Genomic DNA, 57,215 nt, shown 5'->3' with positions numbered 1-57,215 from the left:
AATCATTCTCGCCGCCGATCTCGTCGGGCATTCGGCACACAGGGTGGAATTTGTCCATCACCCGTGTGTGCGCCCCAGGGCTGCTCGGCGAGACGTCACTGACTTCAACATCTCGCGCTCGCAGCCCGAAGCGCGTAACCCAGGGAGAAAGGAGGAGGAGAAACATGCTGGCCCATATCCTCTTGCGGGTCGTGAACCCGCAGGGCGCACTTATACAAGCCGCGCAAGAGGGATTGCGATATCACCGACTGTACAGAACCGCCGCGTCCGCCAGGACGTGCAGGCTTTCCTGCTGTGTCTTTATCGCGTGCAGTTTGTCCTTGTCGTAAACGTTCTGCAATAGATCGATCACCTTGCTGTCGCCCGTTCCCATCAGTAGTTCGTGGAAACTGACGGTGTTCCACTTGTCGCGCAACTCGCCGCGCACACGGATCCGTTGCCGCTTGTCGAGTCGCACCGGACGGTCCGCAGACAACGGCTTGCCTTCCGGGAACAAGACATTCACATAATGCGCGATTCGCCGCTTCCGCCCCCACTTGCCGTCCTTCGCGGTCTGCAGGGTGAACTCGTCGTACACGGCTACGCGGGCAAACACATCAGTCATCTCGTCCCGGCGAAAGGCCCAGGTCTCGGTGATCACACCCTCCAGATCGACGGTGTTTACCAGCTCCCCGATCTCCGCCAGAATCTTGATGCCAGTGGCTTCGACCAGGGCGTTCCGCCGCTTGAAACGGATATTGCGCCAGGCGGGTATATCGTCGGGGGGAACGTTCCGGTCGAGAAAATCGATCCTTCCAGCATCATCGAGGAAATTACGGATCGACTCCGTGAAGTTCGTTTGACGGACATACCCGGCGACCTGCAGCAGGTCGCCCTTCTGCAAGGTCACCAGGTTGCCGTCGAGCATCCCATTCGAGATGCATACATTTACTAAACAGTCCGATGCTGGCAGCGGAAGCTGCGGTTTAATCTGCAAACGGACGAACACGTCGCCGTTCCGACCCCACAGGCCAATTGCCTTGCCCGTGATCGAGACGGCGTTCAAGTCAAACATTTCTCCGGGCGTCTTGGACCCCGAAGATCGTGAAGCAATGGCATTTTTTGCCATAATGAACCTCCATGGAATGGAACGAAAGCCTTTCGGTCTTTTCGTTCAAACATAGTTAATAAGGCCTGCGTGAATACGAACAGCAATCCTCCCCCGCTGTCAATTTTCAGGCAAACCATTCTGTTTCTCGGTTGTTAAGGTGCGATCGGTTGAATACAGGCAAACGAACGCCTGAACACCTTCGGTTTGGGAGACATCGTGTGTCTCCCAAAAAGTCAGGCAGAGCCTTTATGCCGGGACCACGTTACCGTTCGAGCGAACCTTGAGGAGCTGCTGTGCCGCGTTCTTCAAGGCGATCTGCCCGTTGCCAACGGCAGCCATGTTCGCGTAATATGAGATGACATCCAGCGGCTGATCGCCCAGCGTCTGCCCCTTGCGCTTGCCCACGCCGATGACAAAGGCTTCACTGGAAGCCTCATCGAGAGCAGCAGGGGTGGCAGGCTCATCGTCGATGATCTCGTCATCGATAACGGGCGCCTGCTTCTTTGGCGCAGGTTTGGACAGCTTCGCCGCAGGTTTGGCGGGAGCGGACGGTTTCTCTGGTTTCGGTCCGGAATTGCCAACGGTCTTGTGGGAACGAAGCCCCAGATAGACCGACTTTTGGAAGCCGATGTTCGACACCGCCTTGCCGATCGCGTTGGTGATCGCGCCGGACAGCGCGTACCCCGCGTTATCGTTCAGGCTGCCGCCCGACGACGGCACTTCCAGGCGGTGTTCCCCGCCGTCACCGTCCACAAGCTTGAAACAGACGACCAGCTTCTTGAGGATCGCGCTGTTCGTCGTTCCCTGCCCGCGCTTGACGATCTCGTATTCCACATCGGCGACATCGTAGTGGTAGCCCCACCCGATCCCGCAAATGCCGAACAACCGATTGAGTTCGTCGCGCATGTAGCCCGGGTCGATGTCGGTCAGGTTCGCACCGCCAGGCACCGCTGAATAGGCATCGGCGGGCAGTTCGCGGTCCAGTTCGACCTCGATCTGCTTCAGGCTGAAACCGGTCAACGATTTGAGACTGGCATAGTCCATTTGAAATACCTCCATTGAGATGAAATAGCGCATCCCGGCGGTGATCCACCAGGACGCTTTGAACGTCTTGGTGAACCGCACGGAAATGCGCCGGAGGTATTTCCCCGGCATATTCACTTGGTAAGGTTCTGCCACAGGCCAGGTAGCCTGGGGAGACCGGTCTGCCTGGCAGACAAGCCTCCACGGAACACCCGGCTAGAATTCGGATGACCAGAGCGGGCTTTTGCCCTCCTCCACGTTGGCGTAACTTTCCTTGATGGTGGTTTCCAGTTCCATCGCCACGCCATGCAACCCAGCCACAACGCAGTCAGCAGCAATTCGTTCGCGCACGTCCGTAGTGGTCGCGGCAATCGCGACAACGCCGTTATTCAACGCCGAGAGTTTCTTCCAACGCTCCATTGTTGCGCGATCGCTTCCGTCATCAAGAAGCGCATACAGGGATTTATCCCCCCGCCCGACCCAGACATCCGGCTGGATGTCCGCCTCTTTGACCGGCGGCGAGACAAGCACATACCACCCGCGCCTGCGGGACTGGAGGGCAAAACTGGAAATCAGCGCAATCCTGGCGGCATCGTCACCGGCAAGGTCGAGGATGCGGCTGACCTCTCCTCTGAGGATGGGATGATCGGGGAACAATTTTTGGCAAAGCTCCCTCCCCTTTTCGGTCAGGATCGCCGCGTGTTGGGTGGTCGCGGGCGTCAGGGAACAATACTCAAACACTTCGACCAGTCCCGCTTTCTTCATATCGTCAAGTGTCCGTCTGCCCGCACCAGATCCCAGCGACGATCCGAACGGGCTGGACGTCAACAAATTCAATTCCATGTGGGACGTAATCCCGCGCGCGCCGATCAGATAAAGGACCAGCCATATCCGCTTCAGATGCTTGCGGGCGTCGCCGCCCGCGCGGTTTCCAACATACAGAGTCAGCGCTTCCGGATCCACGCCGCCCCTTGGATAGACGGTTTCCAGCATGAGTTTTGCGTCCGCCAGCAGAACTGACATCGGCGCGATGGCTTCCGCCGGAACCGCGGCAGGCGCGATTGCGGGAAAAGCGGTGCCTGGCAATACCGCCTGCCGCACGCTGGTCTTTAATCTATTGATCTGTTCTTCCAGATCCGCGACCATCGCGCGTGACGATTGCAGTTCGGCAGTCAATGTTTGGACCTCCGCGATCAGATCGGAAATACGGTGATCCTCCTTCGCGGACAAATTGCCGGTCAGCACTGCATCCCAGGTGGATTGAACGGGAATCGAATTCACGAACGACCGCCATTCTGCGACAGTCCAATTGCCGGGAGCGGATGGATCGCGGTGACGGATATCCTCCATACGCTTGCCGTCCAGGCGGACTGCCATATCCAACAAGACCTGTCGAAGATCGCGCACCGCCTGATCGCTGACAGCCCTCATCCGCCGTTCCGCGTTCAATATATCGCCCAGGGAACGCTGTCCCTGCAGGGAAAGGTCCATCGCTACAGTCACTTCAAGGCTCCAATGGCAAGTTCTGTCATCAGGATCGCCTCATCGCGGTCGAGCTGCCCGGTTGCCCAGCGCAGCGCGCCATCGGCAGCCATCAGGGTCGCACCTCGAGCCTCCGCAGTCGAAACCAGCCCGTTTTGCACGTCGCCATAAACGCGCCCGTACAGCACCTGCGCGGCGATGGGGTCGGGAGGAAGTTCCAACAGCATCGAAATCTCATCGATGTGGCCGCCTAGGACGACAATCTCCTTGTTGTGGGCGCGTTTGAGCTGCAATACCTGCCAGTCGTCCCACGTCATGACGCGCGGAACGCCCACCGCGGTCACGGGAGTCGCCTGCTGACCCATTCCTGCCAATCCAAGCAGGACGATAAGGACGACCAGTACCCCGCCAACCGCCATCAACCAGGACCGTTCGAGGTCGAGATCAATTTCCATACCGAACCCTCATTTCCGAGGTAGTCTCCACCCGCACTGTCATGCCGGGTGTGAAGGGAATGATGTTGCGGACCTGCGCCACAGCTGCGCAGTGGGCAAAACGCGGGCCTGGGAAATCCACAGTAAGCGATTCCACATACCGCACGGTTTCGGCATCTGTCAGGGTCCTTTGGAACACATCGCGGGCCTGCGCCCTGCCGCGATTGAAATCGATCCGCGCCTGGCCTGTCGAAAAGAAGTGGGCATGATCGAGAGGATCCACTGCCGCCTGACAAGCCGCGTCGGTCGCGGTATGCAGATGTCCGCGAATGTACATCATGCGCACGATGTCGATGCTCAGGCTTGCAAGCGGAATGCCAACGAACACCATCAGGGCCGCAACCCAGGCGTATATATCGCCACGACGGTCAAACAGCATTACCAGCCCTCCTGGCGAAAGACGCTTGTAGCTGTACCGGTGAAGTCCATATCCAGCCCGCCGCCGAACAACCCGGCGATCCCGCTGAGGAAATTGGGGACCGCCCAGGTGACGACGACATTGATCTGCGCTCCCGGAAAACCGCCTCCTGAAACGCTCACGGAATAGTCGCCAATGTTCGCATGGCTGATGGATTGCGCGGCGGCGGAGTACGCCGCGTGACCGGGCAGGCTTTGGGTGACGCTGCCAACACGCGCTCCATAATTGGCGGCATTGTTGGCATTCACGGAGGCAAACCCCGCCATCGTCAGGTTGAGAAATGCCAGGGTGATAAAAACAACCACAGGCAGGGCGATGGCGCTTTGCGCAAACTCATCCGCGCGCCTGGAGAATGGAAGTTTGCGGAGTCGGGACATGGCGATACCTTCTAAATGGCTCCCGCAGCGTCGGAGATCAGCCCGGCCACAGAGCTGCCAAACGCCTGGAACGCGGCAATGCCAAGCAGCACGACAAACACGATCACCACGGCCTTTTCACCAAACTCATCGGCGCGGCGTTCGGCGATCAAGCCCGCAATGCGGCGGGCAATACGATGAACGGACGAAACAACGAACATGGAAACTCTCCTTTTGATCAGATGAAATTAAACAAAAAAGCAACCTCTTCCCGGAGAGTTGCGCCTTAAAAAAAAGGCGCAATTCTCCCAGGGAGAAATTGCACGATGAACATTATATAAAGTTGCAGAAAAAATGTCAAGATGACAGCCGCCGCCATAACCGACAATTTTGGAAAGTCCGCGCGCGGACCGTGTTTGACCCAAACCCCAAGCCCCCAGACCCCCTCGACGATCACAGACACGACGCCCATGACAGGCCACAATCCGAACAACCCGCATTGCATCTTCCAGTCCGCGCCGCCCATCCAGCCGAGCATGGCGCAAATGGTGATGATGATCTGCGCGGCAAACACGTACCACATCGAAGGGTCATCATGGAATCTGTAGATGCCCATTCCAACGCCGACAAAAAAGAACGGGACGGTCACGGCATTGGATGCCTCGCGGCGCAGGAAATCCTGCCAGCCGGTCAATGCCAGCGCCGCCATGACCGCCATCTGCCCGGCAAGTTCGCTATTCCACGACATGGAAATACAACCTCGTCGGGTTATCCCAGTTCACGCCAAACTTTTTGCCAACCGCGTCCGCTTCGAGGTCAAAGAATTCGTCCGCCTGCGACATGGACTTCTCGACCGTTTTCACACCCCACCCCCAGCGGCTTTTGGTCAACAAGGGACGGTTCGCAAAATTTGCAATACGATCCGCAGCGCTCTTCTTTTTGTATGACCTGGTTCGGCGGTCATACAACACAATGTCCGATTTCGGACGGATGCTGACCACCACGCGGCGATTGTCATTCGTGCGCAGATCGACCGCATCGATTTCAACAACGGATCGGATCACCTCCACGACCTGCACAGGCTTGGGCAGCCCCGCGGACAGTTGATCGGACACCCACTCCATGGGATCGAGAGCGTCAAGCGCGCCTGCATACCCGCGGCGGGCGCTGCGCATTTGCATGGCATAGTAGTCCTGCGCCACGCGCTCGATCCCGCGCATGGATTCCGCCTGGCGGTGGTTATACACCGTCAGGATCAGGGAAAAGACGATCAACATGGCAACGACCAGAATTTCAAGGGACATGGTTTACTCCTTGTGGGACATGATATTTTTTCGCAAGGCGCGGGCCAGGGACCTGGCGGCGGATGGTCTTGGATCCCCGAGCGACTGCGAGGCGAACACGAACAGGAAAATCCCCGCAATCGCCAGCACAACGGATGAACGCGCTGCACCGGAAGACGCCATGGCATCAAAATTTCGTTTGGGTTCCTCCGGAAGCGGGATTGCAATTGCGGCGGCAGGCGGCGCTTCCATGAGTGGGACAGGCGTTGGTTCCTTTGGTTCGGACTGCGCGTATTGGAAGAAGGGAATGGTGACGACGCCTTTGGCGTTCGAGCAAACCCCGTGAACATCGCATGCGAGGACGACCACCGGGTAGTCGCCGTGCGGCATCAATTCCCCGTTCACCTTCCCGTTCCAGGAAACGACCTGCAACGGCGCGCCTGTGTAACTCCAAAGTATGTTTCCCTGCCGGTCATGGATGGAGATGGAAACGGTTGACACCTGGTAATAATTCGGCTGGACATTCAATTGCCCCGCCTCCGTAAATTGCCAGGCATCGGTCAACTCGACCAGCGGTCCCTGGTTGTTTACCAGGAGTTTGACCGATAGCGGCGGCATGACATTCCCGGCTTTGTCCGTGGCGCGAACCCATACGTCGTATTCCCCGTTTGGAAGATCGGATGTTTCAAAATGGTATGCCCAGGTCGATGCGTAGGACATCGGGAATGTGGAAAGCGACGCGAGTTTTGACGCCAGCAAAACCTTCTGCCAGCTGCCGCCCCCATTCATGCTGATCTCCAAAACATCCACGCCTGATGTTTCATCGAAGGACGTGCCGTGTACCCATACAGTCTTATCGACCACGGCGCCGCTGGATGGAGATGTGATGTCGATCACGGGGCCTATTGTGTCTACACGCAATGAGGATGGAATTGTGAACTCATTCCCCGCAGCGTCCACAGCCCGAAATTCCAGGTTGTACACGCCGTCATCGAGCGCGGGAATGGACGAGCCCGAGATCCATCCCGACCCGCTCATTCGGTATTCCACGCGCTCCACCCCGGATCCCGAATCGGACGCCGAAAGGTCGATGGTCACGGGCGAGACGTACCAATTGCCCAAGCCTTTATCGCCATTCGTCGAGAACGACAGCGTGGGTTTGATCGTATCAACCGAGATCGCGCGCGATTGAATGGTCTGGTTTCCCGCTGCATCCCGGGCGCGAATCAGAAGGGAATGCTCGCCGTCCGTAAAAGTTTGAGGGAAGGATTGCCAGGTCACCCCGCTGTTTCGCGATATTTCGAGTGAAGCAAGCCCGGAAAGCGCGTCAACGGCAGACGCGTTCACCTCCACGTCAGACAGCCACCAGCCATTCTCTCCAGGCAGACCGGTGCTGGTCGTCGTAATTTCGGGACCGATGGAGTCCACCTTGAATGTCATCGCCGTGGAGCGAACGTTTCCCGCGCGGTCCGTCACGGTTGCCAGAATGTCGTGCGTGCCATCCATCAGGGCGAACGGCGGAGTGCGCACAAAGCCATTATCCGTTACAAGCATGGATTGAATTCCAGATCCATCGTCCGAAGCGGACACGCTGATCACGGCACTGCGATACCAGCCGCCCTGCTGGTCGCCGGACGCATTCAGGACCACGTCAGGCCTGGCATTGTCGAATTTGAACGCGATCGTTTGATTGGAACTGGACAACCCGGATGCGGATGAGGTTGCGCGATAGGTGACCGTCCCCTCCCCCACCAGCATGTTCACATCGCACGGATTCCCGCATGAGAAACTCGTCGAGCTCGAGCCAACCGTCCTCGTGCCGCTGATCGTCACCACCCCGCCCGCAGGGTCGGAAGCCGTAATGCGAATCTTTCCGTTGTCGATGCACCACCCGGACGCGCCCGAAATCCCGCACACCAACGATGCTGACGCGGTGGGCGGGCTTGGAGGCGGAGGCGGAGGCGGGTCGCCGCATTCATCCTCGTCCAGACATCGGTATTCGACGCAGTTCCTGGGCCAGGCATTCGGATCCCATACCGTACAACGAATGCACGCGAACGGACAGGCATCCGCGCTCGACCCGACCACGTAGCGCAGCGACGGGGATTCGGACAAGACATCGGCATCGATCCTCCCGAGCCACAAGCTTGACAGCGCGAGAAACGCGGTCACCAACAAAAGGGCGGCAAACGCCTTGAATGGATCGATCCATGATAAAAAATGCTTTATTAACTTTTGCATAAATGCCTCCTTTGCATCAGCCAGAAAATTTCGCCCACGATCAACAAGCCCTCCTCGACCGCCTTCGGGGCGGATAGCGAGCCGAGCCAGTCCGCGCACTCCTCCATGGAGTTGATGCGCATCCCGCTGTGAGCGAACAGCCAGTCGAACAAACGCCTGGATTCGTCCCGCGTCAACGACCGGTCGTGAAAGGACAGATGCCCCATGATCACGACCAGGACCTCCTTCGGGCACTTCTGCAGATAGGCCGGACAGACGTGCCGCACATCGGTCGTCCAGCAGCCGCAGGAGGGACACTGCCAGCCTGCGCTGGTGGTCAGGCCTGTGCGTTGAAACAAACTACCAAACATAAGGGATCAGCCTCCATTGCACATTTTTCTTGTAGGGTTCGTACCCGGAAAGAACAGCTTCCTCCGCATGGATTCGCGCAAGGATCATCGCGGCGATCAGCCCCGTGACCCACAGGTTTCGCGGGCTGGGCTCCGCCAGGCACAGCCCAAGGAAGGACAGCATCTCGCCCGCGTACATCGGGTGGCGCACATACCGGTACGGTCCTTTTTCCACCAGTCCGCGGTCGTCCGGGGAGATCGAGAACGACCTGCCCAGCACGACCAGCGACCAGACCGACAAGGCAAGTCCGGGAACGACCATCCACAGCGCAGACCGCACATCTCCAGCCTGCAATAGAAAGGGCATGAACGCACAGACCCAGGCCTGGAGGTGTTGATGCCAGGGACCCGTTTTTCCCGCCGGACGGTGAATAAGGAGCAGGCTGGCGGCCAGCCCCGCCTGCGTGGCAAGCAGGACGGAGACCATCCCTCCCCCATGGGCGGCATCCTGCAGCCTGAGAAGGTACAGGAACACGAAGGCGGCTGCGCCGAAAATATTCAGGATCTCCATCGTTAGAAACTTTGAAAGATCGCCGCGCCCAGGGGAATGAAGATCGCAAGCATGAATGGAATGAAGATATAGAGGGTCATCGGCAACAATAATTTATTGCCCAGCTTTTCCGACTCGCTCTTGATCTCGGAGCGGTACTCGCGGGCGAGTCCGCGCGCAACCTCGCCCATCTGTTTCGGTCCTTCAGCACCCTTCTCCGCCACCAGGTCGATCTGACGGGCGAACGCTTCGATGTGGGTTATGCGGTATTTGGAAAAATGTTCCACCAGCACGCCGTCGATCAGGTCACGGGAAAAGATCAAGCGTCCCGACTGTTGCGCGATCGATACCGTATCCTTGATCAGCCTTCCGAGCGGACCCGGCAGGTTCGCGGCACGGGTGATGGCCGTCTCCGCGCTGCTGCCCGCACTCATTTCCGCCGCAATCAGGGCGGCGGCTTCGGGAAGCCCGCGCTTCACCGACTTGCGGACATCGTCCGCCCTGCTCTTCAATTTCATGTAGGGAAAATAAGCGGCGATGGCGACCGCGAGAAAGAAGGTGAGGCTGTATGCGTTGAACATCAGGATGTAGGCCATGCCGCCCAACAAATACAGGATCGAGGATCCCAGCACGCTGCCGACGGTCTTGCCGTCGTAGTATCCACCGAGCTGCGCCCACATCAACTCATATTCCCAGCCTTCGATGGTCAGACCGAAGCGATCCATCACCGTATCACCAAGGCGGTCCGCGACACCGCGGCGATCGGCCGTCGCAAAACGGTTCATGCGGGACGACGCCCCGCCGCCGAACGAGAATTCGACGCGCCTGAAATATCCATACCCGATCAGCGAGATCAGGAACGCCGCGATCAATGCAATCATGGTTTCCATTCAAAAGCCTCCTACACCACGTTCTCGATCAGGTCGCTGACCTGCGAGTGACCGTACACGATCAAAAAGGATATGACCGCGTATGCGATCTGGATCAATGGCGAGGACGACGCCTGCGCCAGCGCGTCCGAATTCAGCATGAAGCCGATCATGCCGAAGGTCATGACAGTCAGGATGTTGACGGTTCCCTGGGCTCCCCCGCCCTTTGCGCGCGCTTCCACGCGGGCATTCAGCACGCTCTCCAGGTTTTCCGCCGCGGCTTCAAACGCCTTCATGTACCCCTCCCCGCCCGTCTGCCACACGCGCCCGATCAGTTCCGCCGCAATCGACAGCGAAATGGAAATTCCAGCCGCATCCGCGCGGATTTCCTCGATCACGCCATATCCCTCCTTGTGCATCCGCGCCGCCGTCTCCTGCGCCCAGACCCGAAGCGGTCCGTTCGACTTCAAGGTTTCCGATACCATCTCCAGGGCGGAAGGTACATTCGGGGTGGTCTGCAGGACCGAAGAGAGCCGCAGCAGCAGGGACGGCAGTTCGCCTTCGATTTCCGTGCGAACCCTGCTCCAGGAGCGGGATACCCAGCCGTTGACAAACACCCGCCCGGCGATCAGTCCGACCAGCGAGGTCACAAACGGAAGCCCGATGAGCATCAGGGCGACGCTCATTGCGATACCGACGCCGATCGACGCCATGAACAAATAGGATTGCTCGTTCCCAGCGGCGTCCATATTGACCGTGCCAAAGGCGATCCGGATCTTATGCTCCTGGCTGCCAACATTTATGGGCACCGCCTTGCTGGTTTGCGCCTTGCCCAAAAATCCGTCCAGGCGGGTCCTGGAGCGCAGGCTGAAATTTATCGAGATCCCCTGACCAAAAACATATCCCGCCCATGCGACCGCGCCCGCTCCAAGGAACGGGATCACCATGGCCATGCTGAAAGGTAAATCAAAAATGGTAAGACTGTTCATAACTTCTCCCTTACACGCGCCGTTCGATTCCAACCGGCTGAAGTACGTCGTCGCCCGCTTTGTACAATTGACGGAATTGCACATTCCCGCCCTTGAGCGATTTTTCAACCTCCCACACGCCGATCATGGCGCGTTTCCCGTTCTGCCAGCCGACCTGCACGATCATGTCCACCGCCTGGCAGAACATTTCCTTGGCGGCTTCCGCGCGGATACCGACATCCGCCGCCAGCAGCAGGTTCAGGCGCATGACCGCAGTCTCCGGCCCTTCGGCGTGAAACGTGGACAGTCCCGGATGATCGGACATCTGGGCGCGAAACAATGCCGCCACCGCGTCGCCTCTGCGCATCTCCCCCACGATCAACCACTTCGGGGACATGCGCATGGCGTCGTCCACCGCCGAGGCAAGGGAGTACGGCGCAATGCTCGATCCCACCTGCGCAGGACGCGCTTCGAGGGTGACAACATGCGGATGGTTCAGCCAGATCTCCTCGGGGTCTTCGATTTTCACAACACGCGCATCGCGCGGAATGCCGTAACACAAGGCTGAGAGCAGCGTCGTTTTACCGGACGCGGTCCCACCGATCACAAGCACGCGCAGCCCCCGCCCAACCGCCTTGACCAAACCATCGATCACAGGCGCAGGGGCAACCTTCCATTCGATCAGTTTTTCAGGCGGAACCGGTTTCGGCTCGAACAGACGGATATTGATCGACGGGAACCCCAAGCCCGGCGCTACAACGGGATGAATGATCTTCACGCGGGCGCCGCCTGCCAGCCCCTCCTGGCGGGGAATCTTCGCATCGACCGAGGGCGAGGCTTCGGAGACAGACCTTCCCAGCGGCGCAAGCAATGTTTCGACCGCCCGCCACACCTCGGTGTCCTTCGGTTTGATGGGATGTTTCTCGAAATGTGGGGCGCCTTTCTTCAAGAGCCATACTTCCCCATTAGGGGTAACGGTAATTTCCGACAGACCCGAGTCGGTCCGCAGGAGCGGCTCGAGAAACCCGAGACCGCCGATCCTCGCCACCACTTCGCGGGCAATACCTTCGATATCCATGGTCCGCAAGCCAATCCTGTTCAAGGTTGTTTGGACCAGCGGCATCACACGCGCAAGCAGTTTTTCGCGGTCGCCCCGCATCTCGCTGAGCGACATCGCGCCCAACTGCCCGGACACGTCATCCACAATCCGCTTGCGATCCGCTTCGGTAATCTCTTCCAGAGCGGTGCTCCAGCCAGCGCTCATGTTATTTTGTCCTTATCTTGATCGGTCCCAGGCGAAGCACCTGACCCGATTCGCGCTTTCCCTGGGATATGGCATTCTCCGCCGTTGCACCGCCAAAAAGCATGTCCGCCAGGCGGTGGATTGGACGCGCGAATTCATCGGATGCATCCAGCGCCGGGCGGCCATTGTCCTGCGCAAGCCCAACCTCGGGGGAATATGGGATTGTGGCCACCACCGGCGGAAACCCAACCGCCAATCCCATTTTTCGGCAGGCGGAGTCTGCAGCGCGATGCCATTCATCCGCAGTCATCATGCCGTTCGTACGCTGGTTCAACACAACGAATATATTGCCGGGGATGATCCTGTGCTGCCCCGCCGAGCGCTGGGTGACCATGCGGAAGGCCTCGACCGAAGCCCAGGCGTCTGCAATTGTTGGGCGCGCGACCATCAGCCAGGTGTTGGCGGCGGAAATGGCGCGAGGCGCAAGCCCGGCAGACGGGGTATCGAGAACGATCGAGGCATACCCGCTGTACGCGGCGGAGGTGACCAATTCGGACAGGGAACCTTTTTGTTCGGCAGGGCGATCCCCGTGAGACTCGGAGATAATGTCGGGAAAGCCAGCAATCACATGCAAGTCGCCAAGCGGTTGGAGGCTGGCACGCAAGCCGTCATCCGATGGATTCGCGATCCAGTTTGTGATGTTCGGTTCGGGCTGCAACCCCATCACGAGCGGCAATACATCCGGGCTTCCCAGTCCGATCAGCAGGGATTTCAATTGTTTCCTTGCCACTGCCTGCGCCAATGCGCCTGCAATGGTGGTCTTGCCCGTCCCGCCGGATCGACTCCAGACGGTAATGATACGCAGTCCGCCAATCGCGCTGCCGCCGCTGCGTCCGCCCGCCCACGCTGTAGGCGCGACGGATGGGGCGGATCGCCGAAGAGCGCTTGCCTCGGCGTATGCGCGATTTTGAAAATCTGCCAGGTTGACATCGCCAACGAATACGTGCTTCACCGAGGGGATGGATTTGAAATCCGTTATCGCCTCCTCTTTTACCGATGGAGGAACGATCAGGTACACCGACCCGGCGATGGAAGTCAATGCCTCCACCAGCGGCTGCGGTCCATCGAAGATGGTGGCGTCCAGCAGGATCACCTCCGGGGAGGATGCAAGCTTGACCCGAAAATCCTGCGGGTCGGTTGCCATGTTGGTGATGCGGAATCTCGCGTCCACCTGCAGCCCCTGATACCAGGTCATGCTGTGTCCCATATCGCGGTGCGCAAGCAGGACGCTGACAGGCGCATCCTGCCCAACGCTATTGCCTTGCTGTTGAATGCCCCAGCCAGTCATGGTTCAACCTCCTTCTCTGTTCCCTACGGGCTGGGGGTGGCGGTGATATAAATCACGCCGCCCGGCTGTGTGGGCGAATGGGTGGGAGTTGGTTGCGGCGTTTTGACCAGGTCGGGAAGCCAAAGCCCTGGACTGGTAAATTGGACGGCGTTCTCGCCCGGCATCAGATACAACGTCACGGTGGCGCCCGGCATGGTGTTCAGCGCGGAGAGCAGTTCCAGGGCATTCACGGATTGGGTCTCGGATATGCCGCCGTTTGTGGAGAAATCGTAAAACACGGTTTTCATATTGACGTCAACCGCCAGGACAACCGATCCCTCCCGCGCGCGGTCGTTCGTGTTTACCCCTGTCAGCAGATTGCCGCCCGCCTGGGGCGTCGCATTGGATGGCACAACGTTCGCCTCCATGCTTGCGGAAAAACGCGGATCAATATACAGAACGCGCAGCCCCTCGATGGTTGCCTTGGAATACATGCCCGTATTATTCGCGTCGTCCTGCGGGATCGATGCCACAACGCCAACGAGCTGTCCGGGCGATAATACGCCGCTTACTCCTGTGGCGTCCGTAATGTAGAGGGACACCCCGCGCTCATAGGGTTCGAGGTTCAGCAGGGTTCCCAACTGGGAGGCGCGGATCACGTCGCCCTGACCGCGATCGATGCGCAGCGGCTGCCCGATGACCAGATCGGCATTCGGAATGGCGTCCGGGGGCAGCATGTCCGCCGAAACTGCGCGTACTTCGACGTCCCCTTGGAGAATCGTGTGTCCCGCCTTCAGGTCGCGGGTCGCCACGGCCACCCGCCTCGACGGTTCGGGAAGCAGGATAATATAGGCGACAAAAAACAACAGCCCCGCCATGAGTAGTGGAAATAGTTTTTTCATGGTTGTTCCTTGATATTCATGATTTATTCCTGGGTTGGCGCATTGGCGATGGCCAGGGATTTGACCGTGTGCTCATCCGCCAGTTCGACGTTTAGGACCTCGTCCCTTTCGTTCACTTTCACGATCAGTCCGAGTACCGGCAGGTTAATGCTCTGCGTCATCCGCCGCAAAATCGTCGCTGCATCGGGAGAATCCGCGCTTGTGAAAAAGAAGGTGCTGTTACGCTTTTTTGGTTGTGTTTTCATAAGCTCCTCTATGGTTCCTGGTTAATACGCTGTGGGTCGGGCGCGACATGGATCGGCGTGGGCATGGACGACCACCACCCAGTACCGGACAATGGCGTTTCGGGCGTCGCTGTGGTAAAGGAAATGTTTTTCATGTCGTTTGTGTCTCTAACGACTGAGTTGAAAAAGGAAAACAAAACAAACACCATCAACAGGATGCCCGTAGTGAGGATCAAGATAGATTTATTCGGCCTCATATTCGAATGCCTCCAAGTTTTTTTTCGATTTCCGCATCCGCGGGCTCCGGCACGTCCAGCATCAACGGACGGAACAAAAACGGTCTCTGTTTTGTGCGATCCTGTGTATACGGGAAACGCCCGATGGTCATGCCGATCGGAATGTCATCGATGAAACGCCGCCATTCCTCGTCGCGGAAGCCTTTTTCCGAACGAGCCAGCGCGGAAAGCACGATGTCCTTGTCCTTCGAGTCCTTGATGAAGTTGATCATCACGTTGGAACAGGAGGAGATAATATCGTCCGCGATCAGGTGCGGCGCCTGGGTGATCACATGCAGGCGGGCTTTGTACTTGCGGGCGTCGCGGAACATATCCGCAAAACGCTGGGTCGCGGAGACGCCGCCCGACTCGTCGCCTGCCCCGCTGTCCTTTACGAATATCTTGTTGGCTTCCTCGTAAAAAATTTGAAGGATCGGCTCATCCAGGTTCACCTCATGCACGCGGCGGGCAACCATGTCCATGTACAGATGCCAGCCTGTCCAGCCAAGCAGGAAGGCCTTGCCGAAGTCGTCCAGGAACATGCCGCCCTCGATGATGGTGATCCCCCACGGTTTGGACAGGTCTTCCACCGGAATGACGTCCGGTCCGGGCGCAAATTGCCGCTTGGCAGATCCCTGAACAAGCGGATTCAAACGAAAAATGATGCCTTCCAGAACGCCCTGCAGGGTGGTGTCGCGCGGGTTGGCTTTTGCCAGCTTGTTGCCAACCTCGTCGTACAGGTGGCTCAATCCGATTTTCGAGGACCGAAATACGGCAAGTTCCTGCTTTTGACGCGCAGGCAGGTCGCGGACACTCAGACCGGGCTTTACGCCAATTACGCTGGCTTCGCTGCGATCCACCACCGGCTTCTTATTATCCGGATCATCCACCAATACGCCTTCCCGCAGGTACACCGTGCGAAGCGCTTCGAGCAATTCCTGTTTCTGCCGCTTTACGCCGAGCTTTGCAATCCCGCCAAATACATCCGCGAACGCGCGCCATTGGGTTTCAGGGGAAATGTTTCGCCCGATTTGAAGCGGATTCCAACGCATGGGGCGGGCCGCGTCCGGCCACAATTGCAGGATGTTCACATGCCCTTCCAAACCCGGCGCATTGAGCAGCTGCCTCCAGCCTGCGCCAAAGTCGAGCACCACCGACCGCAATTTCCAGCGGAGAGTGGTTTCATACGCCATGCGGATCATGGCAACGGATTTGCCAAAGCCGGTGTCGCCCGCCGCCATGGTGTGCATCAAACTCTCCGGGGAAAGCCGCACCTGCGCAGTCGTCAATTCGCCCGTCTCCGGGGAGTATTGATGCCCGATGACCACATCTCCGAGCATCGCAGGATCGAATCCCATGCCCTTTGGGATCTCCGCCATGACCGTGCTGGCAATGCCTTCCTCGAACAGTCCGGGCGCGGTGTAAGCAGCAAGCTGGCTTGCGGTGATCAGCGTGGCGTACTTGGTCCACATCAAACCGCCAAAGGGATCTTCCTCGTCGATGGTCGTCCAGGGAGTGAAGGAAAAAGCGTGCGTTCGAAGCAAACCTTCATCCGACTCCTCCGGACGGATCGTCATCACCGGGGTTGGCACGCTCGTGCCGTGAAACGCCTGCGGCACAAGTGCGTCCGCCGCCTGCGAACCGACATCGGAATCCGTGAAGATCCAGGCGTTGGTCATGTAGCCGCCTTCGAGGGACGCCTGGTTGACGACCGATTCAAGCCGCCGCAATACTTCGGTCAACCGTTCAGCCACATCGTCTTCCGTAATGTAGGAGCGGTTGATCGATACGCCGGGAAGCAGCCCGGTGGACAACGCCCCAATCACGCCTTCCGCGGAGGAACGTCCGAAGGCGTCCGACACCGATCTCCCTTCGGAAAAACTTTTTCCCCAGCTCTCACTCTCGCCCCAATTCTCGCTTGTACCGCGGCTTACCGAATGCGAGTTGGATTCGGACTGCGTAATCGTGTGGGATTTTCCTTCACTGGTTCCCTTCGAGTTGGTTTCGCTTTCCATGGTGCCCCTGCTGACCGCATGTCCGTGGGACTCACCGCTTGTCGAGGAGGACATTGTCGTTGTGCCGTTTGAACTGAAACCCGACACGCCGTTCGCCTGACCCGCCCCGATCGAAACGCCCTGAACCAGGTTTCCAATCAATGGAATGTCTCCAATGATGGATTGCCCAAGATTTACGCTTCCGCTCACACTATCTGTTTGCGACCACCCGCCTCCCGCCATCTGAGTATTGCTTTTCCCTGATGTGCTGCTCGACATGGTGCTGTGCGATTCTGTCTCGGTGTGGGACGTGCCCTTCGAGTTCGCCACGCCTTGGTTCACGCCCTGGGTCTCGCCCCATGACTCCGACGAGCCCACCGTGTGGGTATTCGTCTCCGAAAATGATTCGCCTCGGTTGTGACTGTGCCCCCACCCATGCGACGCGCCCTCCGAGACGGATTGCGACTGTCCCTGTATGGCGCTGACCCCGGCGCTTTGAGACTGGCCCAAAGCCGCCATCAGCGGGATGCTGAGATTGAAGCCGAAACCGATCGTGCCTTTTCGCCGCGAGGCGACATTGGACGCGATTTCCGCAATCCTGACCAGCGCGCTCGACATGAGCGGGCGCTGGATGTGTTCGGCCAGGATTTGGTAGACGAAGTTCTGTGACAGCTTGGACAGGCCGCGAAAGAGAATCTCGTTCTGCTCGCTCGCCAGATCCGCATCACCATCGTCTGCCGAGGAGCCGTCCGCTCCCGAACCTTTATGTCCCTGGCGCGGGTCGGGATGACCGAGGATCGCCGCAATATATCTGCTTTTCAAGGTGACAAACTCCAAATACCAGCGCAGCCAGTCCGAATTGGGCAGCGCAAGTTTCGATTGGGGGAAGTTGGCAAGTACCGCCGTAACGGTGGACGCGCCCACCAGAGCCTTATCCGCGGCTTCCGCTTCGTCGTTCCCTTCGCCCGCGGCGCCGTAATATTGCACGATTCCCACGTGTTCGGGTTTGTATATGCCCATCGCGGTGTACACAAAATTCACGCCAGCGTTATGCAGCCCGCGCAATGCGCCCCATTGTTTGCCCAGAAGGTCGTACTTCTCGCGGTCCGTCACAGGGATGACCGCCAGCTCGCGCAGGGCGACACAGCGAAAGAAGGTCCTTGCGCCTTTCTGGACTTTGAACCATGCGTATCGAAAATTTCCGCCCGCATCGAAGGAAAGGCCGTTGTCGAGGATCTGTATCATTTGACTATCCCTTGCCCCTTGCGCGAACCTGGGTGATCAGGTCTTCCGGACTGGACGGAGACGGCGGATGCGCCCAGATCGATTGGGCAACCCACCCCATAAACCCGATGGGATACACGTACAGGGCGATCCCTGCCAGCATATTCAGATAGCCCAATCCCTGCGCCAGGGCGGGATCGCCCGTCAGCGGAGTCGAGCCAAGTCCCATCGCCTTCCACGCGGCATATCCCAGGGAAAGCAGGGCGTATAACGCCTGCCCCCTCACCGCCGTCCACCTCTGGGAAATTCGATTGAATTTCTCGATGTACAAAGCCCCCCAGCCCATTGCGGACATCACCAATAGGAACAATGGAGCGGGCGCAGGGGAGGACAGGCTGGCGATCACGCACAGGACCGATGCGGCTATGGTCCAGGTACGCTGCTCACGCGGCGCGGTCGATACGAAGAAAAGCGACGAGACCGCCAGCAGGATCGCGTACAAGTTCCCCGCCGCGGAGAACACGATGACGAGGAAACCATTGATCACCCAGATCAGGCGTTCGGTCAGAATGTCCATGTCGCAAACAAGGAGGGTTCCAAAAGGATAAGCAGGCTCATAACCATGCACATCATCAGGATGAAGATGATCATCGTCGAAGCCCCGTTTATGAGGATTCGATAGATCATCTTATGATCGCGGTCTCTTTCAGCCATACGTCGAATGTGTCCACATTGCCGCTGAAACTGCGCGGGGCGGATACGGACGTGCCGGAAGTGTTTCCGCGGACCACCAAATTCCAAGTTCCAGGATCGGCAGTTTGCACGTTATTCTCGGACGCTCTCCAAACACAGGAGCTGGCCGAAGAGAAACCAATATCCGGATTTTTCAAATGGGCGCCGGGATAACGATTCGATAATTCATGCAGGATCCAGTTGCGGGACTCCTGGGACAGCGATGCCGCGCCTCGCGCGGACGCGATGCATTCGGGAAATTCCTGACGGACTTCGCGGCAAGTCCAATCTACATGTTCCAATCGGTAATTCGCTCCACACCCGTTTGCCGCTGGAGACCCTAAACTGTAAACACAGTCATTCACCTCTTCCAATTCGTAAGAGATGTACACGGTGGGAGCGACGGATGCCGAGAATTGCAGGTCGACGCCCCGCTGGGTTGGATCCTGTCCAACCACCAATGGATAGTTTGGAGCGGTCTTAGAGCCGTTGAATGTGATCGCGCCCGGAATGACACGGGGCTCAGGGCATTGGATGGGCGGCGAAGGCGTTGCTCCAGGCGGAGGCGCCGAGGCTACAGGAGGGGGCGTCAACAGCAAGGCAAGCTGCTCTGCCGTACAGCCTGCGGGAGAGAGGGCGCACGAGCCGGGCGTGTAAAGCAGCATGTAGGTATATAGATTGAGGTCGTTCAATGATGGGTCAGCTAAACTGGAAAGGAAGTTGAACAGCCCATCAGGATTCAAACTCCAAATACTCGTCTGCCCGCTCGCCAGGGCGGAGAAAAATGATTCAGGGCTTGTCGCGCCGCTGTTTCCCGCCGCCGAAATCATTTGCATCATCTCGGCGCTGCCCTGGTTGCCAAGGAGCGCTCCAAAAACGGAACCTATACCAGCAATACCGGTCGGGGCATCCGCGCCCGCATTGGGTCCGCCGGTCCCCAGGGTCGAGGCGGCGGAAAGAAATCCAGACTCGGAGGGGTTCGACGCCATGAAAAACAACGTGGTGGCGCTGGGCATCAACACCTGGTTGCCCGTCGGGGTCGTGTACACATGGTATGTCGCCGGGATCGGCTGTCCGAGCACGGTGGGCATCCAGGTTTGCACCTGGGTGACAGTGCCGTTATCGGTCAGGTTGGCGTAATTGATCGAGCCGTCGGAGTTTACGACCTCGCTCCAGGCTCCCGAAGGAGGCTGGCTGTCCTGCGCCCCCACCTGCTGACCAATACTGAGCAGCGCAAAAAGAGCGACAAGCGCGGATACTTGAATGATCCAAATTACAGTTTGAAGGATGCTACGGCGTCGGGTTTGCATATTTCTCCGTCTCCTGATCGAACAAAACGCGAATCAAAACCCAGTCTCCCGATTCGTTTTGGGAGACATGGGCGTAAACGGGCATGGGGTTTCCGTCAGGCGGAACCACCTTGATCAGCCATACCTTTGTCCCGTCATCGAGTTCGTCCGCAACCTTCACAAAAGTCACAGAAACCCCTCCGCGCGGCATGTCAAAAAGCGGCTTGGCATAAATCGTCTTGAAGATCTGGCAGCCATCTTTGGTCATGTTGGCGCAAACAGATTCCTCCCATGCGGACTGGTCCGCGCCCGGTGCGAAGATCGCTTTCACCGCGGACAGGGCGGGTTCATCCTCGAACTCACCCGCATGGACGGCGGGCTGGAAGAGCGAAAACAATCCATCCATCGCACCGCCCCAGTTCACACGAAACGCAATCGCAGCCAGTCCAATGACGACCAGCAGGATGATCGACGCCTTTTGTAATTTTTCCTTCGGAAGCACAAGTTCCATCGCTATTCTTCAATTCCAGCCACCAGGCGTCCATCCACCATGACCACGCGGTCAATCCGGTGGGAATTGGATTCGACGGTGGCATAGACTTCAAGCGATTCCAAGCGGTCTGGCATGAGCAAAACCAGTTCGAGCCGCCACAATTCGAGTCCGCCATTTAGAACAACAATCCGCTCGACAAAACTGACGTTCATGCCGAGCGTTCCCGCCTCTTTAAGGATCGTCCACGCGGCAGCTGCTTCGTGTTCCCGGAAGTACAGGCATCCCCCCTCTGTCATCGAAGCGCAAACAGCGTCAGCCCAACGGCCTTGATCCTCCTGGAAAGGGACAAGAATGTCCCCCGTCGCGGCGTAGGCGGACGGCGCCGCAATAAGTGCGGATACTGCAACAAGAAACGCAAATGCAATGTGTTGTATTTTTTTCATGATCTCCTCTCGTGAAATTTGGAAACAAAAAAGCCCCTTCGGGCTGAAGGGGCTTATGCCAACTGGGTTATTCGATTCTGGAAATTGATACAATGATCCCATTCAGGAACTTGCATCACGCGCTCAATTTTATCTGTATGTCTTATTCTGTCAAGGATTTTCGGTGGTGTTTGCAGAAATGTAAATAACCATCTTTTCGTCCAATTCCGCCACGCGCTCCTTCAACGCGGCAATGGTTTCGTCGAACTCCTCCGCCGATGGAATGTTGTTCCTTGACCAGCATTCACGGGATGGTGTTGTTCCGTAGCGATCCAAATTGTGCCAGATCAGGGTCTCATACGCCTCCCACATTTTGGCGGGAAAGTTCGAATATGTGACCTCGGTGGGAAACGAGTGCGTCGGGGACGGAGGGATGCCGTTCAATCCAGCCAGAGCATAGTGAAACGATTGGACGGGACCATAACCGAACTTGATCGTCGTCTCTAGCCAGAAACAGGTGGAGTAGCCGTAGTCTAGCGGGCGTTCCTTGCCCAGCCGCTTCACAGGCTTGTGCGGATTTTGCAGGCGGTATTCCCGCGCCAGGCGCTGATAGTCCCACCAGCGCCATTCCAGGAGCTGGTAATAGGTTAGTTCCTTGAATTCGGGCTTGTCGAACGGAAATGCGCCGCGCGCGGCAAAGCCGAGCCAGGGCGAAAGCAGTGTAACGATCACAAGGATCGTGAGTGATTTGATTAGTTTTTTCATGGTTTTTAGGATAAGACGAAGGAAAAGTTAAGTCAATACCCCTGATTCATGGAGCGCCCCTCTGTCAATAATCGTAGGACAATTGCCCTCAACAATTTATACATTTGAAGATATCAGTAATTGGCTAAAACATAGCTTTACCCTTCGCCCACCCTCTCTACCACCTTCTTGACCTTCTCCGCATAAATCCGAACAACTCACGATTCCCCTCCACAATGGACCGCTCGCGCTCCCCCTGCGGGGACTTCGCGATGCGGGCGACGATTTCACGCCTGACATCCAGCGGCGGTAAGGAAATTTCATAAGTGGCATCTCTGAATTGCATAATTACCCCCAAACATGAGCTGATGCAGCATCGTAGAATATTACGGCCAGTGGCTTCTTGGGAGGTCTACCTGCAGCAATTGTGTTAGTTTTATGAATCATTGCTGCATTTGTTGGCGAATTAGGGTCTCCGTACACGCTTACTGCTAATGCGCTGAATTTCCCTTTTTCGATCGCTTTTGCAATATGGTTATCACTTTCCGAGAAAGATAATCCATAAGTGAATAAAACTCCTGTAGTACTGACTAGGCTTCTGAAACCTTTGGAAAGATATGCACTGTGTTGAATCTTTGTGTATTTTTTATCGCTATCCCCTTCGCTCACAAACAAAGGAAAATAGTTTTGTTCAAGGGCTTCTCGGATTTGCTGAATCAATGGTTTTCCCACGTTGACCCACGTGTATTTTTGGATTTCTGTGCCCGCATCAAACAAATGTAATGCGCCATGTAAATAATGGACATTTTGGTCATAGCCTTTCTCGGGCTCCCAGGCGACATAATCTGTTGGACCGTCTTCAGGTGTTCTGAAGCCATCATCACATCTTATTTGTGGTTCTATCTCAGATTGCATTAGTGTCCAATAAAGTAACAAGTCGTAGTTCGTGGTGAATAGGTGATTGAAATGTGACATAAACCTTTTGCAGCTTGCATATGCGTCTGATGAAATACTGGAAGGAAGGTCAGGATGATTTTGAGCAATGGTTGTAACCAACACTTCTTTCAAACCATCAGCGTCTCGCCGAAGCCTATTAGCAAGCCTACGATTAGTGCGTGAGTACAATTCAATTAGTAGCGCTGCATTGCGTAGTGTTTGTACAACAAATTCAAAATCAGTGGTTCCTAGCACATCAAAAGCCCGTCTTGCATTTCTTGATAAGCGACTGAAATCAGCGCTATTCAAAATAGCATCGTAGGAAAAAATATCATTTCGCAGAGCCCTACTGAAACCATTTCCCATCACTAGATTGATTCTTGTTGGGTCGCCAGCTAGTTGAAGAGCATTTTCAAAAGTTAGTATTTCTGGCATTGGTTCCTCCACTATTGTATTTCTATTACCCTTCCCACACTCTCTCGATCACCTTCTTGACCTTCTCCTCATACAAACGGGTCAACTCCCGATTGCCGTGGACAATGGTGCGCTCGGTCTCGATGCTGGTGTGGATTTTTTTTACCACAAAACATTCCTGGCTTCTTCGAGATTCATTTTTCCTCTACTATGTGATTTACAAGCTCAGGAACTATCTCTGCAATATCTATTATCTGAACGGTAGTTTTTCGATACTCATAATACTCACGCACTATAGTAAACCGATTACTATATCGTTTTTGAAAATCAGACCACAGCTTGATATTGCGGCTCATTACACTTGTTAAAGCCCGTCCACTATTGAAAAATTTCATGGGGTATTTTGTATCGATAACATACAAGTATCTTTTCTTTGTAGTTTCGTGCTCAGCCATTTGGTAGAAATCTTTAAAAAGCGAATTCTGCCGTATAACTTCAGCGCCTCCCTGCCAATTAATAAACTTGTATTCAGCAATACGTTGATTGGTTTCCAGATCGAATTTCTTGCCAGTGTTGCCCGCGCCAAGCGATAAAGTTTCAATGACTTCCCCTTCTTGCAAGATATGGGGCAGTGAAAGCAAGATGCCTGTCGCGTGGATTAAAACGTTTATCTGCCCTGCAACCCGCTTCAAGGAAATAGCAGCGTCCAACAAGTTGGGGTTTAATTCAAGAGCAGCATAAGCAGAATTGAAAGATTCAAAACTAGAACCCACAAGTGTATGTTCTATTTCCGAGACATGCTTAGTAAGCGAATCCTTCTCGAATTCTTGTAAAATCTTTGCGGCATCCAGAATCGATTTCATTAATCCTCAATTCATCCAATAAATCCACCAGAACTTCTTGTTGCCATCTTTACCCTTCCCATACCCTCTCTATCACCTTCTTGACCTTCTCCACGTACAAGCGGATCAACTCCCGATTGCCGTGGACAATGGCGCGCTCGGACTCGATGCGGGCGACGATTTCGCGCTGGATTTCCAGCGGCGGCAGAGGAATATCGAATTGACGTAATTGGTCTAAATTCAAGTTCTTGAATACTGCTCCAACAGATTGGCTATTATTTGTATCCAATTGACTCATCAAATAATGATAAGCATATTCAGTCAGTATCTTTTCTTGATTCATATTTCTAAAGCCAGCAAAACCGTCATGGATACATGCGTCAATTGCCAAAATTGCACAAACCCCAGGCTGACCACTTACTGCCATAACCAAATCACCTTTTTTCATTGGGCGACTTTGCTTTGCACCTTCTTCAGTCAGGGTGTCAATTGATGGAGTTACATACATACCATCTCTTGTGACATCAGCAACCATAAGTCTTGGAATACCTCCACCATAAAACTTCGGATTGCTTCTTGGTCTTGGAGAACTACCGCGCACAATTTCACACAAGTTGTCGAGTTTTGCCACTTCCCAATTTTCATCAAATTCAAGTTCAATATCAGGCTTCCAGTTTTCAATGACCTGTCGTGCGCCACCTATGATGCGGTGATGGGCGGCGATTTCATCCACGAGTTGACGCTGGACTTCGAGAGGCGGCAGGGGGATTTGGATTTTATAAGCATCGTTACGATTCAAGCCAGGAACGCCTGCTTGTGTATTTACACTTTGCAAATCAAGGCTTTTCAAAACATGAAATAAATAATCTAGGATTACTTTGTCTTCATTTTCTAATTTGACATAAAAAGTTGTGTCAATCGGGAAACCATTCTTGTTTGAATAATGAACTTCGCCAGCAGAGCCTTTTCTGCCAACAACAAGAAATGGAGCTTCGATTAAGTATTCATTGTGATAACCAACAATTCCATTTGAACCAAAAACAGGATATTCGCCTTCAATACGGTTCTCTGCTTTTAGTGGTTTGCCATATTCAAATGTGCAAATATCACCAATTGCAACCATTGGATGAGTCTGCTTTCCAACACGAATCACTTCACGGTAACGGTCAGCGCTCAGGTTGTAGTCGTTCTCCTCCAGTTTGGAAATTGAAACCAGTAAAGCAGAACCAGTTTCGGGGGCGAAAGATGCGAGTTTTCCATCCAGTATCGAAGCCCTAAATGACTTCAAGACCTTTAGGGTCTGTGGCAAGTCATTCTTTTCAATCGGATTGCGTTGCGCACCTAAACTAAATCCGTCGTTTTCGACTTTGACAAACAGAACTCTGTCAGTCTTTTTGGCGAGCGACTTATCCAACAACAGAATGGAAGTCTTGACGCCTGAGTATGGATTGAACGCACCCGCAGGCAGAGAGACCACCGCCCACAGGAAATTATGCTCGATCAGATATTTGCGTAATTGCTTGTACGCCCCAGCCGATTGAAAGATAATGCCCTCGGGCACGATGATGGCGGCGCGTCCGTTTGGCGTGAGATGCTCCGCCATGTAATCCACGAACAACACTTCACTGCGGTTCGATTGCACCGAAAACTTTTTGTGCGGCATGATGCCGCCCTTTGGCGACATGAACGGCGGGTTGGCAAGGATCACATCGGCGGTATCGTTCCAGCGTTCTTCGCTGGCAAGCGTGTCGTATTCGTGGATCTGCGGTTTGACGAAGCCGTGCAAATACATGTTGACGAGCGAGAGCCGCACCATATCGGGCGAGATGTCGTAACCTGTGAAATTTTCGTACAGCCTTTGCTTGTCCTGCGCGCTGAGTCCCCCTCTCCCTTCCCTCACCCCCAACCCCTCTCCCTGAGGGAGAGGGGTTGGGGTGAGGGCTTGATTGACGATGTGCTTGTATGCCGAAATCAGAAAGCCAGCCGTGCCACAGGCGGGATCAAGAACCGTCTCGTTTTTTTTCGGATCGACCACCTGCACCATGAAATCGATGATATGACGCGGCGTGCGGAATTGTCCCGCGTCTCCCTGCGAGCCGAGAACTGACAGCAGATATTCGAAAGCATCTCCCAACTTTTCAGAGTGGTCATACGTGAAGTCGTTGATGGTCTTGAGAAATAATTTCAGCGTTTCGGGGTCACGGTAGGGCAGGTAGGCATTCTTGAAGATATTCCGAAAGAGTTCGGGCAGGTTCGCATTCTGGCTCATGCGCGTGATGGCTTCGCCGTACAGATTCAACATCTCCACGCCGCCCAAACGCGGGTCAAAGATATTGCCCCAGCCATACTTCTTGAACTCACCCTTGAAGAAACTCGCCTTCCCGCCCAACTCAACGGACTGCCTGTCCATATCGTCCATGAACTTGTAGACCAGCGCAATGGTGATCTGCTCCACCTGGCTTTTCGGATCAGGCACTTTGCCCACGAGAATGTCGCGGGCAGAGTCAATACGGCGTTTGGTTTCGGAATCTAACATTATTCTCCCATCAGTTCATAGTGGCTTTATTGGATTTGAGCTAAACCATAGCTTCCATTTATTCATTTCTTCTTGAGAAATTGCATTTCTAACTTTCTCAACATGCTTTTCCATAATATACCCAAAAATTGATCCCCATTCATATAAGATATCATCACCGGTGTCAGTTCCTAATCTCCTTGCTTCAATCTTAATGTTAGTACTTGTACCATGTTTGGGATCAGCGACTCCGAAATTTTCTTCGGTTATCTTATCATTGAGGTGGATAAGACTCTTTAGAGTTGAAAAAGGGTTAGTTTAAGGTGGAGTGATTTGTTAAGGTTGAGTCTACTGCAAGTGCATGGGGCTTGCAAGCCCCATGCACTTGCGCGGGCGTCAGGTAATCCAGCGCCTGGTGGGGACGTTGAAAATTGTAGAAACGGATGTAATTGGCGAGCTGTCGATGAGCCTCCTTTGGGCTGGCGTATTCATGCAGATAAACTTCTTCGTACTTGATGGTGCGCCACAATCTTTCAGTGAAAATGTTATCCACGGCGCGTCCGCGTCCATCCATGCTGATCTTGATTTCTTCACGCTGTAGGCGCTCCAAATATTTCGGGCTGGTGAAGTGGCTACCTTGATCGCTATTCCAGATTTCAGGCTTGGCTTGGAATAAAGCATTGTCCACGGCGGTTAGCACGAACTCCATCTCCAGGGTCTGACTGAGCGCCCAACTCAGAACATAGCGAGAATACCAGTCCAGCACTGCCGTGAGGTACAGCCAGCCATGCTGAAGTCGGATGTAGGTAATGTCGATGCCCCAGATGTGATTGGGACGCGCGGCGGTCACGTTTCGCAGCAGGTATGGATAAATCTGGTGCTGTGGGGCAGGTGTACTTGTGTGCGGACCTGGAACCAGGGCAAAAATGCCCATTTCGCGCATATAGGCTTGCACCGTTGGGCGCGAAACACCAAACTCAGGATGCAACTGAACGGCGATTTTGCGTGAGCCGTAGAATGGACAAGCTGTGTAGATTTCATCGATGCGCCGTTTGATTGCCAACTCTCGCGCGGAAGGCGGCACAGGCTCATAGAACAGACTTGAGTAACTGATCCCAAGTAGATCTGCCTGTGTTTTCAGCGGCATTTCTGGGTTGTCTTTTTCCAACATTTCCAGTCGCTCTGCTCTACTCAAATTTGAAGCCAGATTTTTTTTTCAGCCATGATAATTGAGCGCTCAATCGCCCAATCTCGGCATACAGTTCGTTGATCTGTTTTTCATGTTCGGCTTCACGAGCGCGTTCGCCTTTGCGATCATCCTCAAAGAGTTGGGCAAAGTCTTCCAGCGCTTGTCTTTTCCATTTGTGGATTTGGTTCGGATGAACGCTGTTTTCGGTCGCGATCTGTGCCACACTTTTGTCTTCTCGGATGACTTCCAAGACGATTTGTGCCTTTTGAAGAGCTGATAGGCGTTTTCTTTTGGGCATGGTTTTCTCCAGAAACTGCACCTTAATTATGCCCGTTTTTGTGTCTAAATTTCCTTATCCACTATACATCCTCAATGTATAGTATCGGTGGTTTTATTGAAATTGCATCTGTGATTTGAATCATTAACATACTTGGAATCACCCATGAAAATCCTGCGACTATATATTGATCTAAGCGAGCAGACAATTTATCATTTGTATTGGCAGTAATGTTAGCTTTAACAGAATAGGGTAATTTAGGACTGTGACTTGTTAATTCAACTTTGAAGCCATACAAACCGTCTTTTCTATGCCAATCAATGGCGTAATCGTTAAAATATTCTTTTATTTCTTCTCTTCCTTGAACACCCACGTCAGGAGAGTTGATAGCATGTATCAAATTCTTAAATCCAGAATCGTAGTTATCTCTGAAATCCGCGTATCTTTTGTCTCTTAAAAACAAGGGTATTTCACAGTTATCTAACAGTACTGGAAGTACGATAGTTCTCTTCTCTTGTAACTGCCTAGTTAGTGCCGCTCGAAGTTCTTCTTGTACCCACACTGAAGCAACGGAAGTAGAAGAAAGCACAACTATAAGATAGGATGTGGTTGTTATACCAGCTTCAATCTTCTGAAGTAAAGAATCACCAACTTTAATTTCCCATTCATCCCACCACACAAGAATTTGATTTCGGGCTAAATCATGTGCCAGCTTTTCTACAAAGCCTCTATCTGCATGAGAATAACTAATAAACACCTTTGGAGGTAATTTGAATAAGTTAATTGATTCCATTGGATTATGTTCCTTTGGTTATACAAACTGATTGAATGATACATAATCTTTTATATACTCGATGATCTTATTTCGTAATTCTATCGTCAAATTCCGTAAAGACTCACCGCCAGCATGGCTTCCCATGAGGTAGGCAAAATCTCCTTCATTTACTTTACTGCGAAAATCAGGCTCAAGGACATAGGTCTTGAAGAAATTCCTGGCTGGCGTAAATTGCTTTTCATCAGGCATAAAACGGCTATCGAATTTGTCAAATTCTTCATCAAGCATTTCATCCCTGGTCTTGAAATAAGGTTTCAGCCCGAAGATGACTTCCACGATCTCGCGCAGAGTAACACGGCGGTCAATATTCAAAGACCTGCGTAGTTTTTCAAGGTTGAAGAACTCCTCAGGCTTATCGAAGATATTTTCCTCGATGTGCTTGATGATGGCTTCCAAGTCGCCTGCTTCGGCTTTTTGTACAGCAAAGTCATCCTGCTTGATCTGCTCCTCGAACTTCTGGAAGTACATCCTGTCCACGCGCATGCCTTCAGGTCCAATGGCGGTTTCCCGCACGGACTTGATGGCATCGGGCAATGTGCTTTCAAAACCTTCCACGACATAGGAAACTCCGCCTGCGCCTGCCTCGCCGCCCGTTCCTCCAGTTCTGCCCAGGCGCGGCAACTTCAAGACTTCGTTGTAATTGAAGTCTTCCTCAAAGTATTCACAGTTGGCGAAAAAGTCGAATAATTTGAACTTATCTTTTTGTTGTGTGCCAATGTTTTTCTTCCATAACGGGTCGGTGATCTGCTCGGTGAATTCATGCTTGCGCGTGCCGCGTCCCTTGATCTGGATGAAGTCGGTTGGTGAGAACACGGGGCGCATGAAAGCCAGATTGAGAATATCGGGGCAGTCGTAACCCGTGGTCATCATGCCGACAGTCACACAGATGCGTGCCTTGCTGGTTTTATAGCTCTCGATAAAGTTTGCCGATCCGCGCAGGTTGTTGTTCGAGAAGTTGATGGCAAACTGCTGGGCGTCGGGTATCCATGAAGTGACCTGAACGGCAAAATCGGATTGGTATTTGCCGGGGAACATCCTGTCCGCGATCTCATTCAGCAATTGGGTGATTTTTGAAGCATGGGTCTGGCTGACACAAAAGACGATGCCTTTCCCGATCTCATCGCTGAGGGGGTCATGCAGGGCATGTTGAAGAAAAGTCTCGCAGAAGACGCGATTGGTGTCATCGGAGAAAAACCTTTTCTCAAAGTCACTTCGGATGAAAGTTTCTTCAACCTCCTCGTTGTTTTCCTCGTTTTCGCCCTCTTCTTCCCTGGGAACAAGTACGGCATACCCTTCATCGGAAAGCATTTTGGCAGTGACATCGGTGCGTGCATCCACCACGACAGGGTTAATGAGAAAGCCTTCTATGACGCCATCCAACAACGAATACCGATAGGTTGGTATGCCATTTTCACAACCGAAGGTTTTATAGGTATCCATCAAAACACGCCGCTCCCATTCGCGCGGGTCGTTTTGGTTTTCAGGATCGAAGTTCTTCAAGTAATCCTTGGGTGTGGCGGTGAGACCGAGTTTGTAGCCGATGAAATACTCGAACACAGCGCGGCTGTTCCCGCCGATACTGCGGTGCGCTTCATCAGATACTACGAGATCGAAATCATCTGGCGAGAAAATACGCTTGTACTTATTCTTGGACATGAAAGACTGAATGGTTGAAACAACGATTTCAGCCTTGCGCCAGTCATCGCGGTTCTCCTTGTAAACGGCAGTTTGATAATCTGTTTTCAAATAGTCGACAAAGGCTTTCTTGGCTTGGTTTTCCAGTTCGAGCCTGTCCACCAAAAACAAGACCCGCCGCGCGTTGCCTGTCCGCAGGAACAGCTTGATGACTGCCGCAGAGACAAGTGTTTTTCCTGTCCCTGTTGCCATTTCGAACAGAAAGCGGTCTTTACCTTGTTTAACGCTTTCTTGAATTGCCTTAATGGCCTTGAGTTGATATTCACGAAGGAAGCGAAGCTTGGGGTCTGATTTCCAAGAAGGATTGGCTTTGTAATTGTGATCTTGTGTGAGGACAATATAATCACTTTCGACAACTTCCCGAATTAGGCTTTGCGGGTTGGGCGTGAACTTGGAATAGCTCTCAAAAGAATCAGGGGAGGGGAATTTTGTAATTGGCTGTGGGTTGCCGCGCTGCGTATCCCAAAAGTAATGCGAATTACCGTTGGACAGAATAATAAAACGGCAGTGCTGTGCCTGGGCATACTTCCGTGCCTGTTCCTTCCCCGCCAGCGCATGTTTATCCTCTGATTTTGCCTCCAGAACGATCAGCGGGAAACTTTTCTTATCCAACAGCAGAAAATCAACAAATCCGTTCTTCGCCTTTTCGAAATTCTCCCCAAGCGCATCGACGTGGCTCTCTGTAATCTTGACGTTGTTCTCAAGGACAATATTCGCCCTGCCTTCAGGCGCGTCAAAAAATCTCCACCCCGCCTCTTTGAGCAGTTCATTGATTTTGATTCTTGCCTTGGCTTCTTTGTTTCCCATAACTCCTCATGGTGCACAGGACGATCAAGTCAATAAAACAAAAAAGCCTGCGCATCAATTTGCGCGGGCGGTGGGATTGTGCTATTATCACCCTGTCCGCTACGCGCCGCAATCGCGTAGTTCATTCGCCTCGCGGGATGCCAGTCTCGCGGGGTTTCTTACTTAAGTATAGGCGAAAGCGACCGATTTGTCGAATATGAGACATGGCAATTTTGATGTAATAAAAACGCCTCGAACTTTGTTTAGATCAGCACCTTTTGGTTTGCGTTTCCACCAAAGAAGGCGAGGTTGGCGACTCCGCAGAGTCAGAGAAGGTTGCTACCGCACGGATTGGCATTAGCGCGCGTCGGTACAGTTCCATTTGCTGATAAGGGCTCGGTAGGGGATGGTCATGGATACCTGCTGATCTCGATGTTTTGCGGGTTGTAGAGAACGCCAGGGTCGGGTTCGTTGTTGTTCCAGATGTTGCTGCCGAAGCCGCAATTGAATCCCTCGCCAGCCCCCGGTCCCGCCCAGACGCGGAGGGTTTCGCCGGGCTGGATGATGCCGCTGAGAGTACAGGATTGGCTTCCCTTTTCGGAGACGAGACGCCAGCCTGCGAGATTGATCGGTTCGCTGGATTGGTTTTGAATGTCGGCGTATTCCGCCACTTTATTGACAAAGGTAATCACAAGCGTTTCTTCGGGTGCGGTTGCTTCGAAAGTCGCCTGCGCCTGCCACATGCCCATGCCTGTGGCACGTGCTTCGTTGTCCGCCTGTTCGAACACGGCCGCGCAGGATGTATCGGGTGGATAGCGGAATGCGGTCGCGTATCCCTGCCTGATCATTTCATGGTTGATGAATGTGTCACCCACGAAGACGAAGCGCAAGATGCGGTCAAAGGCATCCCGTTCGGAGACGTCGCGGTAGAGGATCACGTCCTTTCCGGCGACCAGTTCGCTGTTCGTCTGTGAGGCTTCGCTGCCAAATGGCTCATTTTTTTCGGGAGTATCCATGCCGATGTAGCGAAGCGGGATCACTTCCCCATCGAGCAGGACTCTGATAGTGTCGCCGTCTGTGATGCTGACAACCATGGCGTATTGGGGCTCCTGGGCGCGGATACAGGCGTGCGCTGAGGTCGGGTTCGAAGGCAAGTTCTGGGTTGGGGTTGCAAGAACCAGGAGTGTTTCGGTGGGAGGCGGTGTGAGAGTCGGCACAAGAGTGTTGGAAGGTTGGGGCTGGTTTGCCCTGGCGGTTTGGGTGATCAATGCCCAGGCGGTCTGCATGGCGTCATCCTGTGAGAGCGCCGCATTAGGCGTGTTTTCTGGACGAGCAGCTGTATTATCAGATGGTGACAAGGAGGATACGGACCAGCAAAAACAGCAGGAAAGAATGATAAACACCACCGCAATGGGAGGCGCGTATTTTTTGTGGAGAGGCATGAGGAAGGCTGCGATGGGAATGGAGACAGCGTGAACCAACATGCGAAAAAGTGTGTTGGGAATATCGAAAATCAGGTAAACGCAACCTTTTTGCTGTCGCTTTGACAAATAATTCTCCCTGAATAATATACGCTTTTTTGATGGGCAAGTCTGATTGGTTTGGTCGATGGGGTTATGTTGATAAGTATACAGGAAAAATGGTCTAAAGCGGTGAATTTGTCGGATGGGGCTTGGTGGGTATTTTGAAAAAAAGACAACTTTGACCTGTGTTGACGAAAGACTATTTATTTTGCAAAGCTGTGTGGGTACAACCCAATTGTTATAGGATACAACCTTTCTGTTAAAGATACAACTTGATTGTTGTTATCCAGCTGGAGGAGCTGAAGTTGACAGGGAAACTCCCTGAGTGAGTGCCATTTGCAAAATCCCCCGTCTGGAAGCATAGTTTTGCCAAAACGGCAAAACTATGGGTTAAGTTACAACAAGACAAATCGCGCTTTAAAGCGCAATGCCCAGGGTGAGGGGGGCACCCTGAACATTGCAACGCAAATATTACCATAATATTTTTTGGATTGCCACTCCCGTCAAGACTGTTTAATCGTCTTGTTCTTCCGTCACGCTGCCTGGTAAAAGATCTTTTGTCAGTCCCAAGAAATCGGGATAAATGAATAAACTCGACAGCATCCACTCCAGGGCTGACAAGTGATCTGCGGTCAAACCATGCGCACCCATGAAACCATCATATTGGTCGAAATTAACCTGGACCTTGTACCCCCCCTTCTTGTCCTCAAAATTCGGGACGATAAACCAGACATTCAACTGGTTGTCCCTGCCGATATAGAAATGCGACAGAAACACATTCTGGATCGCGGCGCTCATTTGGATCTTTTGCAGGGTGACCCCTTTGTTTGCCGCCTGTTTGAAAGCCTCCTGCAGCGCCGCGTACATCTCAAGGTTAGGCTCGCGCGTCAGGTAATACCGCAGCAGAAGCAGGGAGCGGACCGGGTCTTTGAACTTTTCTTTCCATGTTTTGCTATCCCCGCTGGCGTCGTAGATATACTTTGCCGCCCTCATCAGCATCGCCACGTTCGCACCCGGTTCGCTCATGTCTTCCTTGCCCAGATAATCCTCGTCGCGCAACTCGCGCTTGATCGCCATTTGATCCGCTAGGATGTCCTCCATGCCTTCCAACAGCGGGGCGATGATCGGATGAGGCTGCCATGAGGTCGAATGGACATTCCCCTTTTTGATGGGAGCTCTCGGCGCAAGTGTCATGGTAGATGTCTCGAGATCCTCCTGCAAGCTCTCCGTGCCGCGCAGGTTCGACATCAGAAGGTACGAGATGGGAAATTGAATCTCTCCACCTTTGTTCACCTTCCACAACGCCTCCATCCACATCTCCATTGTTTTGTCCCGGCTTCGCAGGTCGAGATTGAAAAACAACATCAGATGCGGCAGTTCCCCTGTAGCAACAGAATATTCATGCCAGTGTTCCAGTTTTTTTTGCGCGCGGGGCAATGTTGTCCTATTCAGTTTTTGCTCTATCTCCACGTATAAGGGACCGTTCGTCGTTTGAAGAACCACATCGCAGCGCAGGCTTCGATCCGTACCCCTCGCATCCCGATACGGAAGCACCTTTTCGATTTCCGCATCCCAGCCCTGCTTGCGGGCAAGGACATACACCTCCAATTGACAGTAGCGATGGCGCAGCGCAATGTCGGTCGGTTCGTCCAGATAACGCATCGTCAATTCAGGCGAAATCTTATTGAGAATTTCCAGCCCAAACTTCGTCAGGCGATACACTTTCTTGGGTCCGCCTGGCTGACCCGCGATTGTTTCAGTCGATTTTACGAGCAGTGGAGGAAAGCCACCGCTCGAACCCGCCAGACGATTCAAGGTGTTGTACGCGGTTCTTTCTGACGATTCCAAGCCCTTCGTTGAAAAATCCAGCCAGGTCAATTCGACCGTAGTGGCCCCGCACGTGGCACAAGAAAGAAGCGCGGTTTCAATCTTTTTATCCTTTGAAACCGCGATTAATGCCTTCTCTGCATCGCTCATTTTTCCATACGTCATAATGCATCAACTCCAAACAAGTTTTTCAAACAGCTGGCGCTGATTTATTCCTACTTGTCCCCAGATTTTTACGGGGTTCTTTTCTGGGGGACATTGATCGAAATTGGTCGATAGGTTATTCGCTCGATCCTAACCAAATTGGAGGGTTTCCAAGTCCTTATAATCTTTGAATTCGCCCGACACCATGCTGTCGTGCAATTTTTCGGCAAGGACGCGAACATCCCGAAAGGGAGTTCCCCATGCAATCTCATTGACAAAAAGTAATGCCGCCTCCCCCCTGGCCAGGATCGAAGCGGACACCGATACCGTGATGCGTGGATTTTCCATATCCAAAAAGGCAATTGCTTTTTTCCAAGCATACACTTCCAATGCAATCCGCCTGTCTGCAACGTAGATCGTCAGGGGCTGGGATTGCGGACCGGTCTTCATCTTAAATTTTGAGGCTACAAAGTCGGGCATGTTTTCATTCCACCCAACCTCCATTGTGTCGTGCAGGATAGTCCCGTGGATTGAAGCCAGGCAGTATTTGGCGTACATGCTTTATATGCTCCATTCCCATGTGTGAATAAGATTTTGCGGTAATTTGCCGTCCAAGGCGTCCATTTGTTAAGTAATTCTCCTTTTTAGAATTTTGTGGATTGTCACTCTTTCCTATTCAAATTTGGTAAGTTGTTTCACGAAGCTTGCGTTTGCGTCTCCTTTCTTACCGTTGCGATGTTTTGCGACGATCAACGTCTCTACGCTGTCTTCCTCGAAGGGGAAGATGACCACATCGGCATCCGCTTCGATGCTTCCGCTTTCGCGCAGGTCGGACAGGCGTGGGCGGCGTTCCTCCTTCTCGGATTCGCGGTTGAGTTGCGCTCCCACCAATACGGGGACGTTGAGGCGGCGGCTGACAGTCTTCAACCCACGTGAGATCGCGCTGACCTCCTCTGTGCGATTGGCGCTCCTGCCATCCATGCCCATGATCTGGAGGTAATCCACCACCACCAAGTCGAGCGGTCCATGCTGCATGATCAGGCGGCGGCAGCGGGCTTCGATCTGGGCGGGCGTGATCGCGGGGGTATCGTCCATAAAGATCGGCAGTTTCTCGAAGGTTTCTGCGGCGGCATTGACCTTCTCCCACTCCTCCTGCGTCAATTGCCCGCTCTGGATCCTGTCGAGCGGGATGCCGGTTTCGTTGGCGGTGAGGCGCTGGGTGATCTGTTCGTTGGGCATCTCCAGCGAAAAGACCGCCACACGATAACCCTGCATGGCTGCGTTTTTGGCGACGCTGAGTTTGAATGCGGTCTTGCCCTGCCCCGGCCGCCCAGCCACAACATACACGCCCACTTTCAGGTTCTTGAGCAATACGTCAAGGTTGCCGATGCAGGTCGGGATGCCGGGAACGATTCCCTTTTCGGAGGCGTCCGCCATTTGGTCGTACATCGCCGAAAACGGCACGGTCATGTGACGCAGCCCCGTTCCCATCGCATCGGTGACCGCTTTTTCCAGTTCCATGACTGCGCTGGAGGTTACATCCGTGATGGGGTCGCTGCTATATGCCAGCGACGCGATCATGTTGGCGGCGAATATCAACTTGCGGCGGGTGGAATGTTCCTGCACGATTCGTCCATAGGCTTCCGCGTTGAGCGAGGTCGGGACCTGGTTGATCAACGAAGTCAGGTAGGCAGACCCACCCACTTCCGCAAGTTTGCCGTCACGCTCCAGTTCGTCCGCGACAGTGAGCAGGTCCACAGGCTTGCGGGAGGCGTGCAGGCGGGCAAAAACCTCCCAGATAAAGCGGTGGCGGTGGATGTAAAAATCCTCAGCCTTCAAAAATACCGCGAGTTCAAAATAGGCATCCGGGTTGATCAACACCGAGCCGATCGCGGCTTCTTCGGCTTCCACGCTGTGAGGCATGACAGGGCTCGCAGAAACTGCTGTCTTGGGTGTGAGTGTAGTAGTTCGTTGAGCCATGTTGATTCTCCTGCGCGTGATTTCTATGCGTCATTTACGCAGCGACCGCAGGGGCAAGGCTTGCTGGCATCCTTGCCACGACTGTCTCGAATTTTTTTAATGTCGCTTCCGTGCATCCGATACTTCCACTGCCCAATGTTGATGACATTAAATTCTCCCTTTGTTACATAATCGTGGAGTTGTCCTCGGGTAATTCTTGAGTAATGCGCCGCTTTATTGAGCGTGTGCCACTCGTTAACTCCGTACTCCTCGAACCATTTTTCATCATTTTCATATTCCCACCCGGCGATCCAAGCTTTATCTTGTCCCGATCCTTCAGGATACGGGCTGATGCAAATCATTCCAATGCGATCTCTACTACGGGCTTCGCGCCCTTGGATAAATTCAGGTATATGGGTTGTCATGGTGATCTCCTTGTGTGATTGTGTTATCGGTTGTTATTCCACGACCTTGATCTTGCGGCGCGGCACTTTGAACGGCACAGACTTAGGAGATTCGTTGGTATCAGCGTTCATAGTGTCGATGACCAGCCGGGGCGCAGGAGAAGATTCAGGCGCGTCCTCGGCGAATAGGCGGTAATACAAGTCCTGCTTGCGGTGCAGGGGCAGTTTTTTCAGGTTCGCGCGGTAGATCATTTCCTCGGCAGTCTTTTCGCCCAACGTGTGGGCAAGATCGCCGTCAAAAAGTGCGCGGAGTTTTTCGGGACCAAGCCGTGCCAGGCGCATGAAAGCATTGCCCGGTCGTGTCCCGATGCTTGAAATCGCCAGCCCAACGCCGGTCTCGTCCTTGAGGGTTTTGCCTTTGGGCGAATGGGCGTGTAATATCCAGCCCACGAAGCGGAGAGCGCGTTCCTGCTCGTCCGGGACAGTCGCGACCATGACGGACACCTTCGAGGGGTGGATGTCGCTGGTCTGGGCAAGTCGAGAAAAATCCCAAACCGACTGACCGACCGCTTTTTGGGAGTCCGTCTGTTCGGCATCCCTGCCCCCCTCCCCGTTGGTTCCGCTGGCGGGCGGCGCGTCTGGACGAGCTTCATTTGCGTCAACCGCAGGAGTTGGTCGGTTAGTGTTTAAGAGTTGGTTTAAGAGCTTAAGAGCTTTTAACTGTGCAACTTTTTTCAAAATAAGCGCAAAGTCCGCCATGGCGTGTGTGCAATATGCGCCATCGCTAAGCGCAAAGTCCGCCATGCCGAGTGTGCAATTTCCGGATTGGGAAAAGTCCGCCATGCCGTGTGTGCAAAAATCGGATTGGAAGATTCCTGCGTAAGGACCCCGCCCTGTTACGACAACTTCGAGCAGATCCCGCGGGATTTCGTCCGTCAGGACGCGGAAGGTGCGCGGCTGATGCTCGAAATCCAACTCAGGCTCATCCTTGATCACCTCCGCCATGTACATCCGCGCGATCGCATTGCGGTATTTCCCCGCCTCCTTGTGGGATGCCGGGTATTTGGCATTCAGCCATTCCCAGGCGGTCTTGGCGCGGCGGTCGCCAGCCAAACCAAGTTTTGCGGCAATCTCGTCCCACCCACCCTGGAAGGTAACGATTGTGCGCGAAATTTCCTGATTGACGAAACATCGGTCGCGCATCAAAACAAGCAGGTAACCTGCCGATGGACCGAGCGCGGGCAGGATATATTCCAGGAAGAACAGCGGGATCCTGATGATGTCCCTGGGTCGGATGATGTGTCGATGCAAGTTTGACGCCAGGACGGCAAGCAGTTTCGGTTCGACCTGACTTCGAAATAGCGAAGACACAAGCTCAAGGACGGTCATGGCATCCTCAGCGGGTCCATCGCCATTTCCGATCAGATCGTCCATCGGCGTATCTGCGGCGGCGCGAAGCACGCCTTCCGGTCCACCGTACGCTTCGGCGTTTTCCAGAAGCCACCGGCGCAAATGCGCGGCATCGCTCGGGGTCAACGGCATGGTGGTAAAGACGCTGAACCGCCGCGCTGCCTGCCGGGGTTTACCGCCATCGCTGACCCAGGTCTTGGGATCGTCATGTTTGACCGCCAGTCCCTTGAGTTTTTTCCAAAATCCGTCATCGGACAGACGGTTCCAGTAGGTGCGGATGGAAATGCCCGCGCGCACGGCGATCTGCTGTGCGGAGAAACGGGCTGTATACATGGCGCCCTCCCCGCGCGATCCCGCCTCGTATGAAATCTGCTTGAGGGACGCAGCCATGAAGAACCCGTCCACGCCGATCTGCTGTTCCACCCATCGTTGGATATAGCCCGGCAGCGACAGGGCTCGATCAGGGCGCACGATTTCTTCGTAGATATCCTTGATCGGATCGTGCGTTACGATCACGGTCTCCCTGGCTGACAGGAACTGAACAGAGGCATTTACAAATCCCATGCCGTTCAGGATCTTTACGATCTCGCCTCCTATGGGGCGAACGCCACCTTGTCCCGCCACGCGGATCGAGAAGATGTTATCCTCGAAGGACGCGAACTCGGGAGAGCAGGCGGCACGCCATGCTTCATAGGCATCGACGCCCAAGGCTTCGCGAAGTCGTTTTGATACGGTGTTCCAGAGGGTGTTTTCAGCCATAAAAAACCTTCTTGTGATAATTTTCTCAAGCGGCGACAGGCAGCCCTGTAAGGGGGGCTTTTTTTGTACCCATATCGCAGGTCAAAATCGAAAATTGAGACGCCTCAAAATCGTTTCTGTTGGGTGCGGTTGAACAACGGCAGAACAAAAAATGAACACATAGTTGAACATTGGATGATCAGCGCTTGAACAATTTTGTTCAACCACCATTTTGCGTCCTCAAAAAATGGTCTGATTTTCCGAGAAAATCGAAAACTCGATTTTTGGGAATCGCCCCTTCTCCCCTATTTGGGACGCACTTTCTGCTACATGTTTGGTGGAGCAAAATGAAACTCATGTTTACGCCCACGCGTCCCTCTCTCTCTCTTCGGTATATACAGTCTGCCGCACATCGAGAGAGCGGGTCTTGAGGTTGAATTCCTGCGCCTTATACTTCTCGATCGCATATTGAAGCAAAACAACCAGCACTTCGCCTGCGGGCAGATGATTGTTCTTCGAGATGGCGTCGATCTGGGAAATGACATCCTTTGTGAAGCGGTACCCGGCAAATATCTTTTTCCGCGCGACCTTCCTGGGTTTTTCTGGAATGTCACGTTCAGAGGTCCATACTTCATTATTGGCATCTTCGATATAGACTTCCATTTTCCTGCGTGACGGGTTTGGTTTCCCGCCCACCCGCAGTTCTCCATTGCGAACCTTGCGCAATGCCCACTCTGTCAATTTCTCCGTCACGCCGTTCTCGGTCGCATTGTGCTGGTGTGCCAAACCGCCAATTGCAGTTTTTACGTCAAAGAACGCTTCATGCATGTAGGCGGGAATGAAATAGGTTTCCACCGGGTTTTGCTTGTCATATGCCCGCCGTTTTTCCCTTTGCTCTTCCCTGCGCTTCTCCCTGACTGTATCCTTCTTTACCTGCCGTGCGGACGGAATCAGCGACAATGCGCCGCCACCAGGGGAGGGGACAGGGACGCTGTTGTCTGCCACGAAACGATCAAGGGGATTGGTTCGAGTCATAACCATTTACTCCATCGTTTCTACCGAAAAGCTAAGCGCGGCGGATTCGAGAGTGCCCCATACCACCTCGCCCGGCTTGCCGTAGAAGTTGTGTTCTTTCCCATACACTGTGCGGATGTGACGACATTTTTGTTCGAGCTGACCCGCAATTTTTCCGTGCCAAGACGCAGTTTCTGCGTAGCGCTGGCGGCCGGATCCAGATCGATCAGGTCGCTTTGCTTATCGTCGTTCAACAGGATGAAACTTGTCTTCATATCGCCTCCGTGAAAAAATCCAATTGCAGCGGTTCCAGGGCGGGGACTTCCCAACGCACTCCGCACAGATGATGCTGATGGGTGTACGCCTGCACCCAGTCTTCCGCCATCTGCCGCGTATTCTCCACAGCCTGCCTCAATCCCGCGCCATGATTGCACCCGCCGCAAACACAATCGCAATGCGGCTCGTGGGCGTTGTAACAGCATGCATCACAGCGCCCTTCGCAGCCATCGCTGCCGTACGCGGTTATCAGAGTGGTCATGCCGCGCCGCCCTGCAGCAGCCACTGGAAAAAACCGGGGATTTCATGCAAGGGCAGCGCCCCGTTGCGCACATCGCGCAATACTCGTTTCCATTCCGAGAAAGTCATTTCGCACCCTCCGCTATATTCTCTTGATGATGTCGGTCAGAGTGAACTCGTATTCCTGCGAAGCGCGGCTGGCGGGGGCAAACTCGAAGATTGTCTTTCCTTCCGCCGCGCATTCGCGCAGGACAGTCGCGCGGTGGATGGGAGAGAGCAGGTCATCGCCAAAGCCCTGTTTCAGGTTTTCCATCGACTGCCTGCTCTCACTGGTGTTGTCGTCGTAGAAGGTCGGTAGCACGCCGAGCAGCGATCCCTTCCAATGATGCTGGCTGCGGAGTTTGCCTAGCATGTCCATCATCTGCGCCACGCCATCAAGGGAGAGGTATTCGGTGGCGGACGGGATCAGGACATGATCGGCGGCATACATGACCCGTTCCTGAATGCCGCCAACCGAGGGCGCGGTGTCAAAGAAGATGAAGTCGTATTCCTTGCGCAGGGGGGAGAAGAACGCCCAGATGAATTCGATGGAGGCGTTCTTTGCGCCGAGAACGATCTGAGCCGAAGCGGTATCCTGGTTGCCGGGCAACAAATCAAGGTTCGCGCGCCTCGTCTCTCGAATCCATTGGTGCAGGTCCTCCTCCGGGCGGAGGAGCACATTAAACAGCCCAGGCTCCGGGCGCATCCCAAGCGCGGTCGCGCATTGTCCCTGTGGATCGCAGTCCACCATCAGGACGCGGTATCCGCGCAGGGCGGCAGCGTGCGCCAGCGAGAGCGTGGTCGTGGTCTTGCCTGTGCCACCTTTGTGGTTTCCTGTTGAGATCATTTTCATGTTTTCTGTTTCCTTTTTATATGGATGGCTTCAAGAGCATCTTCGACGGTGATCAGCGCGCGGGAGTTGATTCAGCGGGTAAGGCAGATCTTTATCCACAGGCGCGTTGTAGACAAAAAGCGTATCTACAATCAAAACCATCCAGACGCCGATATGGGAAAAAAGCGCAAGCCATCCGTTTATTTCTCCAGCGAACGCGGCTTTGAGGATCGGGATTGCAATCAGGAATCCGACAAATCGAAGCGCCTGGCGGGGAAGGGATTGCTTTGTCGTCATATTGGCTTTCCTTTTCTCCAGTTTCCCTCCTCGTACCAGGGCAAGGGAACTGCGTTATTCTTCCGGTCCATCCAGGACGGTGTTGCCGTCCGCATCCTCTTCAAACTGCGCATTCTCAATGAATGCCAGGGCGATCGGTTTGCCGTCAATCTCTGCGTTGAGGGTCTTTACTCTTCCGCCGGACGAGCGGTCCAGGGCATTCATCGCGCCAACGATCATGTCGCGGGACTCCGAGGGCAACGCCGCACGTGAACGCCCCTTCCGCTGGACCTGGATCGCAAAGGGGCGTTTGATTCCCTTCAACATATCCAGGTCCAGGGAGAACATTCGACTCGCCGCCCGGCTTACAAAGGGGACGCGCTGTTTCCTGGCTTGCCGCCATTACCCGAAAAGGGCGGGGTTGCTTCGACCATCCTGTCATGAACAGCGAGACATTGCGGGCAGGTCGCATCCGTAACGAATAAGGTTGTTTGGGAGGGGGATTGCTCTCCGCAAAGCGCAAGCGAGCCATCGCCGCCTTCCTGGATGAAGTGGGTTTTCGCACCCGTAGGATACGCCAGCGACGCTTGCGTGTTCGGTCTGTATTGCGGCTCATGCTTGGAAGACGAATTGTCGCCGCCCAACCTTGCGAGGGTATCTTTCAGCGATTGCAGTTTTTGGGCAAGCCCATCGTTTATGCCTTCCGCTTTGCCGTATGCAGTGGTTTTTGCTGCATTGTGAATACCCACCAGGTCGTGCAGTTTTACGCGGGTGGCCTGTTCCAGCGCCGCCTGCGTAACCCGGATTTCCGCCAAAATGGTGGCTTTTTCCAGGGTTTCCTGTTTCGCCATGAGTAGACCTTCGGCGTACGCCAGGTCCCGCTGCTCCTTTCCGATTTCTTCCATCTTGCGGCGGTATTCAGCCACGGCACGGCGGGCGTCGCGCCGGGCGCTGGTGCTGGGAGCGGTCATGTGGTAGATGAAGCCCGCGACGACATTGGCGACCACGATCAGGGGGATGGCAGGGGCGGCGATCCCTTGCAACATTTCGGTCATTGCGTTGTTCGGATTGCTGAATGACAGGGAGTCGGTCAGGGAGGTGAGGACCACCCCTGTCATGTCGATCAGGAAGAACGACATCGCAATCCAGTCCTGGTACTTTTCGGTGGAGCCGAAGATCCACACCAGCGACCAGATAATCATCCCAATGTCCAGCCCCCACAGCCCGACCAGCGCCATGACCTGCATGTCGTCAGGGACAGAGCCGGACAGGAAGTGGTACGAGCGCCAGGCGGTATAGATGAACAGGACCGCATCGAGCAGCAGCACCGCCAGGTCGGTAAAGGCGAATCCGCCATGATCGGTCTGGATGCTATTGCCGGTCAGTTCATCGGTGAGAGAGACTTGTTGAGCCATGTTGTTTTACCTCCGGGTTATTTGCATAGGTGGCTGGCGCTGACCCAGCCGATGATGGGTGATTGGATAAACGTCCAGCGCACGTCATCTATAAGTTTGGTGAGCGGCTCGCCACGCTCTCCCAACGGGACGGTAACCGTTTCGCCTTCTGCCAGGTAGCCGCGCACGTCGCCTTTCAAGCCTGCCTCAAAACGGACGTGCAGTTTTGCGGCGTCGAATCCGCCAGCGCATACAGTCATGGTGATGGTTGTCTGTTCCGTATTGGCTGCGGTTGCTTTGCTGGTAAGCGGTACGCTCATATTCGTTTCCAGCGAAGCGGGACTGGTTTCCTGCAGGGAAAAATTGGGCGCCAACGCCCAGGCTGCATACAACATGCCTGGCACAAAAAAGAACGCCAGCGCCAACCGCGCGATCGGGAGGCTGTGTCTGGGTTTGGCAGCAGCGGGGGATGGACGGCGTTCGCGCCATTTGCGTTGCTCTTCGAGTCTCGCCATCAATTCATCCTTGTTCACGCTGATACCTCCGCGGCACTGGGTTCGCGCATCCCATGGGCGGACAATCGTCGCGCGCGTGTACGAATACTCAGGGTGATCATCCCAACTGCAAGCAGGACAGGGGGGAGGACACGAAAAAAGAGATCGGCATGCTGCCAGTTGATCGAAAGCCAGGTCATGCCACTGGAAACTCCCCAAAGCGTGAGCGCGCCTGCCGCCAGGACGCCCCAGACATGTTTGCCCGCCAGCATGCCTGCCATTGCCCACAGCAGGGCAAGCATGATCACGAGAAACTCCAGCGCCAGCATGGGGACTGCATCCGTGAAGGGGGAGTAGATGCGGCGGAGGGTGGTAAGGCAGAGGAAGGCGGCTGCCAGCCAGCCGAGAACCGTCGCAGCGCGAAGAAACCAAGGGATGATGTACAGGATCGCGACGAGAATGCCGAGCGCAAGTTCCAGCAAAAAACGAAACATAAATGCCGCGGCTTGAAGGAAGTAGTTAAGCATTGTCATTGCAGACTCCATTTCTTTTGCAATGCAGAACAAAATGGGTTTCCTGTTCGATCACAAGGCTGGATGAATAATGTGCCTGCAAGCCGTGCAGCCCCAGGTAGGCAGGGAGTAGTTCCAAGGAAACCGTCACGAACTGACCGTTTGACGGGGGAGGGAGCAGGCGGGCTATTTGCTCGCGGGTTTGTTTTTCCTCAGTCATTTTTAACGACTTTTTTCACGATCTCAAACCTTACGCCTACGTCGTTCCGAACGACCCACCAGGTTCCATCCACAAGCACTTCCCGCCTTCTGATGTTCTTTATGCGGATTTGCTCCACGATGCCCGTTTGGACATTCCACCTGGATCCGGTCCATTTCGAGACTCTGACAGTGTCGCCAACTTGAATATTGATTTTCATTGCGACCTCGGTATGCCATTGAGCAGCAAGCGGATTCGCTTTGTGTGTTCATCAACCGGCTTGATGATCTGGCAGCATCCTGCTTCGATGTCGGATTTGATCCTGTCGAAAGCAACGGAGCAGTTACTGCAAACTTTTTGGGTTTTCCCGTACATCTCTCGATCATGGAGAAACCTGGCGGGAACGCCGCAGTTTTGACATTCATTCAAAGCACACCTCCTTGTTTTATAAAAAACCTCGCTGGCAGGTCATGTCTGCCACCCGCGCCCTGGCTTCGGTCAGGTCGTTGTTCTTGATGGCGGGAGTTTAGCATAACTACCAATCTTAAGTCAAGAACATTGGTAGTTATTAGGAGTATGCAAAAATAAAAAGGCGGCATTTCTGCCGCCTTGCTTCTTTTCGTATGTGTTATCCAGCGATTGTTTTTTGTATCTGGCTGTACGGTGTTCCATCTTCCTTGAATATCCGTTTGCCTTTCCCCCCTGCCAGCCTGTAAATATGTACGCAATAGGCAACATCCTGTTCGTCCAGTAAAACTTTGTTCTTTCTTCGCCCCACGCGCATAATGAAGCCGCGGTTCGCCCAGTTTTGTAAAGTGGAAAAAGCCATGTCGTATTTACGCGCGGCTTCTGCTATGCCTATGCCTGCCCCTTTGAGGTTAGAAAACTTCCTATATTCCGGCAGGTCTTCCTTCCGGGTAGGCAGTGTATTTGCGTCCACTAACAATTCTCCATTCATCGTTCCACCGCCGATTTTACCAGCGTGCAACATGGAGCGTAAGGCTTTTTCAGATAGATGTGTTTTTCGAACCGCCTCTGTTATTGGAATGAATTTTGGGAGGGTGGGAGCAACCATTCTGGTACAATCCTTCCGTCTGACCTCCGGCGAAGTCAGATAAGTCGGCCTGCACAAGGCATATAAACCTTGTGCAGGTTCTGTTGCCAATCGGACGATTTGGTTTCTGGACACTTTGACCCGGCATTTGATGCTAGGTCAAAATGCTAAAGATAAATACAGTGCGCTGGAGAGGACTTGAACCTCCACGCCTTGCGGCACATGGCCCTCAACCATGCCTGTCTGCCAATTCCAGCACCAGCGCATAAGCAGGGCGTATTATAATCGGCTTGCTTTTCTTGTCAAGCACACAAACCACAGGAGAAAATCTTATGGCTCGAATCGTTGTAGATGCGATGGGAAGCGATAATTTCCCGGCACCGGATGTGGAGGGCGCGGTACAGGCGGCGCGTGAGTATGGGGCGGAGATCATTCTGGTCGGTGATGAAGGTCTCATTAAACCGGTGCTTGATGCCCAAAATACAGAGGGATTAAAGATACGTGTACTCCATGCCCCCGAAATACTCAGCATGGAGGATAAGGGAGAAAACCTTGTGCTGAAAGCGCGCAGCAGGGAAGCCAGGAATTCAATGGCTGTCGGCATTGATCTTGTGAAAAACGGCGAAGCGGATGCCTTTGTCAGCGCGGGCAACACAGGCGCAGGCATGGTGACTGCCCTGTTCAGGTTGGGACGCATCCGCGGTGTGGACCGCCCCGCTCTCGCACCGATCTTCCCCACCGCAACCGGCACATGTGTAGTTCTGGATATCGGCGCAAACCCCGATTGCAAACCAGAGAATTTACTACAGTTCGGGATTTTGGGAAGCATTTATGCTGAGAAGGTTCGCGGGGTAAAAAGCCCTAAAGTGGGTTTGATCTCCAACGGCGAGGAGGAAGGCAAGGGCAATGAACTGGTTAAGGCAGCCACGCCGTTGTTCAAATCGGCAAATCTGAATTATATTGGAAATGTGGAAGGCAAGGAGGTCATTGGTGGCAAGGTGGACGTGGCTGTCACAGATGGGTTTACAGGCAATGTCATGTTGAAGACATCCGAAGCGGTCGCCAAATTGATCACCGACAAGATCCGCGAGATCATCAGGAACGGAAGCATCGTCACCAAGCTCGGAGGACTATTGGTAAAGCCCGCCTTGGGTGCGATCAAAAAACTGCTCGACCCCGGCGAACAGGGAGCCGCTCCCATGCTCGGAGTGAACGGACTGGTTTTCATCGGTCATGGCCGCTCGGACGCATTCGCCATCAAGAACGCGGTGCGCGTGGCCAAACATGCAGTGGATGTAAATGTACTTGATGCAATGAAATCTGCGATTGAAGAGAGTTTAAAGAATTAAAATGAAAATCATCAAAAACGAAAAACTGATCAAACGGAACGGTATCATCGGCCAGTGGACCAGTCTCGGCGCATTGATCGTGCTTGGCGCGGGCATGTACATTTCATTCACGAAGCCTGAGTGGTTTACATACTCCGTCATTTGCCTTGTGGTCGGCTTTATCATGACCCAGATCGGCATGTATATGGGCAGCCGTTGGGGACGTTCCCCCCGGCCGGACGAGAAATTTGACGCGGGTCTAAAAGGATTGCACAGTGAATTTTCGATCTACCACTATTCATCACCTGTGTCACACTTGATGGTCGGGCCGGCAGGTGTATGGGTGCTGCTTCCATATCACCAGCGCGGAAAGATTTTCTTCGAGAAAAACCGCTGGAAGATGCGCGGCGGCGGATTCATGCAGGGATATATGCGCATCTTCGGGCAGGAAGGCATTGGACGCCCGGATATCGATGCGGAAAATGAAGTGCGCGCATTGGGGAAATTCCTTTCCAAAAAACTGGACGAGACAAACATCCCTGAGATCAAACCGGTGCTTGTATTTACCAATGACGATGTCGAATTGGATGCGGGCGATTCGCCGATCCCTGCCATGAAACTAAAACAACTGAAGGAATTCATGAGGCAGGGTACGAAAAACCGCGCACTTTCAAGCACGCAGATCAACCAGATTGACAAATTATTTTCAGAAGAATAAACAAGTGTCAAGACGCGGTGCTCTGCATTAATCGAAGAAGCGCCGCGCCTTTCATGGTACACTTGTTCTAATATGACCATCATCGTTTCATTGGACATCGAAACCACCGGGTTGGACGAAAACCGTGAAGCCATTATTGAGATCGCCGCAGTCAAATTCAACGGGCGGCGCATCGAAGGTGAATTCAACACCCTCATCAACCCAGGCAAACACATCCCCGATTTCATTACTGGTTTAACAGGCATCGACGATGCCATGGTGCGCCAGGCTCCGCGCCTGCGCGATATCGTTCATGAACTGACCGCCTTCGTCGGCGACGCACCCATCCTCGGGCACAACGTCAAGTTCGACATCGGCTTCCTGCGCAAGGCGGGGTTATTTGAATATCAACAAACGCTTGATACGTACGAACTCGCCTCTGTATTAATGCCAACCGCCAGCCGCTATAACCTGGGTTCGCTTGGCCAGCAATTAAACATCCCCCTCCCCGCCACCCACCGCGCCCTTGATGACGCCCGCGTCACTCATGCATGTTACGTGCGCCTGCTCGACCTTGCCGGCGAACTTCCGCTTGAAACCCTGCAGGAGATCGTGGAACTCGGAAACTTCGTGGACTGGGACGCAGGCTGGGCATTCGAACAAGCCCTGCATGCCCGGGCGAAGGAAGGCACCAAACCAAAACATACAAAAAAAAGCGCATCTTCCCGAAAACCGGCACCTGGCTCACCAGCTTTAAAAGATGGCCCGCCGATTCAGCGGACTGAAGAGCCGCTTCCGCTCGACCCAGAAGAAACCGCCTCCATTTTGGAATACAGCGGACCCTTCTCCCAATACTTTGAATCTTATGAACACCGCACCGAGCAGGTGGAGATGCTCAAAGCGGTGGCTCATGCCCTTTCAAACGGCGGCCATTTAATGGTCGAGGCGGGAACCGGGGTGGGAAAATCCTTTGCCTATCTTGTGCCGGCCGCTTTGTTCGCACATCAGAACAACACGCGTGTGGTCATCTCCACCAATACCATCAACCTGCAAGACCAGCTGATCAAAAAAGACATACCAGACCTGCAAGCCGCGCTCAGCCTTGACGTTCGCGCCTCGGTCATGAAAGGGCGCGTTAATTATCTCTGCCCGCGCAAACTTGGGACCATGCGCACACATGGTCCCTCCAATGCCAATGAGATGCGTGTGCTGGCGAAGATCATCGTATGGGAACTGGAAAACATCAGCGGAGACCGCAACGAACTGAATCTCACGGGACCCATCGAACGCGAAGTATGGTCGAGACTCTCAGCGGAGGACGATTCCTGTACAACGGAAACATGCCTGGGGCGCATGGGAGGCGCATGTGCCTTTTATCGCGCAAAGCAGGCCGCGCAAAGCGCACACTTGCTCATCGTCAACCATGCCCTTCTACTTTCGGATGTTTCCACGGGAAGCAGGGTACTGCCGGAATATGATTACGTCATTGTGGATGAAGCACATCACATCGAGTCCGCCGTTACCAACGCACTGTCCTTTCGCATGACCCAGAACGATCTGGATCGCATGTTAAAGGAATTGGGCGGATCATCCGCCGGAGTGCTCGGCAGACTGTTGACAGAGACTCGCGACTCGCTTCGCCCCTCCGACTTTGGCCTGCTCCAGCAAAGATCAAAACGTGCCACCGACCAGGCCTTTCGCCTCGAACAACTATCGAAGGAGTTTTTCAGCGTGCTTGGCGGGTTCATCGCCGCACAACGCGAGGGACAGCAGCAAAATAATTACTCCTGGCAGATGCGGATCACGTCAGCGGCGCGCACACTGCAGGGCTGGGATGACCTGGAGGTGTTATGGGGGCAGGTCAGCGACACGATGAGCCACCTGCTGAAAACGTTGGACGAAATCTACAAGGCGCTTGCCGACCTGTACAGCGAAGGACATGACAACGTGGAGGATGTGATGGGAAGCCTGAGCACCCTGATGCGCCGCATGACCGAAGCCGAAGCCGCGGCTTCCGGGTTGATGCACAAGCCGTCCAGCGAGCTCATCTATTGGATCGAAGTCAATCCGCGCGGCGAGAGACTATCGCTCAATGCCGCCCCGCTGCGCGCAGGTCCGCTGGTTCAAAAGCATTTATGGCACGAAAAGGCATGTGTCGTCATGGCATCTGCCACACTGACCACACATGGAGATTTTCAATATGTCCGCAGCACGCTTTCCGCCGATGAAGTGGACACGCTTTCGCTCGGTTCGCCGTTTGACTATGAAGCCAGCACGTTGCTTTACGTTGCCAACGACATGCCGGAGCCAAACTCTTTCAATTACCAACAGGCGCTCGATCGCGCCATCCTTTCCACCGCCAAAGCCACCGGCGGACGAATGCTGGTCCTCTTTACCTCCTACGCCGCACTGAAGAAGACCGCCCAAGCCATCACCGGCCCGCTGGCGCGCGAGGATATTTTCGTCTACGAACAGGGTGAGGGCGCATCGCCAAATGCCCTGCTCGAATCCTTTAAATCCACGGACCGCGCTGTTCTGCTGGGCACGCGTTCGTTTTGGGAAGGGGTGGATGTGCCCGGCGATTCGCTTTCCGTCGTAGTCATCACCAAACTGCCCTTCGGCGTCCCTTCCGATCCGATCATTGCGGCCCGCTCGGAACTGTACGAGGATTCATTCAATGAGTATTATCTTCCCGAGTCCATCCTCAAATTCCGCCAGGGATTTGGTCGCCTGATCCGCACTGCATCGGACCGGGGAATAGTTGCCATACTGGATCGCCGCGTGCTGACCAAGCAATACGGGCGGATGTTCCTTGAGTCCCTGCCACCGTGTACGGCGCGTCAGGGAGCCGTGGCGGGGTTGGCAAAGATGGCGGGTGATTGGCTGGGGATGTGAGGCGTTAAAAATGCTAGACAAATGGAAAAGAGAGATTGCTAAAAAAGCAAAAGATAATTTTCATCTAGCAAAACAAGCCGTAGAAGAAGGTCAAGATCAAATTATAACTGAGACTGCAATGAAAATTATCAATTGGTTAGAAGAGTTATTCGAAGAAAAATCCAAAAATAGCGGTTTGAAATCTCGCCTAGAACATTTTGAGCAATATTTCCGGACACCTCAATTACTTTCAAATGCACATCCACCAATACCTTCAAAGGCTCAACTTTACCGAATCCCCAAACCCCAACTCTGCCACCCTGCGCGCCCTTCAACTCGCGCACATGCGGAGCATCCCCTTTGAAAATCTGGACATCGGGCTGGGACGCAAGATAAACCTCGACCTGCCCAGTCTGTGGCAGAAGATCATCGTGGATGGGCGCGGGGGATTTTGCTACGAGTTGAACGGTCTCTTTGCATGGCTGTTGCAGGAGATCGGCTTCGAAGTGACCTGCCTCAACGCGCGCGATTACCACGAAGAGGCCGACAGTTTCGGCATTGATTTCGACCACCTGACCCTGCTGGTCAAAGCGCCGCATGAGTCCACGCGCTGGCTGGCGGATGTTGGCTGGGGCGACACCTTCTTCCAGCCGCTGGATATCGACAGCCCGAACGAACAGGTGCAGGGATTGCGCGGCTATTGGGTCAAACCGTTCAAGCAGGGCTACATCATTTGGCAAAGGAACTACGATGGCTCGCAGGAACGTCATTATTTCTTCGACCTCATCCCTCACCGCTTCCCCGACGAGTATCTGGATACCTGCGAATACCACCAGACATCGCCAAAATCCCCTTTCACGAAGAACCGCATCATCTCGCGCGTCACGGAGAGTGGACGAATCACGCTTGACAGTGATGGGCTACTTGTTACCGAAAATGGAAAGCGAACGATCACCGAAGTTTCAAAAGAACAGTGGAACTCCCTGCTCCAAGAGCATTTCAATATCGTGCTTTAAATACTGCAGGGGCGGCCCGCCGATTAAAGTAAGGATGGAGTTTCAAATCCTGACGGGCCGCCCCTGCTTGATGATGGCTACAACTTCGGCAGGACAATGGACTGCTGTTTCTGATATTTTCCCTTCTTGTCCGCGTAGGAAACTTCACATTCCTCGTCCGCTTCAAAGAAAAGCACCTGTGCCAGACCTTCGTTTGCATAAATCCTCGCAGGCAGAGGTGTGGTATTTGATATTTCAAGCGTCACGAACCCCTCCCATTCCGGCTCGAACGGTGTCACGTTGACGATGATCCCGCAGCGCGCATATGTGGATTTGCCCAGGCAGACCGTCAAGACCTTGCGCGGAATGCGGAAGTATTCCACCGTGCGCGCCAGCGCAAACGAATTGGGCGGCACCACACACACATCACCGGCAAAGTCCACCATCGACTTTGTATCGAAATTCTTGGGGTCAACCACGGCAGAATAGACATTCGTAAAGATCTTAAACTCATTGGCGACACGCACGTCGTACCCGTATGAGGAAACGCCGTATGAGATCACCCCGTTTCGAACCTGGCTGTCTACAAACGGTTCGATCATTTTATTCTCCAGCGCCATTCTTCTAATCCAGTGATCCGGCTTCAATCCCATTTTATTCTCCTTGGTCCTTTTTTGTCTTTTGAAGCGCCATCATTTTATAACAAAAATGCAAATACGCAAATCGGATTTCCAGAATAGAATATGCTTATCTCTTCATCATGGGTATCGCAGTTTTTATAAAAGGAAGCGGTTTTTGAACTAGCCCGCTCCTTTTTGTTGGTATAATCCGCAATATGAGCTACGAAAAGACCATAACGGATTGGCGCAAGGAACGGGATAAAAACATCCGCCAGGAAAACGGCTGGCTTTCGCTGGCGGGTCTTTTCTGGTTGAAACCCGGAAAGAATCGGATCGGTTCCGACCCGTCATCAGAAATAATTCTTCCGGCGCGTTTTCCATCCAACATGGGCCACGTTGAATACAACGAGAAATCCGTTTCCCTGCATGTGGAGCCGAACGCAAAAGTAAAGGTCAACGATCAGGTCATCGAATCTGTCATCCTGCAACCCGATATTTCCGAAGCCCCAAGCTATATAAATCTACAGGATGTCCAGCTCGTCGTGATACAACGCGGCAACAGACTCGGCATGCGCATGTGGGACAACAAACGCGAGCAGCGGCGCTCCTTCCCCGCCCGCACCTGGTACGACATTGATAAAAATTTTCGCGTCCCTGCCACCTTTACCGCATACGAACGCCCGAAAATGGCCATCTTCGCAGACCTTGCCGGCGAAAAGGCGGAGTTTCCGGTCGAAGGCTATCTGTCCTTCGAATTTAATGGAAAACAATATAAACTTGATGTCAACAGGGAGGACGACAACAAGCTCTTCATCCGCTTTTGGGATCCCACCAGCGAAGACGAAACCTGTCCCAACGGACGCTATCTCGTTGCAGACAGCGATGCGGATGGCCGCATCTTCCTCGACTTCAATAAAGCCTATAACCCGCCCTGCGCCTTCACCGAGTACGCAACCTGCGTTTTTGCCCCCGAGCAGAACCACCTCGATTTCAGGGTAACGGCGGGTGAAACGTATAGAAGGCAAAAATAATAAATGGAAACCGCCGCGATGTGCGGCGGTTTCCATTTCGATAAACTATCCAACCAACAGGTTGGTGAAAAAGTCAGGCACGAAATAACCACCTATCCCAAAAACCCATTTTAAAACACAACAAGTGATGAAAATCGACACGCCGAGACCAAGGATAATATAATCCCAGCGGGCGTACGTCAAATTCTTCAGCCACGTCCGCCGGGCAGTGCCAAAGGCACGCAAATCCATCGCATCAATAACCTCCTCACCCGTTACAGTGGACTGCATCACGACCGGAATGATCAATGGTGCAAGTCGCTGAATTCGAGCCACTAATCCCCCTTTCAATTTGTCCATTTCATAGCCGCGGGCGCGCTGGGCATCCATGGTTATGATGAAGTCGCGCGCAAAGGTCGGCAGGAAGCGGAATGCCAAGTCCATCGTAAACGAAACCTTGTCCGAAGCGCCCATGCGCTTGAATGCCGTTCCATAAATATTCGGATCCACCGTATACGGGATGGGAATGGCAAGGATCGCCATGGTCAACATGCGCATCATTTGGTTGATGGCAAACCAGGCCTTGGAAACCGTGATCGGAACTTCCCAGCCAAATGAACTGAGAATTGGGACGTAGAACAAAACAGGGGAGGGAATGCTGGTCACCGAAGACGGACCGCCGCGACCCGAGAGCAAAGCGTTCAAGCCAATAATGAGGGTGAGGAATATGAAAATAAAGATCCAGACACGACGCACATCCTTCCACTCGATGCGGGCAAGCAGGTACAGGGTCAGCGAGACGAGGAACAGCGGAAGGATGATACGGAAATCCCAGATTTCAGGAATGGTCAGCCCAAAGATGATGCTGAACATAAAAATGAATCTGGTGCGAGGGTCCAGTCGTTGGATGAACGTATTGCGCGGACGGTACTTCCAGGTGACCAGCATACTGTCTAGCGGCCTCTGCGGGCTGCGACCGCGGCGAACGCGACCATCAGGATGGGCAGGAGGATCACAGTGACGACCGTGTTGCCAAGGAAGGCGGGCGTAAAGTATCCGAACAAAGCCGTATTGAGATCAATGCCGCCCACCCACATCTCGGTCAGCGATGCGAATAACATGCCCACCACAATGCCGGCAATACCCCAGCCGACCGCCTTCAGGATGTCGCTGCGGGCTTTGAAGTCGCTGATGCCAGCCATGGCCAGACCTGCAACAAGCCCGATCAAACCATTGCCCAGGCTCCAGTGCCAATAGAAGCCCCATCCGGTCAACCCGTCACCAAGTGTGTTACCGATGAAGCCAGCCAGCAAACCAACCCATGGACCATAGGCCACAGCAAAAAAGATCAGGACAGCGATCGCAGGGCGGAAGGTGACGTTGCCAGCCGCGGGCAGGGGGAAAATATTGGTCGCCCATGAAAAAACGCCGTACAGGGCAGCCCCGATTGCGCCGTATACAACTTGGCGGGTTCCAAATTCCCAGGTGCTTTTGTCGTTCATGACTTCTCTCCTTTTTAATAAGAATTGAATTGACACTGACCCTATATAGATAACCCTGTCAACGCACACGCGTTGCAGGGAAAATCACGAAGCGAAGCCCGCCAGTGATTCAGCCGGCAGGAATCCTCCCGTCTGCGGGAGCAATTCCAGGTTAAGGCGAAGAAGCGAAGTGGGCCGCACACGATATTTCAAAAGAACATCGATATCCTTCAGAACTTCTTCAGGTGCACCATCTGCAACAATATGTTTGTCACCAAAAAGCAAAACCCGGTTTGCATACGTGACCGCAAGGTCAAGGTCGTGCGTAATGAAGAGGGTCGAATCGAAATGCGCAGAGAGGATGGATTGCGCGCCGTTCGACGAACTGCACAATGCCTCCATGAAGCGTGTGTAGTTCGCAAAATCCTGCCCGGCGGTCGGCTCATCCATGATCAAGATCTTTGACCGCATGGCAAGGACTGCCGCAATGGTAGTACGTTTTTGCTGACCAAAAGACAATCCCAGAGGAGGATACTCTTCAAGTCCCTTCAGGTTTACGGTCGAAAGACTCTCATCTACAGATTTATCAATTTGTGAAAGTTCAAAGTTTAAATTTTTCGGGCCAAATTCAAGCTCTTCACGCACGGTCGGCGCATAAAGCATGTGTGTCGGGCTTTGGAAAACATAACCAAGCACGCGCGCAATCTGCGCAACGCTCATCTTACGGGTATCCTGCCCCTCGACAAGTACGCGACCACGCGTGGGCTTCAGCAAACCGATCGCATGTTTTACCAGTGTGGATTTTCCCGCACCGTTCGGACCCAGCAGGGCGATCAAATCACCACGATAAATCGTAAGATTCACATTTTGCAGGATCCAGGGATATTCCTCGCCGTAACGAAAATCCACATCTTCGAAAACGATCATTGACTCGTCTCTATCCGCTACCCGCTGCTTGGGAGCCGCCGAAGGAATCTCCATTGCTTTGACTCTCTGCACCACCCATGGGGCGGGCAACTTTACCTGCCGGTGGTCAATTGACCGAGGCAGATCGCGAATCGGACCGAGATACTTGATGCGCCCGTCTTCCATGTAAAGCAGGCGGTCTGGATTCGTTTCGAGCGCATCCTCCACGCGATGCTCCACCAAAATAACCGTCTTCCCCTCGTCCGCCAGACTTCGAAATACCTGCAGCGCCTCATGTGCCGAAGCGGGGTCTAGTGATGCAAGCGGCTCATCCAGCAGCAAAATGGATGGGTTCATGGTCAACACGCCCGCCAATGCCACCTTCTGTTTTTCGCCGCCCGATAAATTAAAAGTCTCCCGTTCGAGTAGATATTCGAGATTGAGGCGTTTCATCACCCTGTCCACGCGTTCAATGATCTCTTCACGCGGCATACCGAGATTTTCAGGACCGAATGCGATCTCATTGAAGACGTTGCTTGCCACAATCTGCCGTTCAGGATCCTGCAGGAGCGTCCCCACCATCTGCGCCATTTCTGCGATCTGCATTTCGGCAACATCCCTGCCATACAATAATGCTTTGCCCTTGCGCTCACCGCGATAACTTCGCGGGATCAACCCATTAATACAGCGCGCCAGTGTGGTCTTGCCACATCCGCTGGAACCGGCTATCAGCAACAACTCGCCCTGCTTGAGTTCGAAGGAAATGTCTTCGATTGCAAGTTCAGGGCGAGTGCGGTATTTGAAGGAAAGGTTTTCAATGACAAGGGGTAATGTTGACATTGCACCTATTTTACTCTGAAACCAGAACTTCCACCACGTCACCAATTTTGGCGTTCAGACGTTTCGCCGCACTGCCATTCACTTCCGCAAGTTCAATATAATCTTCACTATCCACCAAAGCGACAAGCTCGCCAACAGCGCGATGTCCATAGGATTCAACGATCCCGTGGATCACCACTCCTTGAAGGCGGAACAGGATATCCGTCCGCCCCTGAAACAGGTGGGCGGGCAGATCCGTGCTGAGGTTTCCAAAAATGTCCACCATCGTAACATGCGCCTTCCATCCAGTGGATGTCTTTTCAGGGTGCAGCATTTCAATACGGACGGGGTCGTCAATCGAAGAGCCGAGATCTTGCAATGGTGCACCATTTGCAAGATGTGCAGCAACGGGGGAAAAAATATCACGCCCATGAAACGTACGGCTGACTTTCGGCAGCCAGTATGTAGGCTTATCAAGATGTACGAACTCAACCGATCTCTTTGACTGCACGGCATCCTCCAACATAGGCGTGAGGAAACCGTTATCTGGACCAACAAAATAATATTCACCCAGACGTGCCGCAATGGCACGCCGCTTTGTCCCAACACCGGGATCCACCACATAAACATGTACCGTGTCTTTTGGGAAAAACGAATATGTACGCCAGAGCACCAATGCGCCCTCACGA

At 53.8% G+C, this 57,215-nt stretch carries 62 protein-coding genes and 1 tRNA gene (1 of these 63 only partly in view); 6 read left to right on the top strand and 57 right to left on the bottom strand.

The features are described from left to right. Nucleotides 1-241 precede the first annotated feature (241 nt). From QY332_10320 to QY332_10065, 52 genes are all read right to left on the bottom strand, one after another. Nucleotides 242-1,108 carry a hypothetical protein gene (locus tag QY332_10320; protein WKZ38324.1) on the bottom strand — a complete coding sequence of 289 codons (867 nt, stop codon included), beginning with the start codon at nt 1,106-1,108 and terminating at the stop codon, nt 242-244. A 228-nt stretch (nt 1,109-1,336) separates the two neighbouring features. Further along, nucleotides 1,337-2,167 carry a hypothetical protein gene (locus tag QY332_10315; protein ID WKZ38323.1) on the bottom strand — a complete coding sequence of 277 codons (831 nt, stop codon included), beginning with the start codon at nt 2,165-2,167 and terminating at the stop codon, nt 1,337-1,339. Between the two features lie 162 nt (nt 2,168-2,329). Next, nucleotides 2,330-3,616: a hypothetical protein gene (locus QY332_10310; protein WKZ38322.1), complete on the bottom strand. Its 1,287-nt coding sequence runs from the start codon at nt 3,614-3,616 to the stop codon at nt 2,330-2,332. Continuing rightward, nucleotides 3,613-4,050, bottom strand: coding sequence for a hypothetical protein (locus tag QY332_10305; protein ID WKZ38321.1), 438 nt, complete (start codon nt 4,048-4,050; stop codon nt 3,613-3,615). Before QY332_10305 ends, QY332_10310 begins: the two co-directional genes overlap by 4 nt. After that, entirely contained in the window at nt 4,040-4,468 is a 429-nt protein-coding gene (locus tag QY332_10300) for a hypothetical protein (GenBank protein ID WKZ38320.1), read from the bottom strand. The genes QY332_10305 and QY332_10300 overlap by 11 nt, the downstream gene beginning before the upstream one ends. Beyond that, the gene (locus QY332_10295; GenBank protein ID WKZ38319.1) at nt 4,468-4,884 is read right to left on the bottom strand and encodes a hypothetical protein; all 417 of its coding nucleotides are present in this window, start codon (nt 4,882-4,884) and stop codon (nt 4,468-4,470) included. The genes QY332_10300 and QY332_10295 overlap by 1 nt, the downstream gene beginning before the upstream one ends. Nucleotides 4,885-4,895: 11 nt before the next feature. Continuing rightward, nucleotides 4,896-5,084: a hypothetical protein gene (locus QY332_10290; protein ID WKZ38318.1), complete on the bottom strand. Its 189-nt coding sequence runs from the start codon at nt 5,082-5,084 to the stop codon at nt 4,896-4,898. Between the two features lie 65 nt (nt 5,085-5,149). Continuing rightward, nucleotides 5,150-5,611 (bottom strand): hypothetical protein, encoded by a 462-nt coding sequence (locus QY332_10285; protein ID WKZ38317.1) that lies wholly within the window; start codon nt 5,609-5,611, stop codon nt 5,150-5,152. Continuing rightward, nucleotides 5,598-6,167, bottom strand: a complete 570-nt coding sequence (locus tag QY332_10280; GenBank protein ID WKZ38316.1) for a hypothetical protein — start codon at nt 6,165-6,167, stop codon at nt 5,598-5,600. The genes QY332_10285 and QY332_10280 overlap by 14 nt, the downstream gene beginning before the upstream one ends. A gap of 3 nt (nt 6,168-6,170) precedes the next feature. Continuing rightward, nucleotides 6,171-8,387 (bottom strand): Ig-like domain-containing protein, encoded by a 2,217-nt coding sequence (locus QY332_10275; GenBank protein ID WKZ38315.1) that lies wholly within the window; start codon nt 8,385-8,387, stop codon nt 6,171-6,173. Beyond that, entirely contained in the window at nt 8,375-8,737 is a 363-nt protein-coding gene (locus QY332_10270) for a hypothetical protein (protein ID WKZ38314.1), read from the bottom strand. The genes QY332_10275 and QY332_10270 overlap by 13 nt, the downstream gene beginning before the upstream one ends. Next, on the bottom strand, nt 8,727-9,287 hold the full coding sequence (locus tag QY332_10265; protein ID WKZ38313.1) for a methyltransferase: 561 nt from the start codon (nt 9,285-9,287) through the stop codon (nt 8,727-8,729). Before QY332_10265 ends, QY332_10270 begins: the two co-directional genes overlap by 11 nt. Nucleotides 9,288-9,289: 2 nt before the next feature. Beyond that, nucleotides 9,290-10,156 (bottom strand): hypothetical protein, encoded by an 867-nt coding sequence (locus QY332_10260; GenBank protein WKZ38312.1) that lies wholly within the window; start codon nt 10,154-10,156, stop codon nt 9,290-9,292. Between the two features lie 11 nt (nt 10,157-10,167). Beyond that, nucleotides 10,168-11,124, bottom strand: coding sequence for a hypothetical protein (locus QY332_10255; GenBank protein WKZ38311.1), 957 nt, complete (start codon nt 11,122-11,124; stop codon nt 10,168-10,170). A gap of 10 nt (nt 11,125-11,134) precedes the next feature. After that, the gene (locus QY332_10250; GenBank protein WKZ38310.1) at nt 11,135-12,367 is read right to left on the bottom strand and encodes an ATPase, T2SS/T4P/T4SS family; all 1,233 of its coding nucleotides are present in this window, start codon (nt 12,365-12,367) and stop codon (nt 11,135-11,137) included. A 1-nt stretch (nt 12,368) separates the two neighbouring features. Beyond that, complete coding sequence (locus QY332_10245) at nt 12,369-13,694, bottom strand: ParA family protein (protein WKZ38309.1); 1,326 nt, start codon at nt 13,692-13,694, stop codon at nt 12,369-12,371. Between the two features lie 23 nt (nt 13,695-13,717). Further along, nucleotides 13,718-14,575, bottom strand: a complete 858-nt coding sequence (locus tag QY332_10240) for an RcpC/CpaB family pilus assembly protein (GenBank protein WKZ38308.1) — start codon at nt 14,573-14,575, stop codon at nt 13,718-13,720. Between the two features lie 23 nt (nt 14,576-14,598). Then, a complete protein-coding gene (locus tag QY332_10235) occupies nt 14,599-14,820 on the bottom strand; it encodes a hypothetical protein (protein ID WKZ38307.1) in 222 nt (73 codons plus the stop codon). Nucleotides 14,821-14,828: 8 nt separating this feature from the next. Further along, entirely contained in the window at nt 14,829-14,954 is a 126-nt protein-coding gene (locus QY332_10230) for a hypothetical protein (protein WKZ38306.1), read from the bottom strand. Between the two features lie 98 nt (nt 14,955-15,052). Next, complete coding sequence (locus tag QY332_10225; protein ID WKZ38305.1) at nt 15,053-18,313, bottom strand: serine-rich protein; 3,261 nt, start codon at nt 18,311-18,313, stop codon at nt 15,053-15,055. Between the two features lie 4 nt (nt 18,314-18,317). Further along, entirely contained in the window at nt 18,318-18,869 is a 552-nt protein-coding gene (locus QY332_10220) for a hypothetical protein (protein WKZ38304.1), read from the bottom strand. Nucleotides 18,870-18,975: 106 nt separating this feature from the next. After that, nucleotides 18,976-20,334: a hypothetical protein gene (locus tag QY332_10215; GenBank protein ID WKZ38303.1), complete on the bottom strand. Its 1,359-nt coding sequence runs from the start codon at nt 20,332-20,334 to the stop codon at nt 18,976-18,978. Beyond that, nucleotides 20,315-20,824: a hypothetical protein gene (locus QY332_10210; protein ID WKZ38302.1), complete on the bottom strand. Its 510-nt coding sequence runs from the start codon at nt 20,822-20,824 to the stop codon at nt 20,315-20,317. The genes QY332_10215 and QY332_10210 overlap by 20 nt, the downstream gene beginning before the upstream one ends. A gap of 2 nt (nt 20,825-20,826) precedes the next feature. Next, a complete protein-coding gene (locus tag QY332_10205) occupies nt 20,827-21,249 on the bottom strand; it encodes a hypothetical protein (protein WKZ38301.1) in 423 nt (140 codons plus the stop codon). A gap of 150 nt (nt 21,250-21,399) precedes the next feature. Continuing rightward, the gene (locus tag QY332_10200; GenBank protein ID WKZ38300.1) at nt 21,400-21,993 is read right to left on the bottom strand and encodes a hypothetical protein; all 594 of its coding nucleotides are present in this window, start codon (nt 21,991-21,993) and stop codon (nt 21,400-21,402) included. A gap of 157 nt (nt 21,994-22,150) precedes the next feature. Continuing rightward, nucleotides 22,151-22,318, bottom strand: coding sequence for a hypothetical protein (locus QY332_10195; protein ID WKZ38299.1), 168 nt, complete (start codon nt 22,316-22,318; stop codon nt 22,151-22,153). 2 nt (nt 22,319-22,320) lie between these two features. Beyond that, nucleotides 22,321-23,343, bottom strand: coding sequence for a DUF4917 family protein (locus QY332_10190; GenBank protein WKZ38298.1), 1,023 nt, complete (start codon nt 23,341-23,343; stop codon nt 22,321-22,323). Between the two features lie 25 nt (nt 23,344-23,368). Continuing rightward, on the bottom strand, nt 23,369-23,491 hold the full coding sequence (locus QY332_10185) for a hypothetical protein (protein WKZ38297.1): 123 nt from the start codon (nt 23,489-23,491) through the stop codon (nt 23,369-23,371). 25 nt (nt 23,492-23,516) lie between these two features. Next, entirely contained in the window at nt 23,517-24,185 is a 669-nt protein-coding gene (locus QY332_10180; GenBank protein ID WKZ38296.1) for a hypothetical protein, read from the bottom strand. Nucleotides 24,186-24,234: 49 nt separating this feature from the next. Continuing rightward, on the bottom strand, nt 24,235-26,700 hold the full coding sequence (locus QY332_10175) for an N-6 DNA methylase (GenBank protein ID WKZ38295.1): 2,466 nt from the start codon (nt 26,698-26,700) through the stop codon (nt 24,235-24,237). Between the two features lie 292 nt (nt 26,701-26,992). Beyond that, entirely contained in the window at nt 26,993-27,850 is an 858-nt protein-coding gene (locus QY332_10170; protein ID WKZ38294.1) for an IS3 family transposase, read from the bottom strand. A gap of 16 nt (nt 27,851-27,866) precedes the next feature. After that, entirely contained in the window at nt 27,867-28,166 is a 300-nt protein-coding gene (locus tag QY332_10165) for a transposase (protein WKZ38293.1), read from the bottom strand. A 61-nt stretch (nt 28,167-28,227) separates the two neighbouring features. Beyond that, the gene (locus QY332_10160) at nt 28,228-28,938 is read right to left on the bottom strand and encodes a toll/interleukin-1 receptor domain-containing protein (protein ID WKZ38292.1); all 711 of its coding nucleotides are present in this window, start codon (nt 28,936-28,938) and stop codon (nt 28,228-28,230) included. Nucleotides 28,939-28,956: 18 nt separating this feature from the next. Continuing rightward, nucleotides 28,957-31,482, bottom strand: a complete 2,526-nt coding sequence (locus QY332_10155) for a DEAD/DEAH box helicase family protein (protein ID WKZ38291.1) — start codon at nt 31,480-31,482, stop codon at nt 28,957-28,959. A 389-nt stretch (nt 31,483-31,871) separates the two neighbouring features. Then, nucleotides 31,872-32,747, bottom strand: a complete 876-nt coding sequence (locus tag QY332_10150) for a thermonuclease family protein (GenBank protein WKZ38290.1) — start codon at nt 32,745-32,747, stop codon at nt 31,872-31,874. A 750-nt stretch (nt 32,748-33,497) separates the two neighbouring features. Continuing rightward, nucleotides 33,498-34,976, bottom strand: coding sequence for a hypothetical protein (locus QY332_10145; protein WKZ38289.1), 1,479 nt, complete (start codon nt 34,974-34,976; stop codon nt 33,498-33,500). A gap of 129 nt (nt 34,977-35,105) precedes the next feature. Continuing rightward, complete coding sequence (locus QY332_10140) at nt 35,106-35,435, bottom strand: hypothetical protein (protein WKZ38288.1); 330 nt, start codon at nt 35,433-35,435, stop codon at nt 35,106-35,108. 192 nt (nt 35,436-35,627) lie between these two features. Further along, nucleotides 35,628-36,935, bottom strand: a complete 1,308-nt coding sequence (gene dnaB / locus QY332_10135) for a replicative DNA helicase (protein WKZ38287.1) — start codon at nt 36,933-36,935, stop codon at nt 35,628-35,630. A 23-nt stretch (nt 36,936-36,958) separates the two neighbouring features. Continuing rightward, on the bottom strand, nt 36,959-37,339 hold the full coding sequence (locus QY332_10130) for a hypothetical protein (protein WKZ38286.1): 381 nt from the start codon (nt 37,337-37,339) through the stop codon (nt 36,959-36,961). 33 nt (nt 37,340-37,372) lie between these two features. After that, entirely contained in the window at nt 37,373-39,487 is a 2,115-nt protein-coding gene (locus QY332_10125; GenBank protein WKZ38285.1) for a hypothetical protein, read from the bottom strand. Between the two features lie 339 nt (nt 39,488-39,826). Beyond that, nucleotides 39,827-40,501, bottom strand: a complete 675-nt coding sequence (locus QY332_10120; GenBank protein WKZ38284.1) for a hypothetical protein — start codon at nt 40,499-40,501, stop codon at nt 39,827-39,829. A 20-nt stretch (nt 40,502-40,521) separates the two neighbouring features. Then, entirely contained in the window at nt 40,522-40,755 is a 234-nt protein-coding gene (locus QY332_10115; protein ID WKZ38283.1) for a hypothetical protein, read from the bottom strand. Then, the gene (locus tag QY332_10110; GenBank protein WKZ38282.1) at nt 40,752-41,018 is read right to left on the bottom strand and encodes a hypothetical protein; all 267 of its coding nucleotides are present in this window, start codon (nt 41,016-41,018) and stop codon (nt 40,752-40,754) included. The genes QY332_10115 and QY332_10110 overlap by 4 nt, the downstream gene beginning before the upstream one ends. Before the next feature lie 120 nt (nt 41,019-41,138). Further along, nucleotides 41,139-41,888 (bottom strand): ParA family protein, encoded by a 750-nt coding sequence (locus QY332_10105; protein WKZ38281.1) that lies wholly within the window; start codon nt 41,886-41,888, stop codon nt 41,139-41,141. Nucleotides 41,889-41,918: 30 nt separating this feature from the next. Continuing rightward, the gene (locus QY332_10100) at nt 41,919-42,164 is read right to left on the bottom strand and encodes a hypothetical protein (GenBank protein WKZ38280.1); all 246 of its coding nucleotides are present in this window, start codon (nt 42,162-42,164) and stop codon (nt 41,919-41,921) included. Between the two features lie 54 nt (nt 42,165-42,218). Next, a complete protein-coding gene (locus QY332_10095; protein WKZ38279.1) occupies nt 42,219-42,491 on the bottom strand; it encodes a hypothetical protein in 273 nt (90 codons plus the stop codon). 17 nt (nt 42,492-42,508) lie between these two features. Continuing rightward, nucleotides 42,509-43,558 (bottom strand): hypothetical protein, encoded by a 1,050-nt coding sequence (locus QY332_10090; protein WKZ38278.1) that lies wholly within the window; start codon nt 43,556-43,558, stop codon nt 42,509-42,511. 17 nt (nt 43,559-43,575) lie between these two features. Beyond that, nucleotides 43,576-44,070 (bottom strand): SH3 domain-containing protein, encoded by a 495-nt coding sequence (locus QY332_10085; protein WKZ38277.1) that lies wholly within the window; start codon nt 44,068-44,070, stop codon nt 43,576-43,578. Next, nucleotides 44,067-44,564, bottom strand: a complete 498-nt coding sequence (locus tag QY332_10080; protein WKZ38276.1) for a hypothetical protein — start codon at nt 44,562-44,564, stop codon at nt 44,067-44,069. The genes QY332_10085 and QY332_10080 overlap by 4 nt, the downstream gene beginning before the upstream one ends. Further along, entirely contained in the window at nt 44,551-44,763 is a 213-nt protein-coding gene (locus QY332_10075; GenBank protein WKZ38275.1) for a hypothetical protein, read from the bottom strand. Before QY332_10075 ends, QY332_10080 begins: the two co-directional genes overlap by 14 nt. Nucleotides 44,764-45,370: 607 nt before the next feature. Then, nucleotides 45,371-45,817: a hypothetical protein gene (locus QY332_10070; GenBank protein WKZ38274.1), complete on the bottom strand. Its 447-nt coding sequence runs from the start codon at nt 45,815-45,817 to the stop codon at nt 45,371-45,373. Nucleotides 45,818-45,979: 162 nt separating this feature from the next. After that, nucleotides 45,980-46,061, bottom strand: a tRNA-Leu gene (locus QY332_10065). A 67-nt stretch (nt 46,062-46,128) separates the two neighbouring features. Between QY332_10065 and plsX the strand changes: the two genes are divergently transcribed. The 5 genes from plsX to QY332_10040 all read left to right on the top strand — a co-directional run bounded on the left by plsX (nt 46,129) and on the right by QY332_10040 (nt 51,711). After that, nucleotides 46,129-47,145: a phosphate acyltransferase PlsX gene (gene plsX / locus QY332_10060; GenBank protein ID WKZ38273.1), complete on the top strand. Its 1,017-nt coding sequence runs from the start codon at nt 46,129-46,131 to the stop codon at nt 47,143-47,145. Between the two features lies 1 nt (nt 47,146). Next, a complete protein-coding gene (locus QY332_10055; protein ID WKZ38272.1) occupies nt 47,147-47,842 on the top strand; it encodes a hypothetical protein in 696 nt (231 codons plus the stop codon). A gap of 72 nt (nt 47,843-47,914) precedes the next feature. Further along, nucleotides 47,915-50,716, top strand: a complete 2,802-nt coding sequence (locus QY332_10050) for a helicase C-terminal domain-containing protein (protein WKZ38271.1) — start codon at nt 47,915-47,917, stop codon at nt 50,714-50,716. Nucleotides 50,717-50,726: 10 nt separating this feature from the next. Next, a complete protein-coding gene (locus QY332_10045) occupies nt 50,727-51,059 on the top strand; it encodes a hypothetical protein (GenBank protein ID WKZ38270.1) in 333 nt (110 codons plus the stop codon). Continuing rightward, complete coding sequence (locus QY332_10040) at nt 51,040-51,711, top strand: arylamine N-acetyltransferase (GenBank protein ID WKZ38269.1); 672 nt, start codon at nt 51,040-51,042, stop codon at nt 51,709-51,711. The genes QY332_10045 and QY332_10040 overlap by 20 nt, the downstream gene beginning before the upstream one ends. A 77-nt stretch (nt 51,712-51,788) precedes the next feature. On the opposite strand, the gene dcd is transcribed toward QY332_10040, so the two are convergent. Further along, on the bottom strand, nt 51,789-52,343 hold the full coding sequence (dcd, locus tag QY332_10035) for a dCTP deaminase (GenBank protein ID WKZ38268.1): 555 nt from the start codon (nt 52,341-52,343) through the stop codon (nt 51,789-51,791). A gap of 182 nt (nt 52,344-52,525) precedes the next feature. Here dcd and QY332_10030 point away from each other — a divergent pair, with 182 nt between their 5' ends. Beyond that, nucleotides 52,526-53,341 (top strand): DUF1684 domain-containing protein, encoded by an 816-nt coding sequence (locus QY332_10030; GenBank protein WKZ38267.1) that lies wholly within the window; start codon nt 52,526-52,528, stop codon nt 53,339-53,341. A 45-nt stretch (nt 53,342-53,386) separates the two neighbouring features. Here QY332_10030 and QY332_10025 read toward each other — a convergent pair whose 3' ends face one another. The 4 genes from QY332_10025 to QY332_10010 form a co-directional block, all read right to left on the bottom strand. Next, nucleotides 53,387-54,268, bottom strand: a complete 882-nt coding sequence (locus QY332_10025) for an energy-coupling factor transporter transmembrane component T (GenBank protein WKZ38266.1) — start codon at nt 54,266-54,268, stop codon at nt 53,387-53,389. A gap of 5 nt (nt 54,269-54,273) precedes the next feature. Beyond that, nucleotides 54,274-54,822, bottom strand: coding sequence for an ECF transporter S component (locus QY332_10020; protein WKZ38265.1), 549 nt, complete (start codon nt 54,820-54,822; stop codon nt 54,274-54,276). An 84-nt stretch (nt 54,823-54,906) separates the two neighbouring features. Further along, nucleotides 54,907-56,547, bottom strand: a complete 1,641-nt coding sequence (locus tag QY332_10015) for an ABC transporter ATP-binding protein (GenBank protein WKZ38264.1) — start codon at nt 56,545-56,547, stop codon at nt 54,907-54,909. A gap of 10 nt (nt 56,548-56,557) precedes the next feature. After that, nucleotides 56,558-57,215 carry the 3' portion of an SAM-dependent chlorinase/fluorinase gene (locus tag QY332_10010; GenBank protein ID WKZ38263.1) on the bottom strand. 134 nt of this gene lie beyond the right edge of the window, so the window shows 658 of its 792 coding nt (coding positions 135-792); its start codon lies off the right edge, out of view; it ends in the stop codon at nt 56,558-56,560.

The sequence above is a fragment of the Anaerolineales bacterium genome, from assembly GCA_030583885.1.
Classification (GTDB): Bacteria; Chloroflexota; Anaerolineae; order Anaerolineales; family Villigracilaceae; genus Villigracilis.
This window is presented reverse-complemented; position numbering and strand designations above follow the sequence as displayed.

Excerpts from the sequence above, each read along its gene's own strand:
- QY332_10320 (WKZ38324.1), bottom strand. The coding sequence starts at position 1,108 with ATGGCAAAAAATGCCATTGCTTCACGATCTTCGGGGTCCAAGACGCCC.
- QY332_10315 (WKZ38323.1), bottom strand. The coding sequence starts at position 2,167 with ATGCGCTATTTCATCTCAATGGAGGTATTTCAAATGGACTATGCCAGT.
- QY332_10305 (WKZ38321.1), bottom strand. The coding sequence starts at position 4,050 with ATGGAAATTGATCTCGACCTCGAACGGTCCTGGTTGATGGCGGTTGGC.
- QY332_10300 (WKZ38320.1), bottom strand. The coding sequence starts at position 4,468 with ATGCTGTTTGACCGTCGTGGCGATATATACGCCTGGGTTGCGGCCCTG.
- QY332_10295 (WKZ38319.1), bottom strand. The coding sequence starts at position 4,884 with ATGTCCCGACTCCGCAAACTTCCATTCTCCAGGCGCGCGGATGAGTTT.
- QY332_10290 (WKZ38318.1), bottom strand. The coding sequence starts at position 5,084 with ATGTTCGTTGTTTCGTCCGTTCATCGTATTGCCCGCCGCATTGCGGGC.
- QY332_10285 (WKZ38317.1), bottom strand. The coding sequence starts at position 5,611 with ATGTCGTGGAATAGCGAACTTGCCGGGCAGATGGCGGTCATGGCGGCG.
- QY332_10280 (WKZ38316.1), bottom strand. The coding sequence starts at position 6,167 with ATGTCCCTTGAAATTCTGGTCGTTGCCATGTTGATCGTCTTTTCCCTG.
- QY332_10275 (WKZ38315.1), bottom strand. The coding sequence starts at position 8,387 with ATGCAAAAGTTAATAAAGCATTTTTTATCATGGATCGATCCATTCAAG.
- QY332_10270 (WKZ38314.1), bottom strand. The coding sequence starts at position 8,737 with ATGTTTGGTAGTTTGTTTCAACGCACAGGCCTGACCACCAGCGCAGGC.
- QY332_10265 (WKZ38313.1), bottom strand. The coding sequence starts at position 9,287 with ATGGAGATCCTGAATATTTTCGGCGCAGCCGCCTTCGTGTTCCTGTAC.
- QY332_10260 (WKZ38312.1), bottom strand. The coding sequence starts at position 10,156 with ATGGAAACCATGATTGCATTGATCGCGGCGTTCCTGATCTCGCTGATC.
- QY332_10255 (WKZ38311.1), bottom strand. The coding sequence starts at position 11,124 with ATGAACAGTCTTACCATTTTTGATTTACCTTTCAGCATGGCCATGGTG.
- QY332_10250 (WKZ38310.1), bottom strand. The coding sequence starts at position 12,367 with ATGAGCGCTGGCTGGAGCACCGCTCTGGAAGAGATTACCGAAGCGGAT.
- QY332_10245 (WKZ38309.1), bottom strand. The coding sequence starts at position 13,694 with ATGACTGGCTGGGGCATTCAACAGCAAGGCAATAGCGTTGGGCAGGAT.
- QY332_10240 (WKZ38308.1), bottom strand. The coding sequence starts at position 14,575 with ATGAAAAAACTATTTCCACTACTCATGGCGGGGCTGTTGTTTTTTGTC.
- QY332_10235 (WKZ38307.1), bottom strand. The coding sequence starts at position 14,820 with ATGAAAACACAACCAAAAAAGCGTAACAGCACCTTCTTTTTCACAAGC.
- QY332_10230 (WKZ38306.1), bottom strand. The coding sequence starts at position 14,954 with ATGAAAAACATTTCCTTTACCACAGCGACGCCCGAAACGCCATTGTCC.
- QY332_10225 (WKZ38305.1), bottom strand. The coding sequence starts at position 18,313 with ATGATACAGATCCTCGACAACGGCCTTTCCTTCGATGCGGGCGGAAAT.
- QY332_10220 (WKZ38304.1), bottom strand. The coding sequence starts at position 18,869 with ATGGACATTCTGACCGAACGCCTGATCTGGGTGATCAATGGTTTCCTC.
- QY332_10215 (WKZ38303.1), bottom strand. The coding sequence starts at position 20,334 with ATGCAAACCCGACGCCGTAGCATCCTTCAAACTGTAATTTGGATCATT.
- QY332_10210 (WKZ38302.1), bottom strand. The coding sequence starts at position 20,824 with ATGGAACTTGTGCTTCCGAAGGAAAAATTACAAAAGGCGTCGATCATC.
- QY332_10205 (WKZ38301.1), bottom strand. The coding sequence starts at position 21,249 with ATGAAAAAAATACAACACATTGCATTTGCGTTTCTTGTTGCAGTATCC.
- QY332_10200 (WKZ38300.1), bottom strand. The coding sequence starts at position 21,993 with ATGAAAAAACTAATCAAATCACTCACGATCCTTGTGATCGTTACACTG.
- QY332_10195 (WKZ38299.1), bottom strand. The coding sequence starts at position 22,318 with ATGCAATTCAGAGATGCCACTTATGAAATTTCCTTACCGCCGCTGGAT.
- QY332_10190 (WKZ38298.1), bottom strand. The coding sequence starts at position 23,343 with ATGCCAGAAATACTAACTTTTGAAAATGCTCTTCAACTAGCTGGCGAC.
- QY332_10180 (WKZ38296.1), bottom strand. The coding sequence starts at position 24,185 with ATGAAATCGATTCTGGATGCCGCAAAGATTTTACAAGAATTCGAGAAG.
- QY332_10175 (WKZ38295.1), bottom strand. The coding sequence starts at position 26,700 with ATGTTAGATTCCGAAACCAAACGCCGTATTGACTCTGCCCGCGACATT.
- QY332_10170 (WKZ38294.1), bottom strand. The coding sequence starts at position 27,850 with ATGTTGGAAAAAGACAACCCAGAAATGCCGCTGAAAACACAGGCAGAT.
- QY332_10165 (WKZ38293.1), bottom strand. The coding sequence starts at position 28,166 with ATGCCCAAAAGAAAACGCCTATCAGCTCTTCAAAAGGCACAAATCGTC.
- QY332_10160 (WKZ38292.1), bottom strand. The coding sequence starts at position 28,938 with ATGGAATCAATTAACTTATTCAAATTACCTCCAAAGGTGTTTATTAGT.
- QY332_10155 (WKZ38291.1), bottom strand. The coding sequence starts at position 31,482 with ATGGGAAACAAAGAAGCCAAGGCAAGAATCAAAATCAATGAACTGCTC.
- QY332_10150 (WKZ38290.1), bottom strand. The coding sequence starts at position 32,747 with ATGCAGACCGCCTGGGCATTGATCACCCAAACCGCCAGGGCAAACCAG.
- QY332_10145 (WKZ38289.1), bottom strand. The coding sequence starts at position 34,976 with ATGACGTATGGAAAAATGAGCGATGCAGAGAAGGCATTAATCGCGGTT.
- QY332_10140 (WKZ38288.1), bottom strand. The coding sequence starts at position 35,435 with ATGCCCGACTTTGTAGCCTCAAAATTTAAGATGAAGACCGGTCCGCAA.
- dnaB (WKZ38287.1), bottom strand. The coding sequence starts at position 36,935 with ATGGCTCAACGAACTACTACACTCACACCCAAGACAGCAGTTTCTGCG.
- QY332_10130 (WKZ38286.1), bottom strand. The coding sequence starts at position 37,339 with ATGACAACCCATATACCTGAATTTATCCAAGGGCGCGAAGCCCGTAGT.
- QY332_10125 (WKZ38285.1), bottom strand. The coding sequence starts at position 39,487 with ATGGCTGAAAACACCCTCTGGAACACCGTATCAAAACGACTTCGCGAA.
- QY332_10120 (WKZ38284.1), bottom strand. The coding sequence starts at position 40,501 with ATGACTCGAACCAATCCCCTTGATCGTTTCGTGGCAGACAACAGCGTC.
- QY332_10115 (WKZ38283.1), bottom strand. The coding sequence starts at position 40,755 with ATGAAGACAAGTTTCATCCTGTTGAACGACGATAAGCAAAGCGACCTG.
- QY332_10110 (WKZ38282.1), bottom strand. The coding sequence starts at position 41,018 with ATGACCACTCTGATAACCGCGTACGGCAGCGATGGCTGCGAAGGGCGC.
- QY332_10105 (WKZ38281.1), bottom strand. The coding sequence starts at position 41,888 with ATGAAAATGATCTCAACAGGAAACCACAAAGGTGGCACAGGCAAGACC.
- QY332_10100 (WKZ38280.1), bottom strand. The coding sequence starts at position 42,164 with ATGACGACAAAGCAATCCCTTCCCCGCCAGGCGCTTCGATTTGTCGGA.
- QY332_10095 (WKZ38279.1), bottom strand. The coding sequence starts at position 42,491 with ATGTTCTCCCTGGACCTGGATATGTTGAAGGGAATCAAACGCCCCTTT.
- QY332_10090 (WKZ38278.1), bottom strand. The coding sequence starts at position 43,558 with ATGGCTCAACAAGTCTCTCTCACCGATGAACTGACCGGCAATAGCATC.
- QY332_10080 (WKZ38276.1), bottom strand. The coding sequence starts at position 44,564 with ATGACAATGCTTAACTACTTCCTTCAAGCCGCGGCATTTATGTTTCGT.
- QY332_10075 (WKZ38275.1), bottom strand. The coding sequence starts at position 44,763 with ATGACTGAGGAAAAACAAACCCGCGAGCAAATAGCCCGCCTGCTCCCT.
- QY332_10070 (WKZ38274.1), bottom strand. The coding sequence starts at position 45,817 with ATGGTTGCTCCCACCCTCCCAAAATTCATTCCAATAACAGAGGCGGTT.
- plsX (WKZ38273.1), top strand. The coding sequence starts at position 46,129 with ATGGCTCGAATCGTTGTAGATGCGATGGGAAGCGATAATTTCCCGGCA.
- QY332_10055 (WKZ38272.1), top strand. The coding sequence starts at position 47,147 with ATGAAAATCATCAAAAACGAAAAACTGATCAAACGGAACGGTATCATC.
- QY332_10050 (WKZ38271.1), top strand. The coding sequence starts at position 47,915 with ATGACCATCATCGTTTCATTGGACATCGAAACCACCGGGTTGGACGAA.
- QY332_10045 (WKZ38270.1), top strand. The coding sequence starts at position 50,727 with ATGCTAGACAAATGGAAAAGAGAGATTGCTAAAAAAGCAAAAGATAAT.
- QY332_10040 (WKZ38269.1), top strand. The coding sequence starts at position 51,040 with ATGCGGAGCATCCCCTTTGAAAATCTGGACATCGGGCTGGGACGCAAG.
- dcd (WKZ38268.1), bottom strand. The coding sequence starts at position 52,343 with ATGGGATTGAAGCCGGATCACTGGATTAGAAGAATGGCGCTGGAGAAT.
- QY332_10030 (WKZ38267.1), top strand. The coding sequence starts at position 52,526 with ATGAGCTACGAAAAGACCATAACGGATTGGCGCAAGGAACGGGATAAA.
- QY332_10025 (WKZ38266.1), bottom strand. The coding sequence starts at position 54,268 with ATGCTGGTCACCTGGAAGTACCGTCCGCGCAATACGTTCATCCAACGA.
- QY332_10020 (WKZ38265.1), bottom strand. The coding sequence starts at position 54,822 with ATGAACGACAAAAGCACCTGGGAATTTGGAACCCGCCAAGTTGTATAC.
- QY332_10015 (WKZ38264.1), bottom strand. The coding sequence starts at position 56,547 with ATGTCAACATTACCCCTTGTCATTGAAAACCTTTCCTTCAAATACCGC.